This window comes from Acidiferrobacterales bacterium (assembly GCA_028820695.1).
Classification (GTDB): Bacteria; Pseudomonadota; Gammaproteobacteria; order Arenicellales; family JAJDZL01; genus JAJDZL01.
In genome coordinates, this window is record JAPPIB010000035.1 from 1 (window position 1) to 57671 (window position 57671).

Sequence of the window (57671 nt, forward strand, 5' to 3'; positions counted from 1 at the left end):
CATGCAGAACGCCGACAGGCAGAAATATTCCAGGAAATCGAAAAAATCGGATTGATTTTACACCTGTCAACTATAAACGATTATTCCCAAAGTAAAAGCGAAGTGAAGGTACACGAATATCAAGCAAAGGAGATCCTGCGCAAGTTCGGCGTGGCGACACCGCGCAACGTCGTCTGCCGGAGTCCCGACGAGGTTCCCGACGCAATGGCGCAACTTGGCGGAAAGGTCTGGGTCGTCAAGGCACAGATTCATGCGGGTGGACGCGGAAAGGGCGGTGGTGTGCGTGTGGTGCACTCGGAGCACGACGCAGTTCAGGCTGCCCGTGACATCATGCAACGGCCTTTGGTCACGCCTCAGACGGGTCCCCAAGGACAGCCGGTCCGGCGTCTGTTGGTTGAGGAAGGAGTTCCGATTCAATCTGAGATCTATGCCGGACTCGTTGTTGATCGGACAACCCAGCGCGTTGTCCTGATGGTCAGTCCTGAAGGTGGCATGGAGATCGAGGAGGTTGCGGCACGGTCTCCGGAAAGGATACATAAGACGTTCATCGATCCACAAGTTGGTCTGACCGACACCGATGCACAATCCGCGGCGCGTTTTTGCTCGGTTCCCGAAGAGCTTGTCGCCAGCGCGGCTGAGTTTCTCATCTCATTGTATTCGGCGTTTTGGGACAGCGATGCCTCACTGGCTGAAATCAATCCGCTGGTTGTGACCACGGATGGCAGGGTCATCGCACTTGATGCGAAAATGACTTTTGATGACAGTGCGATATACCGAAATTCGCAACTGTCCCAATATCGGGACCTGGATGAGGAGTCACCGGAAGAGATCGAGGCGTCTGACGCCGGGCTGACCTATATCTCATTGGATGGCAACATCGGTTGCCTCGTCAACGGTGCCGGACTTGCGATGGCAACCATGGACATCATCAAGCTGTACGGCGAGGAACCTGCGAACTTTCTGGATGTTGGCGGCGGAGCTACGACGGAACAGGTCATATCAGCGTTCAAAATCATGCTCGGCAACGACCAAATCCGCGCGGTACTGGTCAATATCTTCGGTGGCATCATGCGATGTGACGTGATCGCCGAAGGACTGGTCACCGCATTCAGCCAGATTGAGCTTAATGTACCGGTCGTGGTTCGGCTTGAGGGTACCAATGTCGAAAGAGGCAAGCAGATCCTGAGTGATTCGGGATTGACGCTCATTCTCGCCGATACGATGGACGATGCGGCGGCAAAAGTCGTCCGCGCAGTGAGAGGAGACTAAGACATGTCGATCCTGATCAATCGCGATTCGCGTGTCATGACCCAGGGAATGACGGGAAAAACAGGCTTGTTTCATACTCGAAACTGTGTGAATTATGCCGATGGAAAGCGTACATTTGTTGCCGGAGTCACACCCGGCAAGGGCGGTCAGGTTATCGATGACATCCCTGTCTACGATACGGTTGTGGAAGCGAAGAATCAGACCGGCGCGACGGTATCGGTCATCTACGTTCCCCCGCCTTTTGCTGCTGCCGCCATAGACGAGGCTGTCGAGGCGGAACTGGATCTCGTGATCTGCATCACAGAAGGCATTCCCGTCAAGGACATGGTCATGACGCGCGAAAAGATGAAGGGCTCAAAGACGATTCTGGTCGGGCCGAATTGTCCCGGAGTGATCACGCCCGAGGAGATCAAGATCGGGATCATGCCGGGGTACATTCACAGGAAAGGGCCGATCGGGGTGGTGTCCAGGTCCGGAACGTTGACCTACGAGGTCGTGGATCAGCTGACCAAGCTGGGCCTGGGTCAGTCCACCTGCGTCGGTATCGGCGGTGACCCGGTCAACGGTACGAAGCATGTCGACGTCCTTCGATGGTTCAATGACGATCCGGATACCGAAGCCGTAGTCATGTGCGGTGAGATCGGCGGTACGGATGAAGAGGATTGCGGGCGATGGATCAAGGAAAATTCAACCAAGCCGGTTGCAGCGTTCATTGCCGGGGTGACCGCCCCTGCTGGGAAACGGATGGGGCATGCAGGTGCGATCATTGCCGGAGGCAAGGGGACTGCGGCAGAAAAAATCTCGGTGTTGCGTGAATGCGGCGTTCAGGTCACCGAAAACCCTGCCGGAATCGGAGACTTGGTTGTGGAGATGCTTCGTGCCTGATTGATTCTCGCCGCCCTCGAATTGAAATTGAGTCAAGCACCCGCCGGGAGAGCAAAAACCGGTCACAGCTGATCGTCGGCCGCTTGTGTTCAAGGCTCAGTATTCGCGTTGCTGCTGACGGCGCGAAACCGGGGGTTGGATCGTCTCAATCTAATGCCAGATATCCGGCATTTCGCTCTTTCTTCGCTGAATGAATGCCTGCAGTTCCTCATCCACGCCCGGGTCAAGTTCAGGTTTTTGGTAATCCTTGAGCATTTGCTTCCACTTCAGATTTGCGCGTTGTGCGATATCAAGACTTCCTTCCTCTTCCCATTGCTCGTATGGCAGAGTGCTGAACAATTCCGATTCATAGAAGGCGTTTTCGTAGTTCGCAAGTGTATGCGTGCTGCCGAAAAAGTGATTTCCCGGTCCGACTTCTGCGAAGGCGCCGCCGGCGAACTGTTCATCCTCCAAAGATACGCCCTTGACGAACTTGTGCAGCGCTCCCAGGAAGTCCGCATCGATCACGAATTTCTCATAACTGACCGTCAAGGCACTCTCCATCCATCCTGCTGCGTGCAGTACAAAATGCGATCCGCACAAGACTGCGGCAATGAGTGAATTGACACTTTCGTTGGTCGACTGGGCATCGACACATTGAGAGCTTGTAAATCCCCCGCTGCAGCGCAGCGGGACATCAAACCTTCTGGCGATCTGGCCGACAACGTAGGATGCGGCGGCTGATTCGGCGGTTCCGAACGACGGTGATCCGGCCCTGAGATTGACGGTTGTCGTGAAATTTCCGAATATTGCCGGAGAACCGGGTCGAACCAGTTGTCCCAGAGCGACTCCGACCATGACTTCAGCCAGTCCCTGGGCAATTGAGCCGGCAATGGTTACCGGTCCGGTTGCGCCGCTGAGTACAAAAGGCACCACGACCGGACATTGATTCGCTTGCGCGTAGGCGCGCAAGGCACCGGACATCGCTTCGTCATAGACCAGGGGTGAGTTCATGTTGATATTGCCTGAGATGACGCAGTTTTCGTCGGTATACTTCTGTCCGAACAGGATTTTCGCCATCTCAATGGAATCCAGAGCCCGATCGCGCGTTGTCACAGAACCCATGAATGGCATGTCGGAGTAGTTGATATGCGCATACACCATGTCGAGATGCCGCTTGTTCACGGGTTGGTCGACGGGTTCGCACACGGTACCGCCGGAATGATGGATCCAAGGTGACGAATACGCGAGCTTGACCAGATTGTCAAAGTCCTTGATGGTACCGTAGCGTCGGCCCTGATCCAGGTCTGAAACAAACGGCGATCCGTATGCGGGGACGAACACGAGGTGATTTCGTCCAATTCGTGCCGATTTTGCAGGATTGCGTCCATGCATGACGAATGAACTTGGAACAGTCTTCAGGAGGCTGCGAACGAGTCCTTTGTCGAATCGGACCCGTTGACCTTTGACGTCAGCGCCAGCCTGTTTCCAGATTTCGAGTGCGACATCATCACCACGGAATTCAACCCCGACTTCCTGCAGGATCTCGTCGGTCCTGTGCTCAATGATATCGAGGCCTTCCTCGCTGACAATGTCGTACGTTGGAATCTCTCGCTTGAGTCCCGCAATAATGATCGGTGCGGTTGACTGCGTTCGCGAGCGGCGACGGATCCGACCTCTTTCTGGAACCGTGTTCCCACCTACAGTTGCTTGAGCCATTTGCCAATCTCCTTATCGTCATGTGGAAATCCGCGGTTATTTTACATGGAGCAAGGCAACGTCGGAGACATAAGGGCAGACCATCCAGCGGCTGCCGGCTTGTGTCCATTGTCAGGGCTGGCAATCGTTGTGTTATCATGCCCGAGGAAGACATAGTCCTTCAACACTCCATTCACTCAACGTCGTAACGAACAACTTGGTCATCGTGACAATAAGGTTGTTTTCCAAGTTTCCCCCATACATTGCAGGTATCACGGTTGCAAAGTCGGTGACTTTCTGCATGGGATTGGCGATGTTTTTCCTTATGTCAGATTCGGGTGTTGACTTGATGGGCCGATGGGCGACTGTGTTCTGGTATACGACTCTTGGAGCAATTGTAGCGATGTCAAATGTGATCGTACGATTGCCGATTACCGACTGGCGAATCCCGTGGTGGATTCGAAGTCCGGCCGTAAGCGCATGGATGTGCCTGATGCTGGTACTGATTGCAGGGGACAGGGTGCAGCAGATGATGTGGATGATGCATGTCTCGAGAGGCGCACTGACTTCGCCCTATTGGTTTGTGATTGACGGCCTGCTCATTGGTTTCATTGCGGGAATATCGTCTGCCTGGATCGAGAAAAAGCAATTGATGGCCAACGCACAAGCGTGATGACATTGCCCGATCTCGGGTGAGTTGGCAGTTTTATCTGCCGAAATTGAAATATCATACAAAGTCGGGTTTCACAATCCAGGCATCGGGAGTTGGAAGTACCTGCAATGATTCTGACGATAGTTGAAGTTGAGGAATTCCTGGAAGGGTTTCAAATGAATACCACCGCGTCGGGATTGCACGGAATGATCGCAGGGCTGACCTGTGCCGGGGTGGGCGAGAATGATATCGACAACTGGTTGCCTGTACTTTGTTTTGAGAGTCAGTATGTGTCGGAAGACGAATACCGAATGCTGGAGCAGGACGTTCGCGGGCTTTATCGGGAGGTGCTGGCACAGTTGGACGAGTTCGGCGTGGAATTCAGTATCCTGCTGCCCCACGAGGGGTGTTCGCCCACAGATCGAATCGTCGCGCTGACATCGTGGTGTACGGAATATCTCAGGGCATTGATGGATTACGGTGAAATATCGCTCGGGCAACTGTCAGAGGATGGCATGGATTTCATTTCCGATGTCCAGGAGATGACAGAACTTGATCCGGAATCGGATCCGACCGACGAGGATTTCGAATCTTCATTTATGATATTGGACGAGCACCTTCGAATCGGCGTTCAACTGATCTATGAGCAATTGAATATGCATTCGCTTTCAGGCCAGAGTACAGGTGCGGGAGGCTTGATGTGAATCAGGCAGAGCGTCGTCGACAGGTTATGGACCGTATTGGAAATGGCATTGCCATCATTCCCAATGCGACACAGCAGCGCCGGAATTCAGACGTTTACTACACGTATCGTCCGGACAGCGATTTTTACTACCTGACAAGATTTCCGGAACCCGAGTCAGTCGCGATCCTGACGCCAGGCGGCGACGAAGGGGATTACATACTTTTCTGTCGGGCAAAGGACCCGGATTCAGAACTCTGGGAGGGCCGGCGTCACGGACCACAGGGCGCGGTCGAAACCTTTGGTGCGGACGCTGCATTCGGTTATGACGAGCTGGATGAAAAACTGCCATCGCTGTTGGAAAATCGTGACTCGATCCACTACTGCCTCGGTCGGTATCCGGAATTTGATCAGCGCGTGATCGGGTGGCTGAATCAGGTGCGCCGCATGGTGCGGACCGGTACCAAGGCACCTGGTGGAATACTCGACCTCGGCTCGATACTCCACGAAATGCGTCTTTTCAAGACGGAAAGGGAAATTGAATTCATGGCTACGGCCTCAACGGTCTCCGCTGAAGCACACCGACGCGCCATGCAGGTCTGCCAACCGGGCATGGCGGAATATGAGATACAGGCTGAGATCGAATACTGGTTTCAGAAAAACAATTGCAGGACCGCCTATCCGAGCATTGTCGCAGCGGGTGAAAACGCATGTATTCTGCACTACACCGACAATTCGAGTGACATGAAAGATGGTGATCTGTTGCTGATTGATGCGGGTGCTGAATATGACTGCTATGCTGCTGATATCACGCGTACGTTCCCGGTAAACGGAAAATATACCGCTCATCAGAAAGCTGTTTACGATGTGGTGCTTGAGGCGCAAAGGGTGGCGATCGAGGCAGTTCGACCGGGCAAGCGTTACAGTGATGTCGATGATGCGGCGAGACTGACGATCGCGGATGGTCTGATTGATCTCGGGATTCTCACCGGCAGCGCTGAAGAGGCCATCGAAAACAATCTGGTCAAGAAGTATTACATGCACAAAGTGGGGCACTGGCTGGGTATAGATGTCCACGACGTCGGGGAATACAGGGATTACGACGGAATGCGTCGGCTCGAGCCAGGCATGTACATGACGGTGGAGCCGGGCATCTATCTTTCGGCTTCCGACGAATTGGATGAACATTGGCACGGTATTGGCATTCGAATTGAGGATGATGTTTTGGTGACTGAGGATGGACATCGAGTGATGACCGGTGACGTGCCCAAATCAACCGTTGAGATCGAAGCGTTGATGTCCGGCTAGATCGACACTTGCGGTCAAAGCTGGAGTATTTGTGCAGACCAAGCTTGAATTCGATCTGATCATCAATGGTGGTGGACTGGCAGGTGCCAGTCTGGCTTTGGACCTGGCATCATCCGGCTTTCGCGTCGCATTGGTCGATATCCGATCAGTTCAGCCTGCGCAGCAGCGAGATGTGGACACCAGATCAATCGCATTGACCTACAGCAGCGGCGTCATTTTCCGCAGACTTGGGTTGTGGGACCAGTTACCGTCAGGCTCAGTCACCGCAATCCGGACGACGGAAGTGACCGACTGCGGCATGCGGGGTCAGGTGCAGTTGAAAGCCTCGGATGTCGGTTGCGATGTGATGGGCTGGAACGTCGAAGCGCAGACACTGCTCACACATTTGTTTCGCCTCATCGGTGGATTTGAATCGATCTCAACATTCAGTCCGGCTGAACTGTCTGATCTTAGAATCGATCATGATCAAGTCCGGTGCGATGTCCGATCAATATCTGATGAATCCACACAAACCGTGAAAGCGAAAGTCCTGGTGATTGCAGATGGCGGTCAATCCGGAATCAGCGATCAACTTCGCTTTTGCACACGCGGGAAGCAGTATGGACGCAATGCCCTGGTGTGCAGGGTGGAAACGGACAGGCCTAACAGGTACAAGGCGTACGAACATTTCATCCGGACCGGTCCACTTGCTCTACTGCCGTCAGGTAATCGCGGCTATACGGTGATATGGACGCTGGAACCGAAGGAGTCTGAACGGTTGATCGGGGTGCCGGTCAGTCAGTTCCTGGATGAGATTCAGGAAGTCTTCCGTGGCAGGGCGGGAAACTTTACAGAACTTACGGGTGAACGCCGCGCCTATCCACTCAGCTACAGCATGCTGAAGAGATTTGTGCGGCCGAGAGTTGCCGTTGTCGGCAATGCCATGCATACATTTCATCCGGTTGCGGGTCAGGGATTCAATCTCGCGTTGCGCGACACGGCCGAACTCGTGAGGATTCTGGCACAATACCGCGACCGAGGCTGGGATATCGGTTGCTATGACGCGCTTGAGGAGTACCAGATTCGACGGGAAAGTGAAAGTCAGGTCGTCGGGAGTTTTACTGACGGCCTGATCCGGATTTTTGCAAATGACAGCCCAAACCAACTGCGGCTGAGAAATGTCGGCCTGGATGTCGTTCAGGCTGTTGCACCGCTAAGACAGATGCTGCTTCGGCGCACTATGGGAGTACATCGTCTGTCGGTGTCGAATATGGGACAGGAAGTAGATTATGGGGAATCCGCGTGAACGGTCCTGATTATGACATCGTTGTTGTGGGTGGGGGAATCGCCGGTCTCGCATTTGCATGCGTCATGAGGGATTCGGGTTTACGGATACTTGTTCTGGAAGCGGGCGAGATACCGGCATTCAATCCTGACGAATACGATCTTCGAGTCAACTCCATCAACCTGGGGTCGCAGGCATTTCTAGATGCTCTGGATGTGTGGGAGCCGATTGCGGCGAAGCGTGCGATGCCGTTTTCCGAGATCAAGGTTTGGGATTCCAGCGGCAGCCACGTTGACTTTAGCGCTGAGGATGTCGGCGAGAGTGAGCTTGGATACATTGTCGAGAACAATGTACTGACAACTTCGTTGCTGGAGGTGCTGAAGCGATCGCCCAATTGCCAATTGAAAACAGGAATGAAATTGAGTCTGGTGGAAAGTGACTCCGATATCGTCTGGATTGGTACAGGGCAAACTGACCGAATCAGTTGCCGTCTGGTTGTCGGTGCGGACGGTGCGGATTCCATGGTCAGGCAATTGGCCGGAATTCAGATTGCTGAGCAGAAAAGTTACGACCAGCGTGGAATCGTCGCCCAGGTCCGGGCAACTAAACCCACCAAAGGGATATCGTACCAGAAATTTCTGCCCACTGGACCCTTGGCATTTCTTCCGCTGTCTGATGGAAGTCTGTCCATCGTCTGGAGTTGCATCACAGCACGCGCGCTTGAGCTCGAATCGATGCCGGTGCAGGAATTTGAACAGGAACTGGCGCAGGCATTTGACTATCGGCTGGGCGAGTTTCGACTGCTAAGTCGCCGGGTTTCGTTCGAGTTGAGAAAATTACGCACGGAGACTTATTTCAAGAGCCGAGCGGTTCTGATTGGTGATGCCGCCCATGTCATACATCCGCTGGCGGGCATGGGTGCAAATCTGGGACTCATGGACGCGGCGGCATTGTTTGAAGTGATGAATCCATTGGTCACCAAAGGCGGCGACCCATGGAACTATCAAGGTCTCAGGCGATATGAACGTTGGAGAAAGTCCGTGAATTCACCGACGATCAGTCTTATGGACGGATTTGATCGGGGTTTTAGAAGTTCCTCGGAAAAGGTGAGATCGTTGCTTGGTTTGGGTTTCAGTCTGACCAACCAGACCAGAATCGCGAAACAGGCCATCATCAGATTGGCTTGCGGATTGGCGGGCGATATTCCGGAAATAACGAAGCGAGCGTGAATTTGTCAACTATCCGAAATTGATGCCAAAACGATCAGCCACGGTTTTGTTGGTGAACTTAAGGCTGGCAATGATGACGGGTCCGTCATCATTGCGGCACAACTTTTTCAATATAGTAACTCGGATCTTTTCGCTGACGCATCACACCGGCGAAAATTTCCCGATATACGCCCCACAACCCCTTGCAAGGCTCCGGCAGCTGACTTGACAATGCTGCACTTAACTTCGGTAAATTGTAAAAAGGCACCATCGGAAACATATGATGTTCAATATGATGGTTCATATTGAAATAGAAAAAGCGTGTGATCGGGCCTGCCGTAAAACTTCGGGTTGAATAGCGGTGATCTTTGACATTCATCTGAAGACAGGTATGCTGAGTCAAATGCAAAATCCCGGTTACAGGACCACCGATAAATCGCGGTGCGAATACAAGCACAATCGGAAGCCACGACTGAATCGCCGCCGCCCATACGATCACCAGGGCATAAGCACCGATCATAATGCGCGCATTCTGGATTGCTTTTTTGCCTTTCTTTGGCGGGATAACAGCCAGCATCTCCTGTGTAATTCGCCCGCATGACTGGGCGAGAAGCGACTTCCAGTAAAACAGATTGCCGTCAATCCCGGAACCGACGCGCAGCAGTATTGCCCAGGTAACCGGGTTAGGCTCGGACAGTTCGGTATCGCCCTCATCGAAGTGTGTGAAACTATGATGTCCCAGGTGTCCCCATCGCGTCGAGATCGGCTCCATCTGCACCATCGCCCCGAATGTCCACAACGTCAGTTCATTGAAAAAGCGCGTGCGAAACGGTGTCTTGTGGCAGGTTTCATGCACAGCCGACGCAGCGCAACCCCAAAGCGCGCTGTACACGATAATCATCGCCACGACCCACCAACTCCCCCACGTCATTGCCACTGCAAAGCCAAAAGCGACCAGCAGCGCGAAGTAACTGCCAAACCAAATCATCGGCGGTCCGTCTCTGCGCTCAGAAAACAATCGGAGAAGCCGCTTGTCTATCTCACACAAATACCAATCGTTCTTCATTACGGACATGTTTGCGCCCTTGTCAACTTGAAATTCTTGTTATCGCCTTAATCATCAAAACCGCGCTTTAACCAATCGTCGTCTTCCATTACGACGATGATCGAAGGGCCTTCGAATTCCAATGCAGCGGACAGTGACTTTACAAACGATGCGCGGTCTCGCACCGTGATGCCCGGGCAGCCGAACGCTTGTGCCAGTATCTCAAAATCCGGCGCTTTCGGGGTGACGCCGGTCGGCGGAATATCTCTTTTCACCATGCCGTCCCGAATCATCGCATAGCTGTGATTGTGCCAGATGACAATTGGGATGCTCAAGCACTCTTCGACAGCTGTGGCAACTTCGTTAACGGTAAACATAAAACCGCCGTCACCCACCAAAGCAACTACATTTGTATCCGGCCTGGCCAGTTTCGCTCCTATGGCACCGGGTAGCGCACAGCCCAGGGTGCCAAATCCCGCTGGATAAAACCAAGTGCGAGGGAGCTGTGTTTTCATAGCCGCCGTTCCCGTGTACACAAGCTGTGCAATGTCGCCCATAACAATCGCGTCATCGGGCAAAACTGAACGCAGAGCATCGAGCAAAACCACATGCTGGCGTTCTACGTCGGTGAATTCTTCTCGCTGGTTTTTGCGAACCGCATCGAGTTCGGCTGTAATTTCGGTATTGCCGGGTGAGAGGTTTCTCTCGCCCCAATGACGAACAATCATCTCACACGCCGCCTTTGCGTCTCCATGCACCGCTACAGTCGCGGGAAACGCATCGTTGAACCGGTTCTGATCGATATCTATTCGAATGACCTGACCGTTGACAGGAAGATCGAAGATAAAACTGTCGGCTTCAGCCAATTCGGTCGCGATTGCCACCACCACATCACAGTGCCCGAGATATCGCTGGACCGCCGGGCTGATTACGCCTCCGCCCAAGCTCAACGGGCTGCTGTCGGCCACAATTCCCTTACCCGCGTTCGAGGCAATCACTGCGGCGTTTATTGCTTCTGCCAGCATCGTGACCTGCCTGGACGCATGCTGTGCGCCACCGCCAACGATGATGACCGGTTTTTTCGCAGTCGCCAGCAGGTCAACTGCAGATCGTATCGAATCCATAGCAGGCTGCGGGCGAAACGACGGTGCACACACACTCCACTTACCGTCAACAGGCATATCAAGAACATCGATGGGTATGGCGATATGTACCGGACGCGGTCTGGCGCAGTTAAATACCGTAAAGGCCCGGGCAATGGCTTCGGGAATTTCTTCCGGGTGATGAATCATCACACTGAACGCAGTCATGGGTCGGGTGATGGCGCAAAGGTCAGTGGTTTCGTGGAGTCTGCCCCATCCTTTGCCCAAGGATGCACTGTCGTTCGCGCTTGAGATAACCAGCAGCGGAATTGAATCCGCGTAGGCCTGTCCGATTCCGGTCGACGCATTGGTTACGCCAGGACCCGTGATTATCGTGCACACCCCGGGTTGACCCGTCACTCTGGCATAACCGTCAGCCATAAAACTGGCACCCTGTTCATTTCGGGGTGTAACGGTACGAATCTTTGCGCTTTGAATTCCGCGATATAACTCAAGGGTATGTTCACCTGGAATTCCAAATACGACTGAAACGCCATATTGCTTTAGAAGCTCCATGAGTGCTTCACCGCATGTTTTCATCTTAAAAACTCACCTCAAATCTTCAGGCATGAATTCAAAAGGAGTAAAACCTCAATGAGCGGAAAAGACAATCCATCTGAACACATGTGAAACACCATCACAACTGACCGCAGCGTGTTTTACCTAAATGTCAAAGCCCCGTATGCCGCACTGGTACAGGAACATAACCGACATTGCTGTAAGGTATGTCCGAACATCACGTATTATCGTCAACATTCACGGTGTTGTGGAACTGGGTCTTTCACAAATTCTCTTACACCGATGAGCAAAACAGTCAGATACCATAAAAGGCCAGTCAATGAACAATAAAACGCGTAGCATCGCAGTAAAGCCCGCACTCGAATCGATCGACTATTACATGGTTGGGATCTCCAGGCTTGCAGGCTTCAGCAATCCAATCAAACTGTCTTCAAATGAATCCGCTCTCGGCATGAGTCCGCTGGCTTTGGAAGCCTGTAAAAAATCTGCCGGTCAATGTCACCTGTATCCGGAAGTCGATACAGAAAAACTCGCGCAAGCCATCGCTTCCCGTCACCGGCTCAACCCTGAAAGGATGGCCTTTGGACCCGGTTCTGACGAATTGCTTCAGAGAATCGTCAACGCATTCACAGGTCCGGGACAACAGCTTGTTCACAGTAAAAACGCCTACATGCAATTTCCGATCTACGCCAAACTCGCCGGCGCAACGGCGGTTGCTGCCGAAGATGTCGATTTGCGCTACAGTATTGATTCAATCCTGGGACAGGTAACCGAAAAAACCCGCTGCGTACTGCTGGCCAACCCCGATAACCCGTCAGGAACATACCTAGGCGGTGACGAAATCCGCCGACTGCACCGCTCTTTGCCGGCTAATGTGCTTGTGATCATAGATGCCGCCTACGACGAATATGCCCTGGCTGATGATTACGAGAGTGGGACAAATCTGGTGCATGAATTCGAAAATATCATTGTGACGCGCACATTCTCCAAAGTCCATGGAATGGCCGGGCTGCGACTTGGGTGGTGTTACGGCCCGAAATGGGTCATCGAACTTTTAACCCGTATTGGGCCTTCTTTTCCGGTAAATACAATCGCGAATGCCGCTGGAATCGCCAGTATGCAAGACTTGCAGCACACTGCAAAAGTACTGGATCACAACAGCAGGTGGATTCACACCCTGGGCGACGAATTTGCCAAATTGGGACTTAAAGTCTACCCGAGTCAAACCAACTTCATACTGGTTCAGTTTCCGCCTGATTGCGGCGCAAGTGCGAGTCAGACCAATCGGCACTTAAATGCAAATGGCATCATTCCCAGACAGTTCGCATTGGAGGACTTTTCCGATAAATTGCGCTTTACAGTTGGCACTGGAGATGAAATGGAAAAAACCATCGATGTCATGCAACGATTCTTCCATTCGCGTTAAGCAAGCTTTGCTTTGCCGAAACAAAACCTGACCGCTTGCAGCTGCACTTGGCGCAGCTGTTTTGACGATAAACTATGCGACTAATTCAGTGCGCTGGAGTTGTGGCCATTGAAATCATTGTAATAAGGCCGGTCACCGACAATCGTTACCCGATTCATGATCCTGTGAGCCGCTCCGTAGTTGTGCGAGGCATAATGCTGCGTGCAGCGATTGTCCCAAAACGCGACATCTCCCACTTCCCAGTGGTGACGGATTTGAAAATCAGGCAGCTGCGAATGCTGAAAAAGAATTTTCAGCAGTCCTGCACTTTCGGGTTCCGACAGCTCATTGATTCGGCAGGTGTAATATTCATTGACATAAAGTGCCGTGCGTCCGGTCTCCGGATGGGTTCGCAAAACGGGGGTGAGTTTGCAGCGGAAACGCGTCCATAAGTTTTCTCACCTCCTGTTCTCCGTCCGGCTTCATTCTTAATGAAGTTCCCCAGCCTCTTTCAATTGAGTGCTGCGCGGTTAATGATTCGAGCAAATTTTTTATCGGTTCGGACAAAGTGTCGTAGGCGGCATACATGCTCGAAAACAGCGTGTCTCCTCCAGATTCAGGGATTTTTCTGGCAAGCAGAATCGATCCCATAGATGGCGCCACCTGATAGGTGACGTCCGTATGCCAGTAATGTTCGGCATCGGCCGCGCGGCCTTTTGATTCGATGATGGTCAGACGCGGGTCGTCCTGGTTGCAGTCAAACACCGGGTGCGGCTCGTCAAGTTCTCCGAATTGCGCACCCAGACGAATGTGCTGAGATTCGGACAGGCTTTGATTTTTAAAGAACAATACCCCGAACTCCAGCAGCGCAGATCTGATTTCAGCGACAGTTTGTTCTCCTAAGTCTGTGCTGAGATCGACACGGTCTACAAATGCCCCCAGATGCGGGGAGCGGCGTGTGCATTGAATATTCTGGTAACTCATAATCATACCCCTATCGTTATTGGTTAAACTATAAGGTCACCAAACGCGGGCGAAAGTCTTAATGCCCGCAGGAGCATTGCATCAATACAAATACGCACTTTCACATCATGTTGACTCATACCTGCAAGCGCGTTCGCAGCAGCTGAAGTCAATACCCGTTTTGATCGAGGATTTGTCTATGTCGAATCAGGAACGACCGTGCTGGATTGAAACAATCGATCCGCAAGATGCTGATCCCCATCTGCATAAGGTCTATCAGAAACTTAAAACTACCCACAACAAACTTCACAATCTCTACCGCGCGGCTTCTTTACAGCCCAAAGCGATTTTATCGGCAGATCAGCATTTTCGCGACGTCCTGCATAACGAATCAAACCATTCGGATTTGTGGTTTCTGGAACTTCTGGCAACCCAGGTGGCGATCGCAGCCGACTGTCACTATGCGTTGACCCATCACGGAGCAAACTTTAAAACACTTTTAGGTGATGATGAACTCGCAGAATCGATGATCGAAGCGATTCGCTGCCAAAATTTTCACGACCCATCATTCAACTCCCGTCAGGCGGCGCTGCTCGCATTCGGATCGAAGCTGACGCGCGACCCCCAAAGCATGTCTGAAGACGACATCGTAACGCTGCGCAATGCAGGGATTTCGGACACGGAAATTCTTGAAGCCGTACAGGTCATCGCCTCGTTTGCTTACTGGGTCAGATTCATCAATGCCCTTGGCATCAGTCTGGGTGACGAAAAAATCGGCATGTACCGGTAAATCAACCGGAACTCGTCATTCCCTGTCAGTTCCCGGCCGCCTGCATACCGCTTTGCGCGGCGCGCTGCGCCATGATTTCGTCCATCCAGTCTGGATTCATTTGCGGCACCGACGACAGCAGCAACTCGGTATAGGCAGGGTGCGGTGGGGTAAGAACCTCGGCTTTTGGACCTTGTTCCACAATCTTCCCCTGATACATGACCACAATGCGATCAGCGACAGCACGTACGGTCGCTAAATCGTGTGTGATGAACATGTAGGCAAGCCCCAGTTCCTGCTGCAGACGGTCGAGCAGCCGTAATATGCCTTCGGCAACAAGCTGGTCAAGCGCGGATGTGATTTCGTCGCAAATGATAAAACTTGGATCTGCCGCAAGTGCGCGGGCGATGGAAACCCGCTGCTTTTGTCCGCCCGACAATTCTTCGGGAAGCCGGTCGAGGTATTGATTCGGTTCCATTTCAATCATTTCCATCAGTTCGTTGAGACGACGCTGTTTTTCCGCGCCTTCCAATCCGAGGTAAAACCCAAGCGGACGGCCGATAATCTTGCGGATTTTATGCCTCGGATTCAGTGCAGTGTCAGCCATCTGATAAATCATCTGGATTTCCTTAAGCTGTTTATAGCTTCGGGCATGAAGCGCAGGCGGCAGCGCCTGTCCTTTAAACTCAACCCGGCCCTGCTGAGGCGGCAAAAGTCCAGTGATGACCCGGGCGGCTGTGCTTTTTCCACTGCCTGACTCACCGACAATCGCTACGGTTTCACCGCGATGGATATCAAAACCGACATCACTGAGAACAGTTTCGGCTGCCCGCGGATATCTGGCCGTGACATTGACAACGCGCACCAGCGGCTGCGCTTTTTCCGTATTCGCAATGCAAGTCTTTTTGAACGAACGAACCGCCCACAGCGACTTGGTGTAGTCTTGTTCGGGCTGCGCGAGCATGGTGCGGGTTTGTGCTTCCTCAACCAGCTCACCGTAACGCAAAACGATAATCCTGTCAGCCATCTGCGCAACTACAGCAAGATCATGGGAGATGTAAATTGCGGCGGTGTTGAAATACTCAACAATATTGCGAATCGTAGCCAGCACTTCAATCTGCGTGGTGACATCCAGTGCAGTAGTGGGTTCATCAAAAATGATTAAATCCGGCCGGCACGAAAGCGCCATGGCAGTCATCGCTCTTTGCAGCTGCCCGCCGGAAACCTGATGAGGATAGCGAAAACCGATGTTGTCGGGGTCTGGCATTTTTATTTTTTCATACAAATCCCTGGCATCAGCATAAGCCTCGTCTTTGGTGCCGACCCGGTGGTAAATCACAGTTTCAGAGAACTGATCGATGAGTTTGTGCGCCGGGTTGAAAGAAGCCGCTGCGCTTTGGGCAACGTAAGCAATGCGCGATCCGCGCAGACCGCGCTTGTGTTCTTCACTGGCCTGCGTCAATTCAACCCCTTCGAACTGTATGCTCCCTGACTTAATCCTGCAGCCGGCCTTGCAATACCCCATCGAAGCGATGCCGATGGTCGATTTTCCAGCACCTGACTCACCAATGAGACCCAACACTTCTCCGCGGCGCAGGCTTGCGGTGAACCCCTTTACGATGGGGTGCCAGCGCTCTTCACTGTAACCGTCAATGTACAGGTCTTTAATTTGCAGCAAAGGTGTATCAGAATCACAGGTCATCTTTCAGTCCCGAAGTCTTATGCAAAAACCAGTCAATTACAAAATTTACGGCAATGGTCAAAAGTGCAATCGCCGCCGCAGGGATCAGTGGCGTGTAGTCGTCAAAAGTGATCAGTACAGCCGTTTGTCTGACCATGGATCCCCAGTCTGCAATGGGTGGCTGAATACCAATCCCCAAAAAACTCAAAGCGCTGATGGTCAGGAAGACGAAACAGAATCTCAACCCGAATTCCGCTGCCAGCGGTGATGAAATATTCGGCAGGATTTCCTGAATCGTAATCCACGGCAGTTTTTCGCCGCGCAGTTTCGCGGCCTCTATAAAATCCATGACCGCGACATTCATACTCACCGCCCGCGTGATGCGAAATATCCGGGTAGCGTCAATTACACTCATAATCACAATCAGATTGATAATTGAGGTGCCAAATATAGACAGCAGCAGCATCGCAAATATCAATGCTGGAATGGCCATGAAAATATCACAAATACGACTCATCAGCTGATCCAGCCAGCCACCGAGAACAGCGGCCAGGATGCCCGATACAGCACCCAGTACAAACGCCAGAATCGTAGTCAAAAGAGCAATTCCTACGGTATTGCGTGCGCCGAAAATCACGCGGGTGAGCATATCGCGTCCCAAGTGGTCCGTACCCAGAAGGAACCGGTCATCCCAGGGTTGGAATTTCTTGCCGACAATTTCGGATTCTCCAAACGGAGCGACCCACGGAGCGAATAATGCCAAAAAGATATACGCAGCGATGATGAAAAGCCCCAGCTTTGCACTTAAAGGCGCGCGTCGCAGCTCACTGAGTGCGCGCTTTGCCTTTAGCGACCCGTCAAAGCCTGCTGCAAAACGGCCAGTCACCATGGTTCTACTTCGGATGCAGCAAACGTGGATTGGTCACAATCGACAAAATGTCAGCAACCAGGTTTAATAATACATAGGTTGCCGCAAATATCAGACAGCACGCCTGCACAACCGGCATATCGCGACGGGCCACTGCGTCTACCAGGAACTGACCAAGACCCGGATAGACAAACACAACTTCAATTACGACGACTCCAACAGTGAGGTAGGCCAGGTTCAGCACGATTACATTGACAATAGGCGCCCAGGCGTTGGGCAGTGCATGATGAAAAATCACCCGGAAACGCTTTAACCCCTTCAGCGCGGCCATCTCGATATAGGCACTTGAAAGAAGGTTGATGATCGCGGCACGGGTCATGCGCATCATATGCGCCATGGATACCAATGTAAGAACAATCGCAGGCAGCAGAGTCTTTTCCAGGTGCCCGAAAAAGGTAACGCCAGCTTGAATATTCGACAGGCTTGGCAGCCATCCGGCTTTAACCGAGACTACGAGTATCAGGACGTAACCGACGAAAAACTCAGGCGTTGAAATCGACGACAAGGTCACAATGTTGACTGTTCGGTCATACAGGGTGTTGCGATAAAGCGCTGCCAGAATTCCGAGAATTACAGCAAGCGGCACCGCGATACAAGCTGCAAAAGTAGCCAGAAATAATGTGTTGTAAAACCGGGTGCCTATCACTTCGCTGATTTCCCGTCCGTTACCCAAAGACACACCGAAATCACCCTGCACGATGTTTCCCAGCCAATTGAGGTATCGCAAGTGGGCGGGCATATCCAGTCCCAGCTGAGTGCGCAGGGCGGCGACAGTTTCCGGTGTTGCTGCCTGACCCAGTATTGCGTCGGCAGCGTCTCCTGGCAACATCGATACAGCCAAAAATATGATGAGCGAAATTACAAACAGCGTCAGTACGCCCAGCAAGATACGCTGCATCAGCAATATTGCAATTTGTTTCATAACTGTAAAACGCCTTGCGTTAAAACTCGGTCAGCACTGCCAGTGATGCTGCAACCCCTTGTCGAACGTTTCTTTATGAACAGCACTGCCGGATTCTGTGTGGGCAACTGTGTCTGAACGTTCCAGGAGCGCTGAATCGCAGTTTTCAGACAGCGGTTGTGCTTGGATAAATGTTGGTTGGAAAATTCCGATTGCAAGCGGACCGACCCGATCGGACCGCTTGACAGGGCAGTCGTCGTCACCTTCAACACTGTAGCGAATTGGATTGAGTTTCGGCGCGCAGGCGAATGTTCGAAAATAGCACTCAAATTGCAGAGGACAGTTTTTGCCTCGCCGCGCGATTGCTCTGCAGCCCTGTTGTCGATGCGTTGCGGCGATACAGACTGAACAATACGGGGCTGCGTCGGTACGATTGCATCTGTGCCCCGACTTTCTTATTTTGCGCAGTTGTGTGTTGATGCTGACCGGCGGACATAAAAAAACCGGAGGAATATTGAGTCCGGCGAACCTCGTGTGCGCCGGGCTCAATATTCAATGTCCAATGCACTTTGGCACGTAACAAAGTGACTATCCTTTCATCCACCACCGCAGGAAAATCTTATAACCATCGAGTTTCCAATTACCTGCGACTTTATCGGGTGCTCCGACCCTGTTGTTATATGCAGAAACGTGATCAGCGAACGCGTTAATGACCGCTCCACCGTCATCGCGAACGATTGCCTGCATCTCCCAGTACATCTGTCGACGCTTATCTTCGTCCAGCTCCGCCCGGGCAGCCACCAAAAGCTCATTGAAGCGGTCGTTTTTCCAGAACGTTTCATTCCAGTTGGACTCTCCGCCGTAGGCTTGAGTGAACATCCAGTCTTCAGTCGGTCGTCCGCTCCAGAAACTTGCACACCACGGGTGCTTAAGCCAGACATCTTTCCAGTATCCGTCGTCCGGAGCCTGTTTTGGCACAATTTCAATGCCCGATGCCTTGGCATGCTCACTGAACAGGACGCCGGTATCGACACAGCCGGCATACAGACTGTTCGACAAACTCAACTCGACTTTTAAGTTTTCCATTCCTGCCTGCTTCAGATGCCATTTTGCTTTTTCCGGATCATATACCCGCTGCTCAAGTTCGGTGTTGTAGTAGCGATTGGCAGGAGAAATCGGCTGGTCATTACCCAAACTGCCATAACCGCTGAGCACCGTATCTAACACGGCTTCCCGATCAAGCGACAGTTTCAGCGCCATGCGCACGTCATAGTTGTCGAAAGGTGCCAAATCCGTACGCATCGGGAACGTGTAATGCAAGGTGCTGGTAACGTTGAGAATATTGAGATTCTCATTGCGGGCGAGAAGATTCGCGGTTGTTGCGTCAACATCTCCCATTACATCGATCACGTCTGTGACCAAAGCGTTCTGTCGCGCTGCGGTATCTGCGATCGTAAGAAGTTCACAAGTGTCAACAAACCCCCTGTCTGTCATAAACGAATCTTCATACCGTTTGAAGTGCGAATACTGACCTGGCTCGAACGCTTCCAAGGTATACGCTCCGCAGCCCGCATCAAAGGCTTCGACTTTTCCGTCTTTTGAAGGCAGAATTGACAGCACTGAATCGCTGAGAATGACCGGAAAGTCAACACTTGCCGTTTTCAACTTGAACTTGACAACTAAATCACCGTCTTTGGTGATCGATTCAACCCCATCGATAAACGCCTTCATCGAAGAAGCGGAATCTTCACCGCGGTGGCGGTTAATCGACGCAATCACATCATCTGCAGTGAGAGACTTGCCGTTGTGAAACGTGACGTCCGGGCGAAGCTTGAAAACCCATTCGCTTGGATCAGCCCCTGCCTCATACGACTCCGCAAGCAACGGGACCAAATCACCGTCGCTGGTGATTTCCGTCAATGTGCCGTGTATGGTGTAGAAAATCAGTTGTGCGTGCGCGCTGATAAGACGAATCGGATCCAGGGAATCGGTGGACGATCCGGCTGCGATTCCCAAGCGAAGATGACCGCCCCTCGAAGGGGTAGCTGCCTGGACTGCGGGTGCGAAAAACACCCCCGGGGCCGCTCCCGCCATGCCAAGAGCCCCCGACGCCTGAATGAACTTTCGTCTGCTTAGTTTATGACCGTTGAGGTCGATTAAATGTTTCTTTGACATACTCATTTTTTTCCTCCTGCCCAAAATCGCGCATGCCCGGTTTCAAACGGTACGCTTAATGGGCCTTCAATGAATGCAACCGATGTGCTTACACCAATTCTAATACTTTCAATATTGCATGGGGCAATTTTTGTGTTTGCGACGCGTTGCCAGTGCAATTGAAAAGCCGTCAGCGAGACGCCAGCGCGTGTTCGCGCGAGTCATCCGGCAATTCCCAGATCGTCAAGAATGCTGGCGGGGATTGGGCGAATTGACGCTTTTCGGCTTAACACCAATCCGCGCAATTCTTCGAAGGCAAGTTCGAAATCATCGTTAAGAACCAGATGATCGAATCTGACGCATTGCGCCAGGTCCTCACGTGCCGCAGCAAATCGCTGTTCGATGACACTGCCCTTGTCGCGGCCTCTGCGCACCAGTCGCTGCTTGAGCGTCTGCAAAGAAGGAGGCAGCAAAAATACCAGCACAGCTTCGCTGAACTTTTTCGACACCTGCATTGCCCCTTGCCAGTCGATGTCCAGTACGACATTCACTCCGGCATCGATTGAAGCGCGAATGGTCTCGATCGAAGTTCCATAATAATGCCCATAAACACAGGCGTGTTCGGCAAACTGGTCATCCCCGATCATCTGAGCGAATCGGTCTTGCGATACAAAATAGCAGTCCTTCCCGTCAATCTCGCCGCTGCGTCTGTCCCGGGTTGTATGTGAAACAGAAACGATTGTGTCTTCACAACGTTGTGCCAGAGCGCGGCTCAGACTCGACTTGCCTGTTCCGGACGCGGCGGAAACGATCAGAATTACCGGAGACTCATCGACCATCGTGTTCAGGCAATGTTGTGCAGTTGTTCCCGAATTTGCTCGATCACAACTTTTGCATCGACCATAAGCGTATTCATCGGGTAGTAACCGGTCTTTGACGACAGCGTGTTGACCTCGCGCCCGATTTCCTGTGCGATAAAACCCAGTCGCTTTCCGCCGTGTTCATCCTGTGTCAGAACACGCTGGAATTCTTCGACATGAAGGACGAAACGTTCGATTTCCTCACTGACGTCGGCTTTTGCCAGAATTAATGCAAGCTCCTGTTCAAACCGCGCGGGGTCAGCATCAACCTGAAGCCCGTGAATTTTTTCTCGCAGATTCTCCTCGACTGCCTTTTGCACCTGGTTGGTGAGTTGTGAAACATTTTTTGAAATTTCATCCAAGTGCCTGACTTTTTCGGTCAGGATTTCGCGGATTGCGTCGCCTTCCCTGCGGCGGTCAGCAACCAGATCGTCCAGTGCTGAAGAAAATTCAGCAACAATCATTTCAGGCAAGCTGATCTCACCGGTATCGGGTGGCGCAATGACTCCGGGCCACTTGAGCACATCGAACACCGACATGCCTGAGAGCTGCGGATTGGTTTCACACAGTCGCTGCGACAGTTGCAGTAAGGAAGTGACGACATTCATATCGAGCTGGCGCAACGCCAGGTTGTCTTCCAATGCCGACACCTTTAAATATGCATCAATTCTTCCGCGGCTGATTCTCGCTGAAATCTGTTTGCGACATGTGCTTTCAATATGGCGGAACATTTCCGGCAACTGGATGTTCATATCCAGGGCGCGGTGATTCAGCGATTTGACTTCCCACACAATTAATGAGACGTCAACAGACAGGGCAATTTGATATTGCGTTCGCTGGAGTACCGGTGGATGATGGAATTGAGGTTTTCGAATACGCAGCTGCTCTTGAACACAGAATTCGACGCATGACAGTGGATGAATTCCCACTGTGCAATCGTCTTATCCGCGAGATGACTCAAAAATTATTGTCTTCCGGCTGACGGAGTAATAATCTACCTGGTGTATTCCGACAGACTAGGAATTGGCTGGGAAGGACTCGCCGGGAACAGAGGTGCCTTGGTTTTTTGGTTCCGAGATTATGACAGATTAAACGGATTCACAATCGTAAGTTTTTCGACAATTTGACCGTCTTGCAAGTCTTCGCTGAACAGGGTCTTGCACCTGGCTTCAAGCGCAGCGGCAACTATCAGACTATCGTAAAACGAAAATCTGTATCGCCGCATGATATCAAGCCCACAGCGATACAGTCGATTAGTCGGATTTACGGACCATAAAGGAACCAACACGTCTTCAAGAAATTGATGTGCTTGTATTGCTGTCGCACTCAATTTTCCCGTGATCACATTGATTGTTTCCTGAACAACCTGATAACTGATGCAGCCAGTTCCTTCTCTCACGGCTGACTGAATCAAATCCTCGGATCGCGTACGTTTGTCAGAATCAGTTTCGTCAAACACGTAAATGAGCACACTTGAATCAATAAAGTATTTACCGTTCATTCATTTCCTCGCGAGAGAATTTCCGACCGTTGGAAAAAATACTGGCTTGTAGTTCCCGGATCGTTTCAATGGTCCTGTCACTTTTTTGCTCGCGTTGGACATAATTTTCCAACCACATTCGGAATTGTGCATTTAATGTCGTATGCTCGGCAGCTGCACGATCCCGCGCTTTTTCAATCAAATCAGCATCTGCACTGAGTGTTATGTTTTTCATCAGTTCCTCTCGTTAAAATACACGAAAATATTATACACTGCAACTGTGTTGTTTCTTACGCGCTGCGATACCCAAATCGGCGAGAAAAAGACAAAAAAACGACGCCAGGCGGTCAAATTTGCTATTTGACACTCTCTCACTCTGCCGATTCGAATCTTGCGGGAAATCCACGAAATTGAATTGAATTTACATCTGACAACCAAAATACATAAGTTCCCATTTGTAAATTCCTATCAGAGCAACTCAGGGCTTACGATAGTCTACAATACCAAATGCAAGTGTCTTCCATACAAGGAGAGGAACTGTGAAAAACCCTAATGAAACAAGTCTGGCAAAAACAGGGTTGCGTACTACACATCCTAGGTTACGGATACTTGAAGTATTGGAAAAATCCCAGACCCGTCATATGGGAGCGGAAGAGATCTACGATTCATTACGAGAATCCAACGAAGAGGTTGGGATCGCTACAGTTTATCGGGTTCTCACGCAATTCGAACAGAACGGCCTTGTGCTGAAGCATCGGTTCGGCGAGGACAGCAAGGCATACTATGAGTTGAACAATGAGCAGCACCATGATCATATGGTTTGTGTCGAGTGTGGGGATGTCTACGAGTTTATCGACGAGGAGATCGAACGCCGGCAGGATTTGGTTGCAGGTTCACTTGGTTTTGTGCTTCACGACCATTCACTTCATCTATACGGTGTTTGTTCCGGGATGCAGGAGAAAGGTGAGTGTTCGATGAAAAACAGAAAGTCTGAGACTATCCATCAGGTTTCAAGCAGCTGATACCGCTGTTTTGTGAGGCGCAGGCCTTCAGCTCGGCAGTCAGTCGTCGCTTTGCCGAACGAGATTTGAGTATAGATTGCGAAGTGCCCCATAATTCTGCAGCATTCGTCGCATATTAGCGTTGTCCAGCAGCCTCAATTCCGAGTGACGAATGTATTTCAATCTGTATCGGTCGGAAGTACCGACTAACCTCTGAGATTGGGTTTCCATTGAAGTTCTGAATCATGAACAAACGAGCTTTGATGATTCAAGGCACCGGATCCGATGTGGGGAAGTCCATCATTGTCGCAGGATTATGCCGGGTGATCAGGCGTCGAGGCATCTCAGTGGCGCCATTCAAACCACAGAATATGTCCAATAATGCCGCCGCATGTCCCACTGGTGGTGAGATCGGAAGAGCGCAGGCACTGCAGGCAAGAGCCGCAGGCATCATTCCTACTGTCGATATGAATCCGGTTTTACTGAAGCCGCAGTCGGATCGTACTTCACAGGTCGTTGTCCACGGTCAGGTGACGTCGACACTGGAAGCAGTGAAATACATGTCAACTCGGGATTCGCTTTTAGCGCCGGTCATGCAAAGTTTTGAGAAGTTGACAGAATTGTACGACTGCGTGATTGTGGAAGGTGCCGGCAGTGCCGCAGAAACAAATCTTCGAGAGCGGGATATCGCGAACATGGGATTTGCGCGTCACGCAGGAGTTCCAGTTTCGTTGCTTGCGGACATCGATCGCGGCGGTGTGATCGCTTCGGTAGTCGGCACAAAAACAGTCCTGGACCCGAAAGATTCAGCCATGATACAGAGTTTCATCATCAATCGTTTTCGAGGTGATGTGAGTCTGTTTGATGATGGCGTAAGAGAAATCGAAAAGCGTACCGGTTGGCCATGTAGAGGTGTCGTGCCTTGGCTTGACGACGCTCGCCGGTTACCGCAGGAAGACGCGATTGTTATGGATTCATTTGATGCACACGATGAATCCAAGCAACGAAAGCCACTAAAGATTGTCGTACCGATGCTGTCCAGAATCGCCAATTCGGATGATTTTGATCCCCTTAGATTGGAACCGAACGTTCAATTCGAGTTTATTCCGCCCGGCACGCCACTACCGCTCGATGCGGATGTCATGATTCTCCCAGGATCGAAGTCGACAGTCGGGGATCTTGAGTTTTTGCGTTCGCAAGGCTGGGATCATGACGTCATTGCCCATGCCCGCAATGGTGGATGGGTGCTGGGGTTGTGCGGCGGGTATCAGATGATGGGTCGGTACGTGCGCGATCCACAGGGACTCGATGGCGCGCCGGGTGAGTCGTTGGGTTTAGGGTTGTTGGATATTGAGACAGACATGCGAGGAAATAAGTCAGTACGACCGGTGAAGGGTGTTTGCACGGTTACCGATACACCGATTGAAGGTTATGAGATCCATATCGGGAAAACACATGGCTCGGATACGGTGCGCCCGTTTGCCCGGATCGGCGACATCGCTGATGGAGCAGTCAGCATTGACGGCAGAATCGCCGGATGCTATCTGCATGGAATATTTTCGACTGATGAGTTCAGAAAGACATGGCTGGATCGAATTCGAAAGGGGTCGGCGTCAGAACTTCGCTACGATACGAAAGTTGAGCAATATCTTGACGGCGTTGCGGATGGACTTGAAGATGCGCTTGAAATCGATTGTCTGCTCGCCGATGCCGAGGTGTGATTGTCGGATCATGTGAAATTTACACGGCGATCCTGCACGGCTTTTGATATGGCGAAGAGACCTGCGGACTTGAAATTCAACCGAATGGTGGTTGTGGGGCTGAGAGTTCTCGAAGGGCAGTACCTACGCGTTTATCTCTAGCCCGAAACTGACGATCGAAATTAAGGAAATTATAAATAAAGGTTGACACAAAGTGACGGGGGCGTGTAAAATGCGCGCATGCGTGTACCTGTGCAAATTCAAATTCTATGGCATTTTGGTGCGGTAATTGGTGCTGGAATGGGATGGACTACGGATACAATCCCGCAAATTGCCGTTTACATTCTGATCGCGTTGTGGCTTATTACATTAGGCTGGACACTATGTTCATATAAATCCGGTATTTATTCGTATTGGCGCAGAATGCGAGGCAAAAATGAAGGCGAATTAGATTTACACAATGCTCATCAAGTTTTGCAATACTGGGATGAGCCTGAAAGCGAGTTGGAAAAAATTTTTTCCGCAAAACAATATTACGGCATTGGCATAAAAATCAACCCAAACTGATAAAAATAGTCGCGACTGGAGAGCTTATGGAAATCAAGCACCCAAACGGGAATCACTGGTCGAATAAATCTGCTGTTAAATGACCGATCCAAAACGAGAAGCACCAACCCGCAAACCAGCGAATTTTGCCAGCGGCACAATCTGGACTGGCGACAATCTGCCGATCATGCGGGGGATGAATTCTGAATCGGTTGACTTGATTTATCTTGACCCGCCTTTTAACAGCAACAAAAACTATTCCGCTCCAATCGGATCTGAAGCTGCAGGTGCAGCGTTCAAAGATACCTGGACACTTTCTGATATAGATGTCCATGAACACGGTGAATTGGCTGATCGAAATCCAGCCGCTTATTCCGTTATCGAAGCGTCGCGACAGGCACATGGCAAAGGTATGATGTCATATCTTATTTTCATGGCAGTGCGATTGTTGGAAATGAAGCGGATCTTGAAGCCGACTGGCTCAATTTATTTGCACTGCGACCCGACTGCTTCGCACTATCTGAAACTTTTGTTAGATGGAATATTTGAACGTGCGAATTTTAGAAATGAAATTGTCTGGAAGCGTACATCTGGCCACAGCGATTCCAAAACTATGGGATCAGTGCATGACGTAATCCTTCATCAATCAATATCGGATGCACTTACATACAATGTGCAATACGTTGCTTATAGCAAGGAATATGTGAAACGACGATATAGGCACCAAGACCCTGACGGCAGGCGTTTTATGGATGGAGACTTAACCGCAAAAGGATTGCAAAGTGGGGGGTATGTGTATGAATATCGAGGCACTACAGCAGAATGGCGTGTGCCTTTTGAAAAAATGAAGGAATTAGATCGGGAAAACAGACTGTATTTCACTAATCGTGGTGGGATTAGAATAAAACGATATTTGGATGAAATGAAGGGTGTCCCAATCAATGATGTTTGGACCGATATTGATCCAATAAACTCACGCGCGCGCGAGAGAATTGGCTATCCCACTCAAAAACCTCTTGCTCTTCTTGAAAGAATAATCAGGGCATCCAGCAACATCGGCGATATGGTATTCGATCCATTCTGCGGGTGCGCAACGACGCTGGTTGCGGCAGACAGACTGCAGCGTCAATGGGCGGGCATTGATCTCTCGCCTCTGGCGATCAAACTGGTAAACGAGCGCATCAGTGAAGACCGCGGCTTGTTTGGCGGCGCAACTTCGCTTAATACGGCACCAGTGCGAACAGATTTGGGCAAACTGCCGAACTATCGAACGCACCGCCATCGCCTTTATGGCGAACAGGAAGGAGTGTGCACCGGCTGCGAAACACACTTTCCGTTTCGGGTGATGGATGTAGACCACATTCTGCCAAAATCTCGAGGTGGAACGGATCATCCAGACAATCTTCAACTGCTTTGTTCCGGTTGTAATCGGAGCAAGGGCGGGAAAACTATGGCTGAATGGAGAAGTGTGCAATGAAAAAATATCGACCAAAATTGGATCCACAGGTTGACCTCAAAGGCGCAACACCTGAAACACTGGCAAAAGCGTTATTAACCCCGCGCGTGCGAGGAAAGCCCGTTGTTCGCCGTGAGTCTTCTGTGGAGAAGGTTGCGACCGACAAGCCGGGCGACAGTATCACGCATCTGGGCAAGAGTGTCTAAGTTACGGATATTGTGCTTACCGGCAAACTCATGAACATAGCGGTCAAGATGCTTCGGGCTAATCTTGTGGAATGTGCCTTTGTGCGCTCGATTGAGCATGGCCCAGAATGACTCAACGCCGTTAATATGAGCCTGTTTTTTTACATACTCACCAACAGAATGCTTGACCGATTCATGATCAAATGGCAGATTGGAGTAAGATGTCGAATCATCGGTGTAGACAGTGGCATCGTCACTCACATTGTCAGCAATGAAGCCTTGCAGGAATTCGGCGGTTGTATTCTTAACAACTTCTGCTCGAACTTCATTCGTTTCGCGGTCTTTGATTCCTGCAACCGCAGTCTTACCAGTTGCGCCGCGACCGGCATGAAGTTTCTTGTCAGCATGCTTGTTCTTTTCAAGACCGCCAAAATACGCCTAATCAACCTCAACCGGACCGTTAAAGTCATCATCTGAATCATGCATCCAGGCTTCACGAATTCTATGCAGCATGAACCACGCGGTTGGCTGAGACACTTTTATATCCCTATGCAATTTCATGCTGGAGATGCTTTTGAGATTTGTAAGGCAAAGGTAGATAGCTATGCACCATTTCTGCATAGGTACTTTGGAATTGGCGATAGGTGTATTGGTCTTGACACTGAAGTAGCTGCGGCAGTCAGTGCACCAATAAGGCATTTTCTTGTGACTTGCTTTACTGGTGCGGGTAGAACCGCAATGCGGGCAATAACGACCATCCAGCCAGACAACACTTTCAAACCACTTGGTTGCAATTTCGTTGTCCGGGAACATGGCAAACAGGTCAATAAGAGATATACCGATTCTGTGGGATTTACCTGGTGCTTGCTGCATAACTTGACCTCGTTTCGTATTTCTAACTCGATATAAGTTATAACGATTTTCAAAGTTTTGTCAACCTTTATTTATAAATCCCGAAATTAAGTTTCCCCGCTTTCAGTTTGTCAGCACAAAAGAAACCGGAACCATCGCAATTCCATCCGACATCACACCGTTATTGCGCGCTGGCAGGAATTTCCACTTTCGAACCGCTCTTTTCGCAGCTTTATCCAATCGCGGAAAGCCACTAGATGTATGCGTCTCGATTTTCTGTGCGTTGCCGCGCGAATCAACGTGAACGCGCAGAACCACCCGACCTTCTTCATTGTTGGCTCTTGCCAGATATGGGTATTTTGGGGCTGGATTGGATAAGCCGGGAACACCGAATTGAGGTGCCATTTCAGTGCTCTGTGCCAAACCTTCCGTCTCGACGTCTGACTGAACTGATGCGACTCGATCTGTTCTTGAACTTGATGTGGTGTCGACTATCGAGGCTTTGTCCGCATCCCGGGCACGTTCGAGAGGCAGTGGCTCGTTCAGTTGTGAATTGAATGTATCTGTTTTGTCAGCATAAACTTTTGCAAACTTCGGTTGCCGGTCTTTGTGTTCTGTCCTGTTCGAAATGTCGTCCTGAGAGTTGACCTGTTCAGAGAGCAACATTCTTGTGGTTCTGTCTGGATGCTCATCAACTATCGGCAGTGATGGCATTTCAGGGATGGATGCAGCGTTCGATTCGGTTTCGTGTGATAGTTCAATCGTTTCAGCAGAGTCGACTAAGAGATTCCGCTCGTCAAGTTCAGCAAAAGCAATTCTGACTTCGACTTTGTCTGCTGCGTCCAGCACTGTCCTCGATATATTCGCTTTCGCGACGACCGGACCTGATTGCTGTGGATTTTCTTCAACGGATGGAGTTTTTGGCAAGTTGACAGTTTTGTCAACTTGTCTTGGAGTGGAGCGGTCATCGATCACATCCAAAATGGAATCCGGGAACCCCATCGCAAACAGTTCTTGCTCAATGTCCAAGGCAGATTGTGAGGATTTGGACTTGTTCATCCGCGCCGAATTTTCTGACTGATTGATTGCCAATTCACTTTCAGTCAATCGTAACTTTTCAATTGGAGCCGACTTTTCGGATCCATCCACTGATACAGGAAATCTTGACACGGAAATATGCTCATCGATCACGTCTTGAATCGCGTCAGGATATTCTCTCGCGATCAATTCGAACTCCAAATCGGTAGGGTGTCGTTGGGTTGCTGTTGTCTGATTTTCCTCGACGTCTACAATCGGTATCGTAGCTGCGGGTGGGACAGGGACACCCCGCTCCACTTCCGTATTTTGCACTCCTGGCGGGATGGATAGGCTATCAGCTGTGTCTAATATGGCATCGGGGAGAACCTTGGCAGTCATTTCATGTTCGCTATCGATTGCGGTCGGTTCAAACAGGATCTGGTCTTGATGGGTAACCAGAGCAGTTCGAAAATCCGACGGCTCTTCATCGCTAGCGAAGATCTTCGAAACATTGGGGGTTGTGTCCTCAGAGTCTGACGAGTCCAAATTAATTTCGGTACCGCCAACAAACTCCATTGATCTGTAATTTTCAACGTCCCATACAGTCTTGGTCCATTCCTTCGACGAATCCAGCGGTTCCTCAACTCCTGCAATTCGATCAGCATCGGACTGGTGCCCGGATTCAATTGGGGCTTGAATTGGGTTTACGCTGTCTTCGATCCTGTTGTGGGCCTCCACGACTTCAGTCGTCTTTTGTGCCGGAGAGGTTGATGTCGCGACGTTCAACTGGATGTCCGTTCCCGTCTCGTTGGTTTTCTCTTGCAGTTGCATGCCGGCTCCCGGAATGCTGGATTCCGGAACAAGAGTGACGCTGATGGGAACAATCGGATTGGGCGGTACAAATTCAGGCACAGTCATCAGCATGGCAAAAGCTGCAACGATGTGAACGAAAAACGAACCGACCATCGAAAATGCGAACCTGAACGGGTGTTTTCGGATCATCTTATTTCTTCAATCGTCGGACGGGTATGACAATGTTTCCATGGACGGACTCGTGGTACAGAGCCTCAATGCCATAAGCTGTCGCGAGATGTTCCTCAGAAAGTACATTCTGTGGTACTCCATCGGCGACTATGTGTCCGTCGAACAGCAATGTCATCCGATCGCAATACCTGGATGCCAGCGTGAGGTCATGCATTACGACAACAATCCCAGCACCGCCATCGGCCAGATTGCGCAATTTCTCCATCACATCCAGTTGATGCGCGGGATCAAGGCCTGCAACCGGCTCGTCAGCGAGCAAGAAATGTGGATTGGTCGCCAGCGTTCTGGCCAGCATCACTCTGGCCTGCTCACCACCGGACAGTGTCGTGACTGCCCTGTCAGCGAATTGCAGGACGTCACAGACTTCCATCGCCTTCCTGACAGATTGGTGATCCACAGCCGACGGCCTCCTCCATCTTCCAAGGTGTGGGAGTCTTCCCAGCATCACAACACTTTCAACGCTCAGTGCCCAGTAGCTCTTGCTATTCTGCTCGAGGTAGGAGATAAACTTAGCGAATTGGAATTGCTGATTGAACCTGATCTGCACACCGTCGTAGTCGATATCGCCACTCTCGACCCTGATCAGACCCATCATCGCCTTGAGTAAAGTTGTCTTGCCAGCTCCGTTCGGTCCGATCAAGGCGACTACCTCACCGCTGTTCACCGAAAACCACGCGTCAGAAACAATTTTGTTTCCGGAAATCGATATGTTCAATCGCTGTGTTCTGAGAATGCTCATATAAACTGACTTCTCATTTTGAGAACGAGCCAAAGAAAGAATGGTGAACCGACCAGCGCGGTAAAAACACCCAGTTTGAGTTCAGGACCGAAGGAGAGCATTCTGACAGCCACATCGGAAAAAAGTAACAGGATCGCACCACCTAGAGCGCTAGCCGGCAATAGAATTCCAGGCCGGTGTCCAACAAGCGGACGCAGGAGATGTGGAACGACCAGTCCGACAAATCCGATGGCGCCGGCGACGGCAGTGGCAGCTCCGACAGACACTGTCACACCGACAATGATCTGCATGCGAACCCGCCGAACATTGACACCGAGCGTGGATGCCGTGTCCTCTCCAAGTGACAATGCGTCAAGCGACTTTCCAACAGTCAGCAGAAGTGCGATTCCGATCAGCATGAACGGTCCGGCCAGCCAGACGTGCTCCATACTTCGATTGGCCAGCGATCCGAGCAACCAGAAAATTATTTCCACTGCCGCAAAGGGGTTGGGAGCAAGATTCAGTGCCAGCGAAGTAAGCGCGCCCGCCAGCGTTGATACTGCAACACCGGCCAAGATAAGCGTCAGGGTTGAGCTTCCCCGCCCAGCGATGATCACCATGATCATAACTCCGACCGAAGCTCCAATCATTCCGCCCAAAGGCAATGTCCAAACATATAAGGTGGAAAGACCGAAGTAAATTGTAAGCACGGCACCCAGAGCAGCGGACGCGGACACTCCAATCAATCCAGGTTCAGCGAGTGGATTGCGGACATATCCCTGCATTGCAGCACCGCAGATTCCCAAGGTTGCACCGATCGCCGCGCCCAGTAATGCTCTTGGCAGACGAATCTCCTGGGCGATAATCACAGCGATATCGGAACCATCGGAAAATATCGAGGAAAGGACTGCCCATGTTCCGATTCCAACCGGTCCCACTGACAACGATGCGAGAAAACCAATCATCACGGCCAAAGAAAGGCATATCAGCAATGTATTGGTTTTGGTGTTCATGGGAAACAAGTGTGTTCGTATATCACTGTGCGAGCTTGACTCTCTCGGCTGTAAAGTAGTCGAGCGCTTCAGCGACAAATGGCGTACCGCAGATCCATAGATGGCTTTTCGTATTGATTCTTGGAACGTCCGCGTATTTGCGACGGATTGAGGGATGGTTTGGAAGTTCGTTTGCCATTGCGGCATATCTGTTGCGATCGCCCAACATCAGAACATCCGGCTGGTGGGTAAGCAGATACTCCAATGGCAGATGCTGTGCGGTTCCGAGTCCGAGTTCTGCTCCGAGGTTGCGAAAGCCCGCCAATTCGACAAGTCGCGTGATGAGTGCGTCCTGACCGAAAGTAAAGCCGTTCTGGTTGTAAATGGCAAGCAGTGGTCGATCGCTGACTTTCTGCCGTCGAACTGCGTCGATCCGGTTTGCGAATTCCGACGCCATCGTATCACCGAGGACTGGATCGCCGATCGCCTCGGCAACCAGACGGATGTTGGCAGCGATGTCATCAAGACTGTCCGCCACCGGTATGGTCCTGACTTGATAGCCCAGTTTTTCAAGTAGCAGGATGCTTGAATGTCCGAAAGTACTGGTAAGAATCAGGTCTGGGTCAAGTGCGACTATCTCCTCGGCAAAGCCGTGATTGACTGGAAAGTTCCTAGCTGTCTCAGACATTGCAGACATGCTCGGGTTATGCGAGAAAAAGCTCAACGATGCGATTCTGTCATGGTCCGACAACAGCAGGAGCAGTTGATCCGTGCAAAGATGGGTCGATACGATCCTACTTGGTTTTTCGATAACCTGCTGATCCGACAGACTGATGTCCGCGAATAGCGTCAACATGATGATCGCTGCCAACCCTGTGCGCGACAGGATCAGGATAAATGACCGATGGCAATACATGAGCTGACTCATCATGTTCTGATCAGAAGGTGTATCGGATTCCAACCTGCCAGGTTCGACCGGGCTTGTTGTAACCGCGAAGTTCGGAGTACTTCTCGTCGAACAGGTTTTCGATCTTGCCGGTCAGTTCGAGCTTTGAATTCAGATTCATGGTTGCGCCCAGGTTCACCAGCGTATATTCGGGCAAGTCCGCCACATTTGGCCAACTTGTATAATCGAGCTGTTTCCCCACATGTCGCATGTTCAGATTTATTGATCCGGACTTTCCTGAATGTGTGAACTTTCGGCTGATATTAAGAGTCAGGGATTTGGACGGTCTTCTGATCAGTTCCTTTTGCTCCGAATTGAATCCCTGGAGGAACGTCGCACTCGCGGTCACGTCATACTTGTCTGCGAGAGTGCCGAGCATCGAGAGCTCCCAACCCTTGATGGTGCTCACTCCGGGTTTATTGACAGATTTGCCTATGCCGGATTGGTTGTTGCTAATACAGTTCTCAACTTGTTCGCTCTCAATCAAATCAGTAACCTTGTTTTCGAAGTATGTGACGTCGAACGTCAAATTGCCAGGCACTGGCCGAAATTCTGCCCCAAAGTCCCAACTCTTGCTTGTTTCAGGTCTGAGGTCAGGATTTGCACACCAATCGGCACCCGATCCGTACAATTCCGAGACTTGGGGATTTTTTACGCCGGTACCGGCACTGCTGTGAATTCTCAAGTCATCGTTGGCAATCCAAGCCAAAGTGCCGCGATAGGTCTTGTAGTCTTTGAATCCATCATTGGCGTTGTCGTCGTAGCGTCCGCTTAGTGAAGCGAATACATCGTTTCCGAAATCCACTCGTTGCTCGATAATGACACTCTTGGTGTCGAACGTGCCTCCCTTCCCACGAGCGACGTATTGACCGATCGCTCTGTTTTTCTCCTTGTTTAACGCGACAATAGTTGTCTGATTGGTCTCGCGGGCTTCCCAGTTGATGACCGCCTGATATTCGACTTTGGACTTTTTCCCTAGTGTCGGAATTTGCCAAACACCCTTGGCGACCTCATTTCGCTTATGGCGGGTGTCGAAAAGTTTGATGGAATGGACGAAACCGCCATCAGGTTGTTCGTAGCTTATGCCGATTGATGAAGCTCTTTTCTTGTCCTCACCGCGGCAGTTGTTTGAAGAGGGCCAGGAACAGCCATCGTAGTCACCGTCCGAATTTACCAATAGAGTTGAAGCGGTTATTTCCATTTCATTCGAGATCTGAGTGCCAACCTTGAGGTGTGCGCTCGTTTGTCGCAAACCATCGGCTTCGGTATTGTCAGATTTTGCCGAAATCCCCCTGGACTGTGTCTGACTCATCGCGACCGACCCGTAACTTCCCCCGCTAGCGAAGGCAACATAGGAATTCAGTTTGGTTGTACGCAAAGAACCTTGTTCCACACTTACTATGGCAGTTGTACCTTCATCTGGAATTGGACTTGTGATGTCGATTACGCCACCGATCGCCTCACTTCCATAGATTGAGCTTTGCGGTCCTCGCAGCACTTCAATTCTGTCAGCTGCAAAAGCGGGTAAGTGTTGAAAATAGACTCCGTCATAGAAAGCCGGATCGGATAATTCAATCCCATCAAAAAGGACCAATGTGTGATTGCTTTCCGACCCGCGTATCCGAACGTCTGTCAGCCCGGAAGGGGAATATTGGCTGACTGCCAGACCGGGCACTTCTCGGAGCATTTCGTGAACATGTGTAACGTTTCGTTTGGAAATGTCCTTCTTGTCGAAGACAGTGACACTGCTTCCGACATGCTTAGCTGGAACTGAAACACGACTTGCCGAGACCACGACTTCTTCGCCTGTCGATTCGGCTTTATCGTTCTCGTCGGTATTCGTTTGAGCTATTGCAGATATCGGCAAGACAGCGAATAAGAGTACAGAAAGTAAAATCAGATATTGATAAGTTTTACCGATATTGATTAACTGGGTGATTATGTGCATATTGTGACGACCCCACTGTGTATAGAAAGCTATCGGCATGAATTCTTGTACACACGGGTAGAACCGCCTCGAAACCCACGTTCGTGTCAGGATGACCGAACATTGTTCCGGTAGTTCTGTCTGAATGGATTTTTCCCATAACTGTGGTGAACCTATGCCGTTTTACAATAGGCGCGTCACCACCAACGGGTGTCCGTTCCGCAAGCACACCCCGTACTGCGGTTGGGTAACGCTGGCAACGGCAGGTTTCCTGGCTCGCGGGTCAAGCACTCTTGCTTTGCCTTCCCAGTTTCCCAGTGGCTTCATCAAGCAATCGCTAACCGCATACAGTTGCGAGGGCAGCCAAGGCTTCAGATATTTATGTAATCCTGACCTTGTTCCTTATTGCTTCCCTTGAATAAGGGAACCATTGCTAGGGTAGAGTATACGAAATTTTTCGATGATCAAAAGGCTTTGTGCCGGTTCACTGCATATAACGACATCTGGGCGTAGATTCGTATGGGCGCGGCATGCCTGCATTGGCCCAGTTGCTGGTCGAGTTTTGCAGGACGGAGGTAGACCCCACTGATGAGTTGCCGCCTGTTTCAGATTCCGCAGAGTCTGACCTCGACTATCGTCCTGGCGCGATTCGGAAAAACAGTGAGTTGGTGGATTGGCAGTCGTGATGACACAACTTCTAAAAAAATGTGGATAGCTGAGGCAAGACATGGCCTTGTCCGGTAATTGGACCATGGTAGTACTAATTGCTTGCAAGGGTATGGATGCACAAATTCTCCACCCTGATCGAAATTGGAGAAAAGAATTATTCAATCTGATTGCGTAATCTGTAACTTGTGCTGCGTCCTCCCCCGGAGTTCTGAATCAAGATGCCACGCTCTTTCAGGTCCTGAATATCCCTGAGAGCAGTGTCATTGGAGCACTTTGCAAGCTTCGCATATTTGGATGTGTTCATATATCCGGTAAAGTCATGCTCAAGCATGCGATTGATGATCAGCCGCTGACGTTCACCAACGGGCCGTTGATTAATCAACTGCCAAAGTTGTGCTTTGTACAAAACGTTACCAGCGGTAGTTTCTGCATTCGATATGGCTCGTCCCAGACAATCCAAGAACCATTCCAGCCAGCCTGTGATTTCCAGTGTGCTTCGCTGTTGTTTTTCAAGTTGGTCGTAATAATCCTCGCGTTCGGATGCAATCTGGGCAGATAAGCTGTAGAATCGCTCCGCTACGCCATCCGCGCGTGCCAGAGCCATGTCACCGATAGCCCTGGCGACCCGACCATTCCCGTCTTCAAAGGGATGGACAGTCACAAACCAAAAATGAGCAATGCCAGCCTTGAGCACAGGGTCTATGTCATGACTGTTGTTAAACCAGTCCATAAACATTTGCATTTCGTTTTCCAGTTGATTTGCGTCCGGCGCTTCAAAGTGAACGTTCATACGACCTAAAGGACCGGAGACTACCTGCATCGGTCCTGAAGCCATTGTGCGCCATTCGCCGACAACGATAGGACTGAAGCCGCTGTTCCCAGTCGGAAACAGCACAGCTTGCCAGTGACACAACCGTTTCTTCGTCAGAGGTCTGGAAAAATGCTGTGTTGCATCCAGCAAGATATCCACAATGCCTTCCACATTACGGTCGGTTGGCGCAAGTCCGGCAACCCCAATCCCTAGTTTTCGTGCAATAGATGAGCGAACATCTTTCGGGTCGAGTTTCATACCCTCAATCGCCGAGGACTGGACAGCATCGTAATTTAAGGTATTAAGATTGGCCTCTTGCCTGAGCTCAAGTCCAAGACCTTCCATTCGGCCTAGAAGACGACCCTGGCGATAGCGTATGTCAGCCAGCTTCGGGGTAATGGTTTCGACATCCCAAACGAAATTTGGCCAATCGTGATGTTCGTGTATCCACATTTTTATCACCGCATAATATGCGGCGATAAAAATGGTTATTCGCCGCAAAGTCAAGAATTATCACCGCAAAATTAGCAGTGATAAGTCATGCCATTGACCGCAACCGATCAGATTCTCTCTGAACTAGAGGATGTCAGTTGAAGTAACTTCCAAAGTCTGTCAGGACACGGAGAAGGAGTGAAGCATATGAGTTGGAGACACCCGCGCAGCAGAGTATCGATCAGGGTATCACGTGTTCGGAAACGTCCAAGTGAGATTTTTGCGGTCAATCTGACTTGTCCGATGAAGTTGTGTCCCGACAGTTGTGCTCGGTGCAAGCATGAGACACAAGTCCGAAACCGTGCCGACCTTAAATTTTCTCTGACTCTTGACAAATGCACAAGATTGGGTGTAGATTTATCAGGACTCACAGACGGCTTCAATTATTATGACAAAAAGAAGTCAAAAAGTCAGGAATTTCATTCTCCAAAATGTAGATAAGTATCCGCGTGATATTGCGGAAAAAGCTTCATCTTACTATTCCATTTCCAGGCAGTCAGTCAACCGACACCTGAATCAGTTGATGGACAAGCAGGTATTGGATGCAGAATGGACGATCAAGAATCGCTCGTACCAACTTCGTATTCTTGAGAGTTGGAATAAGCATTATCAGATCAACGAGCAATTGGCAGAGGATGTTGCCTGGCGTGAAGACATAGAAAGTCTCCTGCCGGCAGTGCCAGATAATGTCTTGAGTATGTGGCACTATGGCGTTACTGAAATCTTCAACAATGCCATTGACCATTCAGGCGGCAGTGAAATCCGTGCACAGATCAAGAAGACTGCAACCAGTGTTGAGTGTATTGTGACTGACGACGGTGTTGGGATTTTCGACAAGATCAAGAACGAATATAAGTTGTTGGATGAAAGACATGCAGTCCTTGAGTTATCGAAGGGTAAACTTACGACGGATCCCCAAAAGCATCCAGGTCAGGGAATCTTCTTTACTTCAAGAATGTTTGATGAGTTCACGATTTTGTCAGGCGAGACGTTCTTTGGTCACAAACACGGCGAACCGGAGGATTGGATAGTCGAAAGCGGTAGTCTCCAAAGTGGCACCATGGTTTCCATGAAGCTCAAAAATGACGAATCGCGAACGATGAATGAGGTTTTCAAACAGTATTCCAACGGAGGAGATCACGCCTTTTCGAAGACGGTGGTTCCAGTCAGGCTGGCGCAGTACGAGCACGAGAGTCTGATCTCACGTTCGCAAGCAAAACGGCTGATGAAGCGAGTTGACGAATTCGACAAGGTTATCTTGGATTTCGACCGGGTCAGATCAGTGGGGCAGGCATTTGCAGACGAGATTTTTCGCGTGTTTTGCACCGAGCATCCGAAAGTCGAGGTAACCGCCATCAACGAAAATGAAGCCGTACGGCAGATGATATCCAGAGCCCAATCCTGACTGTTGACCAGCCACCCCTGACCGGATGTCAGGGATATCACATGGAGCGCAAGTACTCCCTGTGAAATTCCAGATAACCGGATGAGACCGTTCCCAGATGCTTGCGCACCTTGTCATGCAAGATAGGCAGGCGGTGAAATGGGACCGATGGATACAGATGGTGCTCACAATGAAACGACATGTTCCAGGTGATCAGTCTCAAAAGCGGATTGGTCAGTGTGGTTCGGGTGTTGACCAGCATATTGGGCGACAACTCACAGTCCCCGTGCTCTGCGAGCAGAAACAACCTCAGGGAAACCATTCCAATCAGAATCGGAACAACCCAGAAAGTGGCGATCAAGGCACTTTGAAGATAGATCGAAACTGCGCCGATCGCGACATATAGCGCCAGGTGGATCCGTGCTTCTCGCTGGATGGCTCGATGTGCAGATTTCGGAATGAACTTTGAATTGACATTGCCTGATGCGTGGTGCAATAGAAGGCGGATCTGAGGCAGCCAGTAGGACGTCAGCCCGGTCATCGTCCACATATACCCTGGAAAAGTCCGGGGTTTTTCTGTCAGTAGTTCCGGGTCGCGCGCCGGATCATTCGTATGCCGGTGGTGCTCGAAATGAAAGTGGCGGAAATAATTGGCCGGAAGAATGAGTATGAACCCCGCCACGGCAGCGACGATGTTGTTCCACCCTCTCGAGCGGAAGGCGGTGCGATGGATGCATTCATGAAGCGGCGCAAACAGAAAAACGACAATAGTTCCATAAGCGAACCATGCTGGAAGAATCCACCAGCTAGATTGCGCTGACCAGACCCACAAACCGGACCCGCCGACCAGAAGAAGGTGTACAGCAAGCCGAGTCAATCCAACTGAATCTGACTTCTCACTGAGTTGCAGAAGGTCGCGGGACTTGACAAGGTCGCGCCGAAAGACGTAATTTTCCATTGTGAAAAATGAAGTGCCAACCAGATGAGTCCATGGCTGTATTATCGCGAAATATTGCACATGAGAAGAGGTATTCAAGAGGCGGGGTAGACGGAAGCGTCTGGCTCGGGTCTATCTAGCCGTTAGTAGAAAAAAATTGGCAATATCATGACCCATGCATGATATTGCCATAGCTACAAGAGGAGAGAAGCTTAGAATTTAAAATCTTGAGAATATGGTTCGGTGCGGGGTTTCAGATCAGTTTTATCCGGTGAATATGTGACGTCACTTACGCCAGACAGCTTAGGTTCATGACCGACGCCGTATGCGTAGACTGAATATGGCGCAAAATCTTGAAGAATTCTTTGCCCCAACCGTCTGAATCCTGCCTTTGCCATCGTTTTGAATCAGTAAATTTCATATTTAGGAATGATAATGATTATCATTATCTACAATTTTTCACAGTTGTCAAGCCGATCAGTAAAAAATTTTGCAATGAATCTCACTGCGGCACAAGCCCTGCGACAGCTCACACGGACGGCGGTCTGTTTGGCGTATTGGGGGTATCAGGGGCGATCGCTGCGATCTGACGTCACAGCGGAACTGGCTAGTCAGTATCGATTTCCCGAAATTTGACGTCGTACGTCCGCGACTGTGACGATTGACTGCGCTGGTTTACGTGAACAATCAGACGACTCAGCAAAATCGAAGCAAACGCTCTTCGAATTGGCGATGTCAGACATATGAATCCGATCGCATCGGTCACGAAGCCGGGCGTAATCAGCAATGCGCCGGCAACGAGCAGGAAAAGTCCCTCCACCAATTCCAGGGCCGGCACCTCTCCACTTTTTACGCTCCCGACTGCCCGATGCAGCGTGAGAATTCCCTGCAACCTCACCAGCCACGCGCCGATCAGTGCTGTCGCGACCACTCCGACAATCGTCCATCCAGCCCCGATCACCTGTCCAATCTGGATCAGCAGATAAATCTCCGCGATCGGAATGATCAGGAAACACAGAAACAGGATTGTAACGACTCTCATAAGACCGTATCAGAAGATGAAGTGCGTCAGTCCGGCCAAATCTTGTCGACAGCCCACTCAATCATGTCAACATGATCGGTCAGCCGGTGATCACCATCGGGGAAAATGGTGACTTCGATGTCGGAATCCGCATGGTCCCTGAATTCAAGACTTTGACCAGACGGCACCACATCATCAAGCGCACCGTGCAGTATCTTCACCGGATGGTTGTAACTTAACGGAGTCGAAAACGCATCGTATTGCAATGAGTCAAGCACCGCGGCATATGCAATTGTGTAACTGCAGTCCGGACCTGTGTCGTCGAATGTCCGATAGCCCGACTTTCGCCATTGTTCTTGCACCTCGGGTGAGGCACTGAGATAAATTCCGTTCATGAAATTGAATGCTGGTGCGATCAGTACCTGTCCGCAAACATTCACTTCGGCATCCAGGGCAACCTGTGACGCAACCCAGCCTCCCATACTGGAGCCGACCAGAACCTTTGGACGCCCTCCAAACAAAGACAGCGCCAGTTTGGTGTCCTCAATCGCACGGGATATGCTGAACTCCTCGAAATCACCATCGGACTTTCCGTGGGCGCGCATGTCAAACCGAATCCACGAACGGTCGAGTCGCTCGGCCTGACTCCACAGTCGCATCGATTTGGTGCCTTCTGCGTCGGAGGACAACCCGTGCAGAAACATGCCCACTGGTCCCTCGTAGGTATCGCGGTACACACCTCTGATAATCTGGCCATCCCTCGCAGGTATGGAAAATGCATACTCGTTCGGCTTCATTGGTCTTTTCCCATACGTCTATTTGGGGCTATTTCATGACTTGTCAATGACACACCTGCGTCTTCAATCAATAAAAGTCCGACAACGGTTACGCTAACAGTTTAACGGATTGTAGAGATTGTCTCATTACTATCGACTGAAAAACGGAATGATCACAAATCCGACACAAGCCGTCATGTACAGCTGGCGGTGTGTTAGCCGGTCGTCCAGCCATCAACCGCTGCAGTGAATGATTGCGAATCGGCAGCCTTGCGAAAGTGCTTGTGTTTCCGACCCGACAGTTCAGGCAGTTATTCAGGCGAAGTCGGTGATGACGCCTGTGGTGCGATAGTACGAGTCATAGCGTGCTCCTGCCCTTTTTCGAAAATTACGATATGTTCGATATTCAATCTCAAACCGATGTGCTCACCAAGCTGATGATTGTGATGGGAGTCAGCCAGACAGTAAATCGACTGGCCATCTTCCAGTCTGACGGTGTAGAGAAAATGGGAGCCGCGGAACGACTTTCGGATCACCTTGCCTGTGAGTTCACTGGCATCATCGTGCAGGATGTCATCGGGCCGAAGTAGTATTTCAACCTGCGCATCCCTTTTCAAGCCATAGTCGTTTTGAAACGCATGCAGTCCAAAAGCGGATCTCAGCATCTGGTCGCTGATGACGTCGGCACTTATGAATTCGCCCTCGCCGACAAACCGCGCGGTAAAACGATTCAGTGGATGGTGGTACACGTTGAACGGGACGTCCCATTGGTGCACGTATCCTTTTTCCATGATGCCGATCTTGTCAGCCATTGAGAACGCAATTTCGTGATTATGGGTGACCATGATGGTCGAGATGTTTTCCTGGGTGAGAATACGCTTGACTTCAGGTATCAGCGTATTGCGGATTTCGACGTCAAGACTGGAAAACGGCTCATCCATCAGCAAAAGTTCAGGCTTTGGAGCGATTGCACGGGCGAGAGCGATTCGCTGCTGCTCACCACCCGACAGCGAGTAAGGGTCGCGGTCTCCAAAACCTTCCAGGTCGATCAGCATCAGCAGACTGCGAACCCGATTGTCCCGGTCCGCAGCTTTCCACTTCCTCAGTCCGAATGAAATATTCTGTGAGACACTCAAATGCGGAAATAAGGCATAGTCCTGGAACATCAAGCCGATATTGCGCTTTTCCGGAGCAACCGAATTGCCTGGTGACGAAAGAGTCGCAGAGTTCATGGTGATTGACCCGGCATGCAGAGGTTCGAATCCCGCGATGCCTCTCAGCAGTGTTGACTTGCCACAGCCACTAGGTCCGAGTATTGATCCCATCTCACCGGGCTGGAGTTCGAAACTGACTGCGTTCACAGCACGACGTCCATTTCCGTAACTCAGGGAAACGTCGCACACCGCCAGAAGCGGCTGGGTCCCGGTGCGGTCTATTGCTGAGTTGCTGTCATTCATCTTGACCGTTCCTATCGTCTTTCACGGGTCATCGTCTTGCTCAGGATAATCACTGGAACAATTCCAGTCAACACGATTGTCAGCGAGGGCAGGGCGGCGTCAATGAGTCGTTCGTCTGACGCCAGTTCATACGCGCGGACAGCGAGCGTGTTGAAATTGAAAGGGCGCAGAATCAATGTGGCGGGCAATTCTTTCAGCACATCGACAAAAACAATCAGGAATGCCGTAATCAGCGACGCGCGCATCACTGGCAGGTGGACGCGTTTTAACACTTCCCAAGGTCGGCATCCCAATACGCGAGCCGAATAGTCCATGCTGGGTCTGATCCGTTGCAATCCGGTTTGTACAGCATTCAGCGAAATGGCAAGAAACCTCACAGTATATGCGAACAGAAGCGCAAAGATCGAACCGGACAGGATCAGTCCGACTTCGATGTCCAGAGCAGATCGGAATAAATCTATCAGTCGAAGGTCAAGCCAGACCAGAGGGGTGATGACCCCGACCGCGATAATTGCGCCGGGTATGGCATACCCCAGACCCGAAACGGCAACCATGCTCGCGACAACGCGAGTCGAAACTGTGCGTTTGGCATAACCCAGGACGACCGAAAGAATTACCGCGATCGCGGCAGCGGTGGCACCGAGCCGAACCGTGTTCCATACAAGCACGGCGAATCGCGAAAGATCGTACTCAGCATCAAACAGTGTCCACTTCAGCAAAATCAGGGCCGGTAGCAGAAATCCAAGAAGTACCGGTAAGAAGCACGCAAGCCACGCCAGCAAGGCTTTTTTGCCGACCAGACGGATTTTGGACTGATGGATGGTTTTCCCCTTTGCTGAATGGTACTGTACCTTTCGGCGCGAGAACCACTCACAGAACATCAGCAAACCGACGAATCCGAGCAGCATGATGGACAGCTGTGCGGCGACAGAGGCATCGCCGTAACTACCGAAAGCGCGGATGATTCCAGTGGTGAACGTGTCGATACCGAAAAACTGCACGGTACCGTAGTCCGCAAGTGTTTCCATCAAGGCGAGCGAGACACCGGCGACAATCGCCGGCCTGGTGAGGGGGACCGCAACCTTGAAGAAACTCTCCCCCATGCTGTAACCGAGCGTTCGGCTCAGTTCGATAAATCCCGACGATTGCTCAAGAAATGAGATTCTCGACAGCAGATAGACATAAGGATAGAGCACCAGGGCGAACAGGACTATGGCACCGGGTAGCGACCGGATCGAAACATATAGATCGGCAAACCGCTCCTCACCGACTATGTGACGCACCAAGGTGTAAACCGGCCCAAAGTAATCCAGTAATCCGGTGTAGGTGTAAGCGATGATGTAGGCCGGAAATGCCAAAGGCAGCAATAACGCCCAGACAAACACCTTGCGTCCGGGAAATTCACAGATGCTGGTCAGCCAGGCTGTTGGTACACCGATGATCAACGTCAGCGAGCCGACACCGAGCATCAGCAATAGGGAATTCGTGACATAGGTCCCGATCACTGTATCGACCAGATGTTTCAGCAATGCAATACTTTCTGTGGTGACAGCTGATCCGAAAATTGCAATCAGCGGGGAGACCACGACCAGAGTGATCACGGGAGTTGACAGGGCAAGCGGACTGAAGTTTGAGGAGCGCATATGCAATCAAGCGAGATTGAATCGAAAAAGGAAATCTGTCTTCGAAACCCGACCCGAGGGTGAGACGTTAACTCGTGAGATATCGCAATTGTCTATCGCCAACCTGCGCGGTCCATGATCTTTACCGCTTCAGAGTTCAGTTCCCCAAGCTTTCCCATTTCCAGATCATCTGCGGCGAATGTACCGAACTCTGTAAGAAGATCGGCCCATGGAATTTCGGGTAGAACCGGATACTCATAGTTGACCCGTGCGTACCATTCCTGCGATTCGGGTTTGAGCATATAGTCCAGCAGACATTGTGCGTTTGCCGGATGCTTGGCATGTAAAGTGATTCCAGCACCACTGACGTTGACATGTGCTCCGCGGTCATTCTGGTTCGGCCAGATGATTCCGACATCATCGGCGATGGCAACGTCTTTTGCGACCAACCGCCCGAAATAATAACTGTTGGCGAGGGAAAAATCGCATTGTCCGGCTGCCACGGCTAGTATCTGGTCAGTGTCACCGCCCGTTGGCGGGCGGGCAAAATTCCCAACCAGTTGTTTTGCCCACGCGAGAACATAAACCTTCGCCTCGGCGTAAGGGTCTGTTTGCTCACTTTTTGAATCCAGTTGTCCCCGCGCCCACTCCAATGTTTCCTCATTGAGCCATCCGGGCGAACCGGACCGTTCAAGATGGCCCGGCATTGCGGCGATCATTGCCGCAACCAAGGACTGGTTGTAGATACTTCCGGAAGATCTGATGCACAGTTTACCCGCATTGTCGGGATGCGCGAGCATTTCATATGAACTTGCCGCGGACTGATCAGCGCGTTTACGAGAGTAGTAAATCGGTCTCGCCCGTTGCGACAGACCAATCCAGTATCCATCGCCATTGTCAACACCTTGATCTCGAAGATGGCTCGGTACTTTGTCGGCTATCGGCTTCGGAATCGCCCGCAGCACATTTTTGCTTTTCGCACGGTGCAGGCGACCCGCGTCAACAGTAATGAAAACATCCGCTGGCGTTGCCTTTCCCTCCAACTCGATTCTCTTGAGCAGTCCATCCGCCTTTCCGGTCACCAGATTGATCTGAATTTCCGATGAGTGATGATTGCTGAATGCTTCCTGGAAGTTTTGCAGCAGTGGAAGAATCAACGCCTCCTTTCTCGCGGAGTAGACGTTGATCACCGCATTTTTCTCGAGTGCATCTGCGGCGACTGTCGGACAGGGATCCTGCGCACTCGAAGCCTGACTGAATACCGAGATTGCGGCCAGCGCACAGGTACACAGCACCCTGATCTTACTTTTCGAGAAATCCAATAATTTGTTGTTCATCTGAATAACCTCCATGCAATCTAGAAAACAACAATAGTAATGATAAACATTATTATTACTATGTATCAACAAAATTGTTGCAAGGATGCTGGCCCGGGATGCTCTCAATTATTCGTCTCTTAACCGGAAATCCGACATTTCAGGTTTACAATAGCGACATTGACCAGATCGGACAGGCGAACACGGATTCCGGTCGGGCTATCAGAATTTTTCGAATATCACTGAAATCATCACGAGTGCCTCAATAAATACAAACCCAATCGCCGTGAACCTCACTGCGATTTCATCGCGTCAATGTCCGCTGAGATGATTGCCAGAATTACTTTCGGTTTACTGATTTTCGTGCTTGCCGCCGCGTCGTTCGGGCAGGATGATGAAGAATTGCTTCCACCGGAGGAAGCGTTCGCGTTCAGCAGCGAAATCGACGGCGATGAACTGGTTGCGAGTTGGAATATCGCAGATGGGTACTATATGTACCAAGACAAGTTTGCTGCCGTATCCCTGACAGACGGAGTTGAGGTTCGTGATCTGATTCTACCGGCAGGCGAGACGAAAGATGACCCGCTGTTCGGTGAGGTCACTGTCCATACCGAACGGGTTGAAGTCCGTATCCCCATTCACGCAGACGATTCGGTCCGAACCGCAAAACTCGAGGTATGGTCGCAGGGTTGCAATGAGCCGATTGGCGTTTGCTACCCACCGAACAGGAACGAAGTGACCAAACTGCTATCGTTCATTTCTCCCGCTTCCGCAGATACCGCTGCAAACGAAGCATTCGAGGCCGCCCAGTCTTTCGGTGAGTCCGAACCCAATGCCTTGGAAAACCTGTTTTCCAACATGCCGGTGGTGACAGCCGATAATCTGCTTGATGTTGACGAGGCGTTTGTTCTCAACGTCTGGCAGGTGGATGGAGAGAGTCTTGTAGCCGCATTTGATGTGACGCCAGGCTATTACCTGTACCGTGACAAATTGGTATTCGACATCACCGGTGATGCGATGGGCCAGCGGCCCGAACTGCCTGCAAGCGTTCTCATGGATGACAAGTTTTTCGGTCCGACCTCAATCTATCCGGAAAACTTCGATGTCAGGATACCGCTGACCCGTGCCAGCCCGAACCCCGGCAAACTGCTTCTTACCGCAACCTACCAGGGATGCGCCAAGGACCTGATCTGCTATCCCCCGGTCACAAAGACATTCGATATCCGACTGCCGTCACTGGTCCAATCCGCATTTGCCGATAGCACATCGCCGCCCGACAGCGGATCCGGTGCCGGCGATGCCCGGGACGGCTCGGCCTGGTGGCTTCTTCTCACAGCACTCGGAACTGGCATTCTGCTGACATTCACGCCGTGTGTGCTGCCACTGATTCCCATCCTGTCTTCGATTGTGGTTGGCAGCGATGCGTCGAACGCCGGGTTGCGCGGTGGAGTCCTGTCGATTATCTATGTATCGGGCACAATCGTCGCCTATGCGGCGGTCGGTGCGGTCGCCGGCGCTACAGGAGATCAGTTGCAGGCTTATTTTCAGAATGCCTGGGCGATCAGCATCATGAGCGCGGTATTCGTGCTGATGTCATTGTCGCTGTTTGGCTTTTATGAGATCCGATTGCCAAGCGCGTTCGAATCTCGGGTACAGGAAAGCACAATGAGAATCGGTGGCGGCAAGGCCGGTGCCGTGTTTGTGCTTGGCTTGCTGTCGGCACTTGTCGTCAGCGCCTGCGTATCACCCTTGCTGATTTCAGTCCTAGGGGTTGCGATTGCCAAGGCTGATCCCTACCTCGGGGCGTCCATGATGGCATCCATGGCACTTGGAATGGGCGCGATCCTGATTGCAATCGGTTTCGGTTTTGGTGTTGTGCTGCCCAAGGCAGGACCTTGGATGGACCGGCTCAAACAGGCCATGGGTGTGTTGATCCTCGCGGTTGCGATCTATCTTCTTGGCAACATCCCGCAGGTGCCGGTATTGGCACTGTGGGCAGTGCTGTTCATCATTACGGGCGTGTTTCTCGGCGCAACCCAGCCACTGCCCGAAAATCCGAGTGGCTGGAAGCTGCTCTATAAGGGACTCGGTCTGGTTCTCGTATTCTGGGGCGCGCTTTCGCTGATCGGTGCGGTGATGGGCAACCGCGACGTAATGCAACCGCTTTCGCAGTTCGCGACAAGTTCTCAGGGTGTCATCGCTGAATCAGATAGAAGATGGGTTTGACTGATACCAGAAAGCTCGTTGTTGTGACAACGATGCTCGCAGTCGCCGTGACCGCACTTGTCGCAGGCGTGATGTGGCAACGCCATAGTTCGTCAACCACCATATCCTCCATCGGAGCAATTGACGATCTTCGCGAATATGAGAGCAGCTGGCGGGTAATCAACGGCGAATCTTCGATTCTGGTGGACGATCTGAAAAATAAGACGGTCGTTCTGAATTTCTGGGGGAGCTGGTGCCCACCTTGCATTTCGGAGATGCCGCTTCTGGATCGGTTCAATACGGAACACAGCGAACAGGGTGTTCAGGTTGTGGGCGTGGTCATTGACCGGGAACAGGCCGCGAAGGATTTTCTTCAATCCAATCAAATCCGGTTTCCCTCGCTCATCGCAGAAATGCACGTCACCGATGAATTGATGGAGTTGCTGGGCAACGATGACGGTGTGTTGCCTTATACAGTGGCATTCGGCCGCACCGGTGAACGAGTGTATACACATGAGGGCCCGCTGAAGGAGGAGGATCTGCTAAAGTTGATCCAGTGAGAGCGGGTCTTTCCCCTGGCTTGTATTTTGGGGAAAATGTAGTTAAAATCACCGAAAACATCTCTAAATGCCACTAAATTGAATATAATTGAACTGGTAACCAAATACCAAATCAGCGTTTTCCAATGTCGAATATTCTAGTATTGCATGGTCCGAATCTGAATCTCCTGGGTACCCGGGAGCCTGAACATTACGGGCGGGTCACGCTTGAGGAGATCAATGAACGGGCTGCGCGGATTGCAAAGGACGCGGGATTCGGGGTCATCGCGAGACAAAGCAATGCCGAACACGAGATTGTAAATGTGTTGCAGGATGCTGTCGCCAGCGATGTGAGGTTTGTCGTATTCAATCCCGCCGCCTACACTCATACAAGTGTTGCGATCCGGGATGCGATGATTGCATCGGACATTCCTTTTGTCGAGGTTCACCTGTCCAACGTTTTCAGTCGCGAGGAGTTTCGCCATCATTCCTACCTTGCCGATATCGCGCAAGGAGTGATTTGCGGATTTGGTGTGCAAGGTTACGAATTCGCCATGCAGGTGGCCGTCAACCATCTGCGAATGGAACAGGAAGGAGATTAGGAAATGGATCTGCGGAAGGTTCGCAAGCTGATTGAGATCTTCAACACTTCCAAGCTCAGCGAGATCGAGATTCGTGAAGGCGAGGAGTCGATCCGGCTTACGAGAACCCCAACCATCACACAGGCGCCGTACGCTGTGCCTGAAGTCCAGCCGGCGGTTTCGCCGGCCCCCGGAGGCAGCCAGTTTGATGAGCAGGAGGACAGCGATACATTTGCGGTCGAGTCGCCAATGGTTGGTACATTTTTTGCTTCCGCCTCCCCGGACGACTCACCTTTTGTGAGTGTGGGAGACAGTGTCAGTGTCGGAGACCCCTTGTGTCTGATCGAGGCGATGAAAATCTTCAACCAGATCGAAGCGGAGCAAAGTGGTACGATCGTCAGGATTCTGAAACAAGACCACGATCCTGTTGAATTCGGTGAACCGATTTTTCTCCTCAGGGAATGATTAGCAAGGTCGTCATCGCCAACCGGGGCGAGATCGCGCTGAGAATTCTTCGTGCCTGTCGTGATCTTGGCATATCTACAGTGGCGTTGCACTCCGACATAGATGGCGAGGCCAAGTATGTCAAACTAGCCGATGAGTCAGTGTGTATCGGTCCGGCCCCGGCTCCCCGAAGCTATCTGAATATTCCCGCTGTGATTGCCGCAGCTGAGGTGACGAACGCCAATGCCATACACCCCGGCTACGGATTCCTTGCGGAAAATGCGGATTTTGCGGAAAGAGTGGAACAAAGCGGTTTCACCTTCATCGGACCGTCCCCCCAGGCGATCCGCACCATGGGGAACAAGATCGAAGCGATCCGTACGATGAAGAAGGCCGGGTTGCAATGCGTCCCGGGATCGGGCGGCGCGCTTGGGAGTGATATTGACGAGATCAAGGTTGAGGCAGCGAGGATTGGATATCCGGTGCTGATCAAGGCAGCTGCCGGCGGTGGCGGAAAAGGGTTGCGACTCGTGGAAAACGAGTCTCAGCTTCAGTCTGCATTGGCTCTGTCCGTCAACGAATCAGCAATGGGGTTCGGGGATTCAACCCTTTATCTGGAAAAATTTCTGCACAACCCCCGCCACATAGAGATTCAGATTCTGTCAGACCAATATGGAAATGCTGTACATCTAGGTGACCGCGACTGCTCGATCCAGCGGCGCAGACAGAAACTGATCGAAGAGGCACCTGCATTTGACATCAATGAGGAGTTGCGCAACCGACTCGGGCAGCAGTGTGTCACGGCCTGCAAGGAACTTGGCTATACCGGTGCCGGCACTTTCGAGTTCCTGTTCGATGGCAGGGAGTTTTACTTTATCGAGATGAACACGCGGGTGCAGGTGGAGCATACGGTTACCGAAATGGTGACGGGGATCGACATCGTCAAGGAACAGATCAAGATAGCCGGTGGTGCGAAACTATCGTTCAGGCAGGAGGAGATTCGGATCGACGGCCATGCGATCGAGTGCAGAATCAATGCCGAACACCCGCAGACGCTGATGCCTTCACCTGGCAGGATAGTTCGCTATCACCCGCCTGGAGGCCCAGGCGTCCGGGTCGACTCGCACATATATAGCAACTACGAAATCACACCCCACTACGACTCGCTCATCGCCAAGGTCGTCGCCCACGGTCAGGATCGCAGCGAAGCGATTGCCCGGATGAGAGGCGCACTGGAGGAATTGGTCGTCGATGGCGTCGCGACAACGATAGAGTTGCACCAGGACATTCTGATGAGAAAGAAATTTCAACGTGGCGCGATTGACATCAATTATCTTGAGCGCATTTTTGAAAAACAGATCAGTTCGTGAGTGGCTCAGACTACACCAGTGTCGCAATCTGCTGCGGCTACGACATGTCGGGCAGCGTAACAGAGATCCTGGAAATTTTCGCGACTTGCTCTGTTTCCATTCTGGCACCGGATAACGACAATCGCACCACTGTCACCGCGCTCTATGAGCCGGGCAGCCTGGATCTGGAGTTGCTGTTCAGCGAACTCGAACCACTCGCACAGGAAGATGATCAGTTTCGTATCAAGCAGGAAATTGTTCGCGATCGGGACTGGGTGAGGGATTCCCAGAACGGATTCAAGCCGATACTGATCAGCGGCCGGTTGCGAATTTGCGCACCATGGCATGAAACTGACGCTTCTTCAACCAACAGTTTGATCATCAATCCTGGCCTGTCATTCGGGACCGGACATCATGCCACCACCAGAATGTGTATCGAGTTCCTAACCGAGCGTGTGTTGTACGACTGTGAAATTGTCGATTTCGGTTGTGGCAGTGGAATTCTCGCACTGTCAGCACTGAAACTGGGCAGTCGATTCGCATGGGGTATCGACACCGATTGTGTTGCGCTTGATGAAAGTACCGACAACGCCGACCTAAACAATCTGGGATTCAAATTCATCGCCGTGCATCCAGATGATTTTCTGTCGGATGTCCAGCCCGATGTCGTTTTGGCGAATCTTCATCTTGACGCATTGCTGGAGCTGTCCGAAACCCTGAAGTCATTGGTTTATGATGACGGCTGGCTGGCCATGTCCGGTGTTTTACGATCACAGGTGAAACCGGTCGTGCACGAATACGAGGATACCTTTGATCTGAACGTCAGACACGATGACGACTGGGCGCTGATTTCCGGCAGGAAAAAGACTCAGACGACCTGATCCCATGCGAAGGTGGTTCGTCTGGTTGCGAGCGGAAATGCTTGCACACGCATGGTGTTCGTTATAATCCGACTGGTAAAATGCATTTGGCACTTCAAGCACGATTTGAGAGTTCATGAACTACGATAAGGTGCTGGCAGATTCCCTCGAGCGGTTGAAGGTAGCGGGTAACTATCGCGAGTTTACCGATCTCGAGCGGCATGCCGGACGATATCCGCACGCAACAGATCATTCGATTGGTCGTGAGATCACGATCTGGTGCAACAATGACTATCTTGGGATGGGTCAGCATCCCGATGTGGCTGATGCCATCTGCAAGACCGTAAAGGAAGTCGGAGCCGGAGCTGGCGGTACTCGCAACATTGCGGGCACCAGTCATCCGCTTGTAGAGCTAGAAGCCGAACTGTGCGGCCTGCACGGTAAGGAAGCCGCTTTGGTGTTCACTTCCGGATACGTCACGAATTCCACTGCGCTGAGCACGCTCGGGAGACTTCCCGGTATGGTGCTTTTTTCTGACTCCCTGAATCATGCGTCGATGATCGAGGGTGTCCGCTTCGGCAAGTGTGAGCGACATATATTCCGCCACAATGACCTGGATCATCTCGAGGAGCTGCTGCAATGTGTCGATGCGGATCGTCCCAAACTGATTGCTTTCGAGTCAGTGTACTCGATGGACGGCGACATCGGTCCAATCGAGGAGGTCTGCGATCTGGCGGACAAATACAACGCACTGACCTACCTGGATGAGGTTCATGCTGTCGGCCTGTATGGTGAGTCAGGTGGCGGAGTTGCGCAAAGAGATGGTGTTTCCGATCGAATTGATATCATTCAGGGAACGTTGGGCAAGGCTTTTGGTCTGATTGGAGGATATATCGCCTCAACCTCATTGCTGGTTGACTATGTCCGAAGTTTCGGCAGCGGGTTCATCTTCACCACGGCGATGACGCCTGCGAACGCCGCCGGCGCTCTGGTGAGCATTCGGCATGTCAGGCAGAACGTGCACCTTCGAATCAAACTCCATAGCAATGTCAACACACTCAAGTCGAGGTTGCGGGAGGAAGGCCTTCCATTGCTGGAAACTCCTACCCATATCATTCCGGTCATGGTGCGGGATGCCAATCTGTGTCGCACGGCCAGTCACAAATTGTTGCACGAACACGGTATTTTTGTTCAGCACATCAATCACCCGACAGTCCCGGTCGGAACGGAACGACTGAGAATTACACCGACACCCCTGCACACCAGCGAGATGATCGAGGACTTGGTGGTTGCCTTGGTTGACGTATTCGACTCGCTCGGGATCAAGACAGACAAATAGAGTCTTGACTTTTGGTTGCCTGATGTTCAGCCATCCGCTGCCGGCGAAGCTCAGGCTATGATCAAAGACGCGACCAGATCGGCGACAGCAACTGGCCGAGAGGACTGAACGGATGGATTTCTGTATTCAGTTGTCGGCCGACTATCCGGATAAGTCATACGGTGGTAATCGGGTTTATCGGGATATGATCGAGCAGGCGGAACTGGCGGATCGGCTGGGATTCGAGTCAGTTGCCATTACCGAGCATCATCTGATCAACTGCCTGATGATGCCGGCACCGTTGCAGTTTGCGGTGAAGATTGCAGCACACACCCAGCGCATCAATGTCATTACCGCGGTGGTTGTTCTCCCATTGCATGACATGCGCGTGTTCGCAGGGGAAGTTGTGGCGGCAGATATTTTCACTGAGCAAAGGTTGCTGCTGGGTGTCGGGCGCGGCGCCTATAAGTTCGAGATGGAACGACTGGGTGTGCCGATTGTGGAAACCCAAGCGCGGTTTGATGAGTCTCTCGAGGTGCTTCAGACCCTGCTTTCGGATGAAGAGGTATCGTGGAAAGGGCAGTACTATAATTTTGAGCCGCTGACGATCATGCCGCGTCCGTTGAGTCCGGGCGGGCCACCGATGATGATCGCTGTCGTCAATCCCGCGAATGTCTACATTTACGCAAGGAAGGGCATGCATATCCAGACAACGCCTCTTTCAGGCAGTCAGGAATTGCTGGAAAGGCAGGTGGAGAGTTTCCGGCAGGCGAAGAGCGAGCTCGACGACGCGGCGGACGACATCACGCTGACTCTTTCCAGAGTCGCTTTCATCTCGCGAAACGAACGCGACCGTCGACGACACGTGGAAGCCGCTCATGCCTACTACCGTCGGTTTGACAATGTGTTTACCGGACCCGGTATCGTTGATGCCGGTATGATTCGGGCGCTTGAGCGAAATCAGACCATGGAAGAGTTGGCGGAGAATGTCCTCATCTGTTCGCCGGCCGAGATGGTTGACAGGGTTGCACCTTATGCGGAACTCGGTATTGACCGGATGGTATTTAATATTAATTTCGGGGTCGGGCAGCAAGAGCAGCTTGAATGTGTTCAAGCGCTGGGAGAGGAAGTCATGCCACACTTTGCCAATCAATCCTGACTCCTGGATGGGCTGCAGTAACGATGAGCAATGGAGAATTCAGTATTGAGGGACGGGGACCGCCTCTTTTTCTGATTCACGGAATCGGCTCCGCGCGAAGTGCCTGGCGGTTGCTGCTCCCGGTTCTGGCACAGCAGTTCACGGTCGTGACTTACGATCTCAGGGGGCACGGCAGTTCAGCCCGGCCGGACGGCGAGTTTGGATTGGATGATCTGGTTGAAGATCTGGAACAGATTCGAAAGATGACGGGAATCGATCAGGCTCATTTTGCCGGACACTCTTTGGGCGGCATGATCGGACCGGCCTATGCCAGGAAGTATCCCGATCGGGTGTTGTCACTGGGACTGCTGTCCACCGCTGCCGGCCGAACCGAGGATGACCGCAGCAAAGTCTGGAGTGTTGTTCATGAGATGGAACGCAAGGGTATTGGAAATGTCTTGCAGACGATGACCGAGAGATGGTTTACAGCCCGGTTCATTGAGCAGCATCCGGAAGTGGTCAGGGCACGATTGAAACAGGTTATGGATACCGATGCGGAGGTCTTTCTCAACGCCTTCAGAATTTACGCGGGGACGGAAATGCTTGCGTGGTTGCATGAGATTGTACAGCCGACGCTGATTCTGACCGGTGAGAATGACGGTGGATGCAGCCCTCGTCTCAATCGCAAGATCGCGGACAAGATTCCAAATTCCAAGCTGGTGATATTGCCGGACTACAAGCATTCCATTCTTCTTGAAGCCGGTGAGGAAGTTGCAGTTCACATAGTCAGATTCATTCAGGACTTGAATTTGTGAGTTGGCATGAAGTCAAAATTTCAGCCTGACGAGCAACCGATCTGTGATTTGCCCAACTTGGTTTCGACAGCAATTTTGTCATAGGTAATTTCCTGTCTCAACCCTGCGCGAGTTGTTGCGTTCAGCAAGAATCGGATTGTCTTGATGCCTTTTGATTGGTAAAACTGCCCGATCATGCCCGCGCCGATTTCAATCCGAATGTCAACTCGCACATGGTTCATGTTGATCGTGCTGTCGGTCTTGTGGGGTGGCTCGTTCTTCTTCAATGAAATTGCGCTGGAGGAAATTCCACCGTTGACGCTTTCGATGTTACGTGTCAGTGGTGCAGCGATTGTGTTTTGGATTTATGTACTGGTAACGAACCGTCATATGCCTCGCAATCTGCGTTTATGGCGGGCATTTTTGATTATGGGTGCATTGAACAATGCCATTCCCCTTTTCACTGATCGCATTCGCTCAAACGGAAATTTCCTCATCTTTGGCGTCCATCATCATTTCTGCGACTCCTCTTTTTGTTGTGGTCATTGCGGCTGTCGCGTTATCGGATGAACGGTTGACCGTGCAGCGTCTGATCAGCGTCACAATCGGACTGACCGGTGTTGTAATCATGATCGGACCATCGGCTCTTCGCGGAATCGGATCTGACGTGATCGCACAGTTGGCGATGTTGGGGGCGGCATTGTGTTACGCATCATCGACAGTTTACGCAAGAAGGTTCAAGGAGGAAGGGTTGACACCAAGCGTACTGGTTACAGGTCAGGTAACGATGTCTTCGTTGCTATTGATACCGACGGCACTGTATTTTGATCAACCACTTTCGATCGGCATTCCTGGCGGTGATGTGGTCGCCGCTGTATTGGGTGTCACATTGCTCTCCACAGTGTTGGCTTACATTCTGTATTTCAGGATATTGTCAGCGTCGGGAGCCACCAATGTCGCATTGGTTGCATTCCTGATTCCGGTATCTGCCATTCTTCTCGGAGTTGGGATTCTCGGTGAGTCCATAACTGCGATTCAGGTGCTTGGAATGGCTTCGATTGCGCTGGGGCTTGCAATTATGGACGGTCGCTTGATTCAGGTTCACAGACTCAGGCGTTCTGGTCTTTGATCAGTGGGAATTTTGAATCTGCCTTGGCCGTGCTGGAAGATTCTATTGGCCTTTCATCTGTTTCAGCATTGTGTTCCTGACTGCGAATTCTGACTGATATGAGCGCAAATCCGGCAGATAGTCATACTGGATTGAAATGACCCTCGGTGGATTTCTCGGCTTGGGGAAGCGCCTGCAATCAATTGACGAGACAATCAGCTTCAGATGGCGATGTGGTCAATCTTGTACAATCGAATCCTCCGATGACCGATAGACGATACAATCCTTGCAATCCAGGGAAATTTTCAATTGACTTGTCGATTGCCCGGCTGGCGGTCAGATCTTGACCAACAAGTTCATATTGGTCCATTAACTTAATTTTGACGAAAGATGATCACCGAGACCTTATCTGCCGATTGGTATGTCAATTCGGATGTTTACCAAAAAGAGCGGGAGCGAATCTTTGCTCCTGCTTGGTGGCTGATCGCTCCTTTGCGGCAGCTCACAAATCCCGGCGACTATGTCAGCGACAGAATCTGCGGCTGGCCGGTATTTGCCATCCGGTCTGCAGATGGGCAGTTGCGTGCCTTTATCAACATATGCCGTCATCGCGGAGCAAGTGTATTGCCTGAAGGTGCGGGAACAGCCGAATCGATTCGCTGTCCCTATCATGGTTGGCTGTACGACGATCGCGGTCAATTGCTGAAGGCACCGAAATTCGGTGCGGATCCGAAAACTGACTGCAACACGCTATCGTTGCGGGAGATTGGACTGCATCTCTGGAACGATCTCGTTTTTGTCAAGATCAAGCCCGAACTTGGAGTGGATTTCACGGAATGGATCGGTGAGGTCGATTCATTATGCCAATCGTTCGCGAGTCCTTCTGATCTGGACTACCACGGTGAATTTACTGTTCGCGGTGATCTCAACTGGAAGACGTATTGCGATAACACTGTCGAGGGTTATCACCTGAATCTGGTTCACCCCAGACTCGGTCGAGCACTTGCACAAGGAGGAGTGGAACTATTTTCCGTTAACGAAGGTCGTTCAGTTGCTTTTGACGTCACACATGGAAGCGATGGTGGCGGTGAGTTTCTTCGCGGGCGCAAAGGGATGTGGATCTATCACTTCCCCGGATTGCAATTGGTTCTGGGACAGAATATTTTCAAGGCCGAACGGGTCGAATCCACGAGTCCGACAACGGTCGTCTCAAGAAATTGGGCCTGGTATTCGGGACTGAGCGCGGCCGAAAAAGACGATTCGTTCCAGTGGGCGAAACAGATTGTCGAGGAAGACTTCAGCATTTGCAGTCAGGTGACCCGGAATATGCAGTCGGGGGCATATCTACCCGGGCCGTTGTCCGGTGCGATGGAAGTCCATGTCGCGCGATTTCAACAGATAGTCCGAGAAGCCCTGACTGACTGATCGTAGCGATATGAGCTGCCGGGTGACCGCGAAAGCCGTTGAAACCTGACAGGACCGAATCAACAGACTTGACGGATTGCTTGTGTGATTTATTCGTCGAGAGACGAGCGAGTAAAATAGTTCATTTGAAGCAGACGGTTTCTCACAGGTGTCGCGGAGTCAAATCACTTCCGAAAGCTTGAAAAATAGGCAATAATGCCGCAACAATTGCCGTTGCTGGATTGCGTGGGCTAACGGCCTCCCGTAATG

General features: G+C 51.3%; 53 protein-coding genes and 1 riboswitch (1 of these 54 running past the window's edge). Of the genes, 26 read left to right on the forward strand and 27 right to left on the reverse strand.

Features of this window, described 5'->3' with window-relative positions:
• On the forward strand, window positions 1-1269 hold a 1269-nt coding region (sucC, locus tag OXI60_04800; GenBank protein MDE0309132.1), incomplete at its 5' end, for an ADP-forming succinate--CoA ligase subunit beta.
• A 3-nt stretch (window positions 1270-1272) separates the two neighbouring features.
• Window positions 1273-2154, forward strand: a complete 882-nt coding sequence (gene sucD, locus OXI60_04805; protein ID MDE0309133.1) for a succinate--CoA ligase subunit alpha — start codon at window positions 1273-1275, stop codon at window positions 2152-2154.
• Between the two features lie 150 nt (window positions 2155-2304).
• Here sucD and OXI60_04810 read toward each other — a convergent pair whose 3' ends face one another.
• Window positions 2305-3852, reverse strand: a complete 1548-nt coding sequence (locus tag OXI60_04810; protein ID MDE0309134.1) for a trimethylamine methyltransferase family protein — start codon at window positions 3850-3852, stop codon at window positions 2305-2307.
• Between the two features lie 205 nt (window positions 3853-4057).
• On the opposite strand from OXI60_04810, the gene OXI60_04815 reads away from it, so the two are divergent.
• The 5 genes from OXI60_04815 to OXI60_04835 all read left to right on the forward strand — a co-directional run bounded on the left by OXI60_04815 (window position 4058) and on the right by OXI60_04835 (window position 8966).
• Entirely contained in the window at window positions 4058-4504 is a 447-nt protein-coding gene (locus OXI60_04815) for a hypothetical protein (GenBank protein MDE0309135.1), read from the forward strand.
• Window positions 4505-4611: 107 nt separating this feature from the next.
• Window positions 4612-5187 carry a YecA family protein gene (locus OXI60_04820; GenBank protein ID MDE0309136.1) on the forward strand — a complete coding sequence of 192 codons (576 nt, stop codon included), beginning with the start codon at window positions 4612-4614 and terminating at the stop codon, window positions 5185-5187.
• Window positions 5184-6473, forward strand: coding sequence for an aminopeptidase P N-terminal domain-containing protein (locus tag OXI60_04825; protein MDE0309137.1), 1290 nt, complete (start codon window positions 5184-5186; stop codon window positions 6471-6473). Before OXI60_04820 ends, OXI60_04825 begins: the two co-directional genes overlap by 4 nt.
• A gap of 31 nt (window positions 6474-6504) precedes the next feature.
• Entirely contained in the window at window positions 6505-7758 is a 1254-nt protein-coding gene (locus OXI60_04830) for an FAD-dependent monooxygenase (GenBank protein ID MDE0309138.1), read from the forward strand.
• Window positions 7755-8966 (forward strand): UbiH/UbiF/VisC/COQ6 family ubiquinone biosynthesis hydroxylase, encoded by a 1212-nt coding sequence (locus tag OXI60_04835; GenBank protein ID MDE0309139.1) that lies wholly within the window; start codon window positions 7755-7757, stop codon window positions 8964-8966. Before OXI60_04830 ends, OXI60_04835 begins: the two co-directional genes overlap by 4 nt.
• 88 nt (window positions 8967-9054) lie before the next feature.
• On the opposite strand, the gene OXI60_04840 is transcribed toward OXI60_04835, so the two are convergent.
• Both OXI60_04840 and OXI60_04845 read right to left on the reverse strand, forming a co-directional pair.
• The gene (locus OXI60_04840) at window positions 9055-10011 is read right to left on the reverse strand and encodes a fatty acid desaturase (GenBank protein ID MDE0309140.1); all 957 of its coding nucleotides are present in this window, start codon (window positions 10009-10011) and stop codon (window positions 9055-9057) included.
• A 47-nt stretch (window positions 10012-10058) separates the two neighbouring features.
• Entirely contained in the window at window positions 10059-11672 is a 1614-nt protein-coding gene (locus OXI60_04845) for a 5-guanidino-2-oxopentanoate decarboxylase (protein ID MDE0309141.1), read from the reverse strand.
• 298 nt (window positions 11673-11970) lie between these two features.
• Between OXI60_04845 and OXI60_04850 the strand changes: the two genes are divergently transcribed.
• Complete coding sequence (locus OXI60_04850; GenBank protein ID MDE0309142.1) at window positions 11971-13077, forward strand: histidinol-phosphate transaminase; 1107 nt, start codon at window positions 11971-11973, stop codon at window positions 13075-13077.
• An 80-nt stretch (window positions 13078-13157) separates the two neighbouring features.
• On the opposite strand, the gene OXI60_04855 is transcribed toward OXI60_04850, so the two are convergent.
• A complete protein-coding gene (locus tag OXI60_04855; GenBank protein MDE0309143.1) occupies window positions 13158-13472 on the reverse strand; it encodes a TauD/TfdA family dioxygenase in 315 nt (104 codons plus the stop codon).
• Window positions 13426-14040 (reverse strand): TauD/TfdA family dioxygenase, encoded by a 615-nt coding sequence (locus OXI60_04860; GenBank protein ID MDE0309144.1) that lies wholly within the window; start codon window positions 14038-14040, stop codon window positions 13426-13428. The genes OXI60_04855 and OXI60_04860 overlap by 47 nt, the downstream gene beginning before the upstream one ends.
• Window positions 14041-14218: 178 nt before the next feature.
• Between OXI60_04860 and OXI60_04865 the strand changes: the two genes are divergently transcribed.
• A complete protein-coding gene (locus OXI60_04865; GenBank protein ID MDE0309145.1) occupies window positions 14219-14809 on the forward strand; it encodes a peroxidase-related enzyme in 591 nt (196 codons plus the stop codon).
• A gap of 25 nt (window positions 14810-14834) precedes the next feature.
• Here the strand turns inward: OXI60_04865 and OXI60_04870 are convergent, their stop codons facing one another.
• The 7 genes from OXI60_04870 to OXI60_04900 form a co-directional block, all read right to left on the reverse strand.
• Window positions 14835-16490 carry an ABC transporter ATP-binding protein gene (locus tag OXI60_04870; protein MDE0309146.1) on the reverse strand — a complete coding sequence of 552 codons (1656 nt, stop codon included), beginning with the start codon at window positions 16488-16490 and terminating at the stop codon, window positions 14835-14837.
• Complete coding sequence (locus OXI60_04875) at window positions 16480-17358, reverse strand: ABC transporter permease (protein MDE0309147.1); 879 nt, start codon at window positions 17356-17358, stop codon at window positions 16480-16482. Before OXI60_04875 ends, OXI60_04870 begins: the two co-directional genes overlap by 11 nt.
• A 4-nt stretch (window positions 17359-17362) precedes the next feature.
• Window positions 17363-18319, reverse strand: a complete 957-nt coding sequence (locus OXI60_04880; GenBank protein ID MDE0309148.1) for an ABC transporter permease — start codon at window positions 18317-18319, stop codon at window positions 17363-17365.
• Window positions 18320-18886: 567 nt separating this feature from the next.
• The gene (locus OXI60_04885; GenBank protein MDE0309149.1) at window positions 18887-20473 is read right to left on the reverse strand and encodes an ABC transporter substrate-binding protein; all 1587 of its coding nucleotides are present in this window, start codon (window positions 20471-20473) and stop codon (window positions 18887-18889) included.
• A gap of 200 nt (window positions 20474-20673) precedes the next feature.
• Window positions 20674-21291 carry a guanylate kinase gene (gmk, locus tag OXI60_04890; GenBank protein ID MDE0309150.1) on the reverse strand — a complete coding sequence of 206 codons (618 nt, stop codon included), beginning with the start codon at window positions 21289-21291 and terminating at the stop codon, window positions 20674-20676.
• A gap of 5 nt (window positions 21292-21296) precedes the next feature.
• Window positions 21297-22241 carry a YicC family protein gene (locus OXI60_04895; protein ID MDE0309151.1) on the reverse strand — a complete coding sequence of 315 codons (945 nt, stop codon included), beginning with the start codon at window positions 22239-22241 and terminating at the stop codon, window positions 21297-21299.
• A gap of 149 nt (window positions 22242-22390) precedes the next feature.
• Window positions 22391-22813 (reverse strand): PIN domain-containing protein, encoded by a 423-nt coding sequence (locus OXI60_04900; protein ID MDE0309152.1) that lies wholly within the window; start codon window positions 22811-22813, stop codon window positions 22391-22393.
• Between the two features lie 518 nt (window positions 22814-23331).
• Here OXI60_04900 and fur point away from each other — a divergent pair.
• The 5 genes from fur to OXI60_04925 all read left to right on the forward strand — a co-directional run bounded on the left by fur (window position 23332) and on the right by OXI60_04925 (window position 27701).
• On the forward strand, window positions 23332-23814 hold the full coding sequence (fur, locus tag OXI60_04905) for a ferric iron uptake transcriptional regulator (protein MDE0309153.1): 483 nt from the start codon (window positions 23332-23334) through the stop codon (window positions 23812-23814).
• A gap of 224 nt (window positions 23815-24038) precedes the next feature.
• Window positions 24039-25514, forward strand: a complete 1476-nt coding sequence (locus OXI60_04910; GenBank protein MDE0309154.1) for a cobyric acid synthase — start codon at window positions 24039-24041, stop codon at window positions 25512-25514.
• Between the two features lie 219 nt (window positions 25515-25733).
• Window positions 25734-26060 (forward strand): hypothetical protein, encoded by a 327-nt coding sequence (locus tag OXI60_04915; protein ID MDE0309155.1) that lies wholly within the window; start codon window positions 25734-25736, stop codon window positions 26058-26060.
• A gap of 79 nt (window positions 26061-26139) precedes the next feature.
• Complete coding sequence (locus OXI60_04920; GenBank protein MDE0309156.1) at window positions 26140-27516, forward strand: DNA methyltransferase; 1377 nt, start codon at window positions 26140-26142, stop codon at window positions 27514-27516.
• On the forward strand, window positions 27513-27701 hold the full coding sequence (locus OXI60_04925; protein MDE0309157.1) for a hypothetical protein: 189 nt from the start codon (window positions 27513-27515) through the stop codon (window positions 27699-27701). The genes OXI60_04920 and OXI60_04925 overlap by 4 nt, the downstream gene beginning before the upstream one ends.
• Before the next feature lie 417 nt (window positions 27702-28118).
• On the opposite strand, the gene OXI60_04930 is transcribed toward OXI60_04925, so the two are convergent.
• The 7 genes from OXI60_04930 to OXI60_04960 form a co-directional block, all read right to left on the reverse strand.
• Complete coding sequence (locus tag OXI60_04930; GenBank protein ID MDE0309158.1) at window positions 28119-28553, reverse strand: transposase; 435 nt, start codon at window positions 28551-28553, stop codon at window positions 28119-28121.
• A 102-nt stretch (window positions 28554-28655) separates the two neighbouring features.
• On the reverse strand, window positions 28656-30551 hold the full coding sequence (locus OXI60_04935) for an energy transducer TonB (GenBank protein ID MDE0309159.1): 1896 nt from the start codon (window positions 30549-30551) through the stop codon (window positions 28656-28658).
• A 1-nt stretch (window position 30552) separates the two neighbouring features.
• Complete coding sequence (locus tag OXI60_04940; protein ID MDE0309160.1) at window positions 30553-31332, reverse strand: ABC transporter ATP-binding protein; 780 nt, start codon at window positions 31330-31332, stop codon at window positions 30553-30555.
• Window positions 31329-32324: an iron ABC transporter permease gene (locus OXI60_04945; GenBank protein MDE0309161.1), complete on the reverse strand. Its 996-nt coding sequence runs from the start codon at window positions 32322-32324 to the stop codon at window positions 31329-31331. The genes OXI60_04940 and OXI60_04945 overlap by 4 nt, the downstream gene beginning before the upstream one ends.
• 22 nt (window positions 32325-32346) lie before the next feature.
• A complete protein-coding gene (locus OXI60_04950; protein MDE0309162.1) occupies window positions 32347-33219 on the reverse strand; it encodes an ABC transporter substrate-binding protein in 873 nt (290 codons plus the stop codon).
• 22 nt (window positions 33220-33241) lie between these two features.
• The gene (locus OXI60_04955) at window positions 33242-35197 is read right to left on the reverse strand and encodes a TonB-dependent receptor (protein ID MDE0309163.1); all 1956 of its coding nucleotides are present in this window, start codon (window positions 35195-35197) and stop codon (window positions 33242-33244) included.
• 222 nt (window positions 35198-35419) lie between these two features.
• Window positions 35420-35623: riboswitch (cobalamin riboswitch) on the reverse strand.
• Window positions 35624-35999: 376 nt separating this feature from the next.
• Window positions 36000-37109 (reverse strand): Fic family protein, encoded by a 1110-nt coding sequence (locus OXI60_04960; protein MDE0309164.1) that lies wholly within the window; start codon window positions 37107-37109, stop codon window positions 36000-36002.
• Window positions 37110-37536: 427 nt separating this feature from the next.
• On the opposite strand from OXI60_04960, the gene OXI60_04965 reads away from it, so the two are divergent.
• Window positions 37537-38553, forward strand: coding sequence for a DUF4325 domain-containing protein (locus OXI60_04965; protein ID MDE0309165.1), 1017 nt, complete (start codon window positions 37537-37539; stop codon window positions 38551-38553).
• A gap of 37 nt (window positions 38554-38590) precedes the next feature.
• Here the strand turns inward: OXI60_04965 and OXI60_04970 are convergent, their stop codons facing one another.
• The 6 genes from OXI60_04970 to OXI60_04995 all read right to left on the reverse strand — a co-directional run bounded on the left by OXI60_04970 (window position 38591) and on the right by OXI60_04995 (window position 45682).
• Window positions 38591-39490: a fatty acid desaturase gene (locus tag OXI60_04970; protein MDE0309166.1), complete on the reverse strand. Its 900-nt coding sequence runs from the start codon at window positions 39488-39490 to the stop codon at window positions 38591-38593.
• Between the two features lie 586 nt (window positions 39491-40076).
• Entirely contained in the window at window positions 40077-40511 is a 435-nt protein-coding gene (locus OXI60_04975; GenBank protein ID MDE0309167.1) for an FxsA family protein, read from the reverse strand.
• A gap of 26 nt (window positions 40512-40537) precedes the next feature.
• The gene (locus tag OXI60_04980) at window positions 40538-41287 is read right to left on the reverse strand and encodes an alpha/beta hydrolase (protein MDE0309168.1); all 750 of its coding nucleotides are present in this window, start codon (window positions 41285-41287) and stop codon (window positions 40538-40540) included.
• Window positions 41288-41577: 290 nt separating this feature from the next.
• A complete protein-coding gene (locus OXI60_04985) occupies window positions 41578-42723 on the reverse strand; it encodes an ABC transporter ATP-binding protein (GenBank protein MDE0309169.1) in 1146 nt (381 codons plus the stop codon).
• An 11-nt stretch (window positions 42724-42734) separates the two neighbouring features.
• Window positions 42735-44366, reverse strand: a complete 1632-nt coding sequence (locus tag OXI60_04990; GenBank protein ID MDE0309170.1) for an iron ABC transporter permease — start codon at window positions 44364-44366, stop codon at window positions 42735-42737.
• Between the two features lie 92 nt (window positions 44367-44458).
• The gene (locus tag OXI60_04995) at window positions 44459-45682 is read right to left on the reverse strand and encodes an extracellular solute-binding protein (protein MDE0309171.1); all 1224 of its coding nucleotides are present in this window, start codon (window positions 45680-45682) and stop codon (window positions 44459-44461) included.
• Between the two features lie 306 nt (window positions 45683-45988).
• Here OXI60_04995 and dsbD point away from each other — a divergent pair, with 306 nt between their 5' ends.
• The 9 genes from dsbD (at window position 45989) to OXI60_05040 (ending at window position 54910) form a co-directional block, all read left to right on the forward strand.
• Window positions 45989-47887, forward strand: coding sequence for a protein-disulfide reductase DsbD (gene dsbD, locus OXI60_05000; protein MDE0309172.1), 1899 nt, complete (start codon window positions 45989-45991; stop codon window positions 47885-47887).
• The gene (locus tag OXI60_05005; GenBank protein MDE0309173.1) at window positions 47884-48426 is read left to right on the forward strand and encodes a TlpA disulfide reductase family protein; all 543 of its coding nucleotides are present in this window, start codon (window positions 47884-47886) and stop codon (window positions 48424-48426) included. Before dsbD ends, OXI60_05005 begins: the two co-directional genes overlap by 4 nt.
• Window positions 48427-48551: 125 nt before the next feature.
• Window positions 48552-49007: a type II 3-dehydroquinate dehydratase gene (aroQ, locus tag OXI60_05010; GenBank protein MDE0309174.1), complete on the forward strand. Its 456-nt coding sequence runs from the start codon at window positions 48552-48554 to the stop codon at window positions 49005-49007.
• A gap of 3 nt (window positions 49008-49010) precedes the next feature.
• A complete protein-coding gene (accB, locus tag OXI60_05015) occupies window positions 49011-49451 on the forward strand; it encodes an acetyl-CoA carboxylase biotin carboxyl carrier protein (protein ID MDE0309175.1) in 441 nt (146 codons plus the stop codon).
• Entirely contained in the window at window positions 49448-50800 is a 1353-nt protein-coding gene (gene accC / locus OXI60_05020) for an acetyl-CoA carboxylase biotin carboxylase subunit (GenBank protein ID MDE0309176.1), read from the forward strand. The genes accB and accC overlap by 4 nt, the downstream gene beginning before the upstream one ends.
• Window positions 50797-51660 carry a 50S ribosomal protein L11 methyltransferase gene (locus OXI60_05025; GenBank protein MDE0309177.1) on the forward strand — a complete coding sequence of 288 codons (864 nt, stop codon included), beginning with the start codon at window positions 50797-50799 and terminating at the stop codon, window positions 51658-51660. The genes accC and OXI60_05025 overlap by 4 nt, the downstream gene beginning before the upstream one ends.
• A 115-nt stretch (window positions 51661-51775) precedes the next feature.
• Window positions 51776-52978, forward strand: a complete 1203-nt coding sequence (gene hemA, locus OXI60_05030; GenBank protein MDE0309178.1) for a 5-aminolevulinate synthase — start codon at window positions 51776-51778, stop codon at window positions 52976-52978.
• A gap of 112 nt (window positions 52979-53090) precedes the next feature.
• Window positions 53091-54116, forward strand: a complete 1026-nt coding sequence (locus OXI60_05035) for an LLM class flavin-dependent oxidoreductase (protein MDE0309179.1) — start codon at window positions 53091-53093, stop codon at window positions 54114-54116.
• 23 nt (window positions 54117-54139) lie between these two features.
• On the forward strand, window positions 54140-54910 hold the full coding sequence (locus OXI60_05040; protein MDE0309180.1) for an alpha/beta hydrolase: 771 nt from the start codon (window positions 54140-54142) through the stop codon (window positions 54908-54910).
• 20 nt (window positions 54911-54930) lie between these two features.
• Here the strand turns inward: OXI60_05040 and OXI60_05045 are convergent, their stop codons facing one another.
• Entirely contained in the window at window positions 54931-55176 is a 246-nt protein-coding gene (locus OXI60_05045) for a hypothetical protein (GenBank protein MDE0309181.1), read from the reverse strand.
• Window positions 55177-55334: 158 nt separating this feature from the next.
• On the opposite strand from OXI60_05045, the gene OXI60_05050 reads away from it, so the two are divergent.
• The gene (locus OXI60_05050) at window positions 55335-56018 is read left to right on the forward strand and encodes a DMT family transporter (GenBank protein ID MDE0309182.1); all 684 of its coding nucleotides are present in this window, start codon (window positions 55335-55337) and stop codon (window positions 56016-56018) included.
• 369 nt (window positions 56019-56387) lie between these two features.
• Window positions 56388-57422 carry an aromatic ring-hydroxylating dioxygenase subunit alpha gene (locus tag OXI60_05055; GenBank protein ID MDE0309183.1) on the forward strand — a complete coding sequence of 345 codons (1035 nt, stop codon included), beginning with the start codon at window positions 56388-56390 and terminating at the stop codon, window positions 57420-57422.
• Window positions 57423-57652: 230 nt separating this feature from the next.
• Here OXI60_05055 and OXI60_05060 read toward each other — a convergent pair whose 3' ends face one another.
• On the reverse strand, window positions 57653-57671 hold the 3' portion of the coding sequence (locus OXI60_05060; protein ID MDE0309184.1) for an SDR family oxidoreductase. 743 nt of this gene lie beyond the right edge of the window; 19 of the gene's 762 nt are visible here — the last part of the coding sequence; its start codon lies off the right edge, out of view; its stop codon occupies window positions 57653-57655.

Coding starts and splice junctions, on each gene's coding strand:
- OXI60_04985 (MDE0309169.1), bottom strand. CDS start 42,723: ATGAATGACAGCAACTCAGCAATAGACCGCACCGGGACCCAGCCGCTT.
- OXI60_04940 (MDE0309160.1), bottom strand. CDS start 31,332: ATGAGCATTCTCAGAACACAGCGATTGAACATATCGATTTCCGGAAAC.
- gmk (MDE0309150.1), bottom strand. CDS start 21,291: ATGGTCGATGAGTCTCCGGTAATTCTGATCGTTTCCGCCGCGTCCGGA.
- OXI60_04995 (MDE0309171.1), bottom strand. CDS start 45,682: ATGAACAACAAATTATTGGATTTCTCGAAAAGTAAGATCAGGGTGCTG.
- OXI60_05040 (MDE0309180.1), top strand. CDS start 54,140: ATGAGCAATGGAGAATTCAGTATTGAGGGACGGGGACCGCCTCTTTTT.
- OXI60_04880 (MDE0309148.1), bottom strand. CDS start 18,319: ATGAAACAAATTGCAATATTGCTGATGCAGCGTATCTTGCTGGGCGTA.
- OXI60_04955 (MDE0309163.1), bottom strand. CDS start 35,197: ATGCACATAATCACCCAGTTAATCAATATCGGTAAAACTTATCAATAT.
- OXI60_04970 (MDE0309166.1), bottom strand. CDS start 39,490: ATGGAAAATTACGTCTTTCGGCGCGACCTTGTCAAGTCCCGCGACCTT.
- OXI60_04885 (MDE0309149.1), bottom strand. CDS start 20,473: ATGTCAAAGAAACATTTAATCGACCTCAACGGTCATAAACTAAGCAGA.
- OXI60_04875 (MDE0309147.1), bottom strand. CDS start 17,358: ATGGTGACTGGCCGTTTTGCAGCAGGCTTTGACGGGTCGCTAAAGGCA.
- OXI60_04910 (MDE0309154.1), top strand. CDS start 24,039: ATGAACAAACGAGCTTTGATGATTCAAGGCACCGGATCCGATGTGGGG.
- OXI60_04960 (MDE0309164.1), bottom strand. CDS start 37,109: ATGTGGATACACGAACATCACGATTGGCCAAATTTCGTTTGGGATGTC.
- OXI60_04870 (MDE0309146.1), bottom strand. CDS start 16,490: ATGACCTGTGATTCTGATACACCTTTGCTGCAAATTAAAGACCTGTAC.
- OXI60_04810 (MDE0309134.1), bottom strand. CDS start 3,852: ATGGCTCAAGCAACTGTAGGTGGGAACACGGTTCCAGAAAGAGGTCGG.
- OXI60_04930 (MDE0309158.1), bottom strand. CDS start 28,553: ATGCAGCAAGCACCAGGTAAATCCCACAGAATCGGTATATCTCTTATT.
- OXI60_04865 (MDE0309145.1), top strand. CDS start 14,219: ATGTCGAATCAGGAACGACCGTGCTGGATTGAAACAATCGATCCGCAA.
- aroQ (MDE0309174.1), top strand. CDS start 48,552: ATGTCGAATATTCTAGTATTGCATGGTCCGAATCTGAATCTCCTGGGT.
- accB (MDE0309175.1), top strand. CDS start 49,011: ATGGATCTGCGGAAGGTTCGCAAGCTGATTGAGATCTTCAACACTTCC.
- accC (MDE0309176.1), top strand. CDS start 49,448: ATGATTAGCAAGGTCGTCATCGCCAACCGGGGCGAGATCGCGCTGAGA.
- OXI60_04990 (MDE0309170.1), bottom strand. CDS start 44,366: ATGCGCTCCTCAAACTTCAGTCCGCTTGCCCTGTCAACTCCCGTGATC.
- sucD (MDE0309133.1), top strand. CDS start 1,273: ATGTCGATCCTGATCAATCGCGATTCGCGTGTCATGACCCAGGGAATG.
- OXI60_05050 (MDE0309182.1), top strand. CDS start 55,335: ATGCCATTCCCCTTTTCACTGATCGCATTCGCTCAAACGGAAATTTCC.
- dsbD (MDE0309172.1), top strand. CDS start 45,989: ATGATTGCCAGAATTACTTTCGGTTTACTGATTTTCGTGCTTGCCGCC.
- OXI60_04915 (MDE0309155.1), top strand. CDS start 25,734: ATGCGTGTACCTGTGCAAATTCAAATTCTATGGCATTTTGGTGCGGTA.
- OXI60_04975 (MDE0309167.1), bottom strand. CDS start 40,511: ATGAGAGTCGTTACAATCCTGTTTCTGTGTTTCCTGATCATTCCGATC.
- OXI60_04980 (MDE0309168.1), bottom strand. CDS start 41,287: ATGAAGCCGAACGAGTATGCATTTTCCATACCTGCGAGGGATGGCCAG.
- hemA (MDE0309178.1), top strand. CDS start 51,776: ATGAACTACGATAAGGTGCTGGCAGATTCCCTCGAGCGGTTGAAGGTA.
- OXI60_04950 (MDE0309162.1), bottom strand. CDS start 33,219: ATGTATTGCCATCGGTCATTTATCCTGATCCTGTCGCGCACAGGGTTG.
- OXI60_04965 (MDE0309165.1), top strand. CDS start 37,537: ATGACAAAAAGAAGTCAAAAAGTCAGGAATTTCATTCTCCAAAATGTA.
- OXI60_04845 (MDE0309141.1), bottom strand. CDS start 11,672: ATGAAAACATGCGGTGAAGCACTCATGGAGCTTCTAAAGCAATATGGC.
- OXI60_05035 (MDE0309179.1), top strand. CDS start 53,091: ATGGATTTCTGTATTCAGTTGTCGGCCGACTATCCGGATAAGTCATAC.
- OXI60_04945 (MDE0309161.1), bottom strand. CDS start 32,324: ATGAACACCAAAACCAATACATTGCTGATATGCCTTTCTTTGGCCGTG.
- OXI60_04840 (MDE0309140.1), bottom strand. CDS start 10,011: ATGAAGAACGATTGGTATTTGTGTGAGATAGACAAGCGGCTTCTCCGA.
- OXI60_05055 (MDE0309183.1), top strand. CDS start 56,388: ATGATCACCGAGACCTTATCTGCCGATTGGTATGTCAATTCGGATGTT.
- OXI60_04900 (MDE0309152.1), bottom strand. CDS start 22,813: ATGAACGGTAAATACTTTATTGATTCAAGTGTGCTCATTTACGTGTTT.
- OXI60_04860 (MDE0309144.1), bottom strand. CDS start 14,040: ATGAGTTACCAGAATATTCAATGCACACGCCGCTCCCCGCATCTGGGG.
- OXI60_04920 (MDE0309156.1), top strand. CDS start 26,140: ATGACCGATCCAAAACGAGAAGCACCAACCCGCAAACCAGCGAATTTT.
- OXI60_04820 (MDE0309136.1), top strand. CDS start 4,612: ATGATTCTGACGATAGTTGAAGTTGAGGAATTCCTGGAAGGGTTTCAA.
- OXI60_04850 (MDE0309142.1), top strand. CDS start 11,971: ATGAACAATAAAACGCGTAGCATCGCAGTAAAGCCCGCACTCGAATCG.
- OXI60_04935 (MDE0309159.1), bottom strand. CDS start 30,551: ATGATCCGAAAACACCCGTTCAGGTTCGCATTTTCGATGGTCGGTTCG.
- OXI60_04925 (MDE0309157.1), top strand. CDS start 27,513: ATGAAAAAATATCGACCAAAATTGGATCCACAGGTTGACCTCAAAGGC.